This window comes from Borrelia nietonii YOR, assembly GCF_023035795.1.
GTDB lineage: Bacteria > Spirochaetota > Spirochaetia > Borreliales > Borreliaceae > Borrelia > Borrelia hermsii.
Genome location: NZ_CP073148.1, coordinates 806,472 through 864,142, shown reverse-complemented (window position 1 = coordinate 864,142; position 57,671 = coordinate 806,472). Strand labels below are relative to the sequence as shown.

Genomic DNA, 57,671 nt, shown 5'->3' with positions numbered 1-57,671 from the left:
AAAGGGCATTAGGACCACCAATATATATAACTCCTTTATGCTCTGCAAATCCTTTAAGTCCATTTAAAACAATACTTTTCTTGTCTTTAATATAAACTTTATATTCATTACTCTTAACATCATATCTTAAAAGACCGCCAAATATGTTTGAAACAAAAATATTACTCCCAAAAATAAACATATCAAAAATACTATTATCTAAAAATCCTAAAGCTTCTAAATTTAGATAATTTATTCCAAATTTATCATTCAAGAAATTATAAATTCCTCGATCATAGTCTGCATTAAGAGAAGTTTCATCAATATCCCCTAATGCAGAGATTGCACCTATTCTATCCTTAACAAAATATTTAAGTTCAGCAGACCTAAGACTAGCATGAGAATATTTATAATTTTTTAAAAAATTATCAAAATTATATTCAGAGAGATCATAAGCACCCATATTATAATTTACATAACCAAAAAACAAATTGGCTTTAGCAAGTAATTCTTTACCATAACTTTCCTCATCAGTTACTATTTTATTTAAATAGTAACTGGTCATACCAAAATCTTTTTGAGCATAACTTTCCCTAGCACTTTTGAAATAAAAATTATCCTCTTTTAAAAAGGCATCACTTAAGAAAAAAAATACATCATCTTTAAGCCCTGGTAAATAACTTTTCTCATCAACATTTGACTTTTGAACATCATCGACAACAACAAGAGATAAATTAGCATCTCTACCAGTCAGACATGAGAAAAAGAAAAATAAGCTCATAAAAATAAGCTTATTTTTTAAAATACTATTTATGTAGTCTACAAATTTCATAATACTTATTAATCTCTCACTAATTCAAGCTCAATCTTACCGAACTTATCGATATCAGATATTTTGACCTTTACCATTTGTCCTTCCTCCAATCTTGGGGGATTCATACCAAATGTATTTCTATTATCCCTACCATATCTAGAATGCCTGCCACTGCCATATCTAGAATGCCTCATATCACCATATCGATCATCCCTTGATCTTGCTCGGTTACTTAAAAATCCTTCCTTAATAGGAGTAAGTTCAATAAAAGCTCCAAAACTGTTAATCTTTTTAACAATCCCGTCATAAATTTCACCAATTTTAGGTTCTCTTACAATACTCTCTATCTTTGCCTTAGCTTTTTGCATCTTTAAGTTATCAGTTCCAAAAAGGGTAATCCTACCATCTTGCTCAATTTGCACTCTAACCTCAAACTCATCTGTAATTGCCTTAACTGTCTTACCAGTAGATCCAATAACAAGAGAAATTTTATCAATATCAATTTGCAACTGAACAATCTTAGGTGCATTAACAGATATATCGTCTCTTGATCTTGAAATTACAGAATCCATAATAGATAAAATGTGCATTCTTCCAATTCGTGCCTGTTCAAGAGCATCCTTCATCAATTGCTTTGTAACGTTTGAAATCTTAATGTCCATTTGAAAACCAGTAATCCCATTCTTAGTCCCTGCAACCTTAAAATCCATATCACCTAAATGATCTTCTTCTCCAAGAATATCACTCAAGACAACATATTTATCGCCCTCACTAATTAATCCCATAGCTATTCCTGCAACTTGCTCCTTAACAGGAACCCCAGCAGCCATTAAAGACATACTCCCAGAACATACTGTAGCCATTGAGGATGAACCATTTGATTCTAATACCTCAGATACTACCCTAATAGTATATGGAAAATCATCTTTCTTAGGTAACATTGCCTCCAAAGACCTTTGAGCTAAATGTCCATGCCCAACCTCACGCCTACCAGTCATCAATCTACCTGTCTCACCAACAGAAAACGGAGGGAAATTATAATGAAGCATAAAATTAAGACGCTTATCACCATCAATATCATCCATTATCTGCTCATCAATACTTGTACCTAAAGTCGTTACGGCTAATGCCTGGGTTTCACCTCTTGTAAAAAGAGAAGAACCATGGGTTCGATTTAAAAGATCCACTTCAGCAGCAATATCTCTTATCTGTGTAGGAGTACGCCCATCAGTCCTAAGATTATTATCAAGGATTGATCTTCTAACAATTTCTCGCTCAAAATCATCAAAAGCTTTATAAAAAAGAGTTTCATTCTCTTCATTTACCTGATTTGTAGAAGAAAAATGTTCATAAGCTTTTTGCTTAACTAATTTTATAGCCTTATCTCTATTAAGCTTGCCCTTCACAAAACAAGCATCCTTAAGTTCAGAATAAATTAAATCTTTAAGTTCATTCTTAAATTCAAATACCCCTTCTTCATAAGCAAGTGGTAATTTCTCTCTCTCACCTATTATAGACACAAATTCTTTTTGAAGATTACAAATTTGTTTAATATATTCATAAGCTTTATCTATAGCAGAAAGCAACACTTCCTCGCTAACCTCATTAGCACCACCTTCAACCATTGTAATACCATCTAAACTTCCTGCAACAACAATATCTAGAAGAGAATCTTGTATCTCATCAAAAGAAGGATTTACTATAAACTCATTATTTAAATAAGCTAGCCTAACAGCCGCAATTGGACCATTAAACGGAATATCTGATAAAAAAACTGCTGCAAAAGCAGCATTCATCCCAACAATATCAGGAGGATTCATCTGATCCGTAGACAAAGTTGTTGGAATAACTTGAATTTCTCTACCAAACCTCTTATCAAAAAGCGGCCTCATAGGCCTATCTATTAATCTAGAAACAAGTACTTCCTTATCTTTTGGTTTACCTTCTCTTTTAATAAATCCTCCAGGAATCTTCCCAGCAGCATAATACTTTTCATTATATTCAACAGATAAAGGGACAAAATCTAAATTCTCCCGAACTGAATCTGAACAACAGATCGTAGCAAGAACAGTAGAACCACCATAAGTAGCAAGAACTGCTCCATTTGCTTGCTTAGCCAATAAGCCTGTTTCCAAAATCAAATCTTCCCTTCCAACTTTCAATTTTAAAATTTTTCTCAAAATTAACCCCTTATTACTTTCTAAGTCCAAGTTTAGCTATTAAGGTTCTGTAAGCTTCCAAATTTTTTTTCTGATAATATCTTAACAAACTCCTTCTCTGACCAACCAACTTTAACAAACCTCTCTTAGAGCTATGATCTTTTTTATTGATCTTTAAATGCTCTGTTAAATACCTTATTCTATCTGTAATTAACGCTATTTGCACTTCAACTGACCCTGTATCATTTGGATTCTTTCCAAACTCTGTAATTATTTTTTGTTTTTGTTCTTTACTAATCATAAAAATGACTCCTATACCATCATAGCAAAGCCTAAAATAGACCCTCTTGCTATAATTAAAATCTTCACAGTAAATTATAATATTTTTTTATTCAAATAACAAAAACTAACAAAAGACTTTTTGTCCAAGTTGCATAAACTACCAATCAAATCAATTATTGATTGTATTCTTAGCATACTAAACCCTATCTTATAAAAAAACTCTATTTTACTATTACTCATAAAAAATACTGCAATAAAAAATAATAATCTTGCTATTAAAATATTAATACTACTAATTATTTTTCGGAAATTAACCATCAAAAAATAATAACATATTTATATTTATTCAAACTAATACCACAAATTATTGCCAAGATCTCTTCATTGTAAGACTTTAAAATCTTAAACTCACCAATATTAATAACAACATTGATATAAGCACCATTCCGAATAAGCTTAATCATACTATTATCAACATAAATTTTGTCAAAAAGCTCTAAAGATTCTAAACTCATTAAAGAATTGCTATTGAAATCTTCACAAAAACAAGCATTATCTAATCTAAAATCTCCAATCTTAATTCTCTCAAGACTCTTAACATAAGCAAATGACCCCAAAAACAATGCCAAATCTCTTGCTATACTTCTAACATAAGTCCCCTTAGAGCATTTTATTTGTAATTTTAAAATACGAGAATCAACATTATAATTTAAGATCTGAATATCATATATATTGACTTTTCTAGACTGAAGCTCAAAAGACTCCCCGCTTAAAGCCAACTTATAAGCTCTTTTTCCTTTAACATGCACTGAAGAAAACTTGGGTGGAACTTGATAAATCTCACCTATAAAAGACCTAATCCCAAAACTTAATTCTTCCAAATTTGGAATATAATTTGTCGTGTTTACTATACTACCATTAGGATCAAGAGTATCAGTTTCAATTCCAAACTCAAACTCTGATATATATTCTTTATCTAAAGATGTAATGTAATTTGAAAGTTTAGTGTATTTGCCAACTAAAACAACTAAAAGACCACTTGCAAACTTATCAAGAGTACCTGTATGTCCAACTCGACTTGTAGAAAAATATCTCTTTAAAGGAAAAAGGGTATCACAAGAAGTTATTCCAATTCTCTTATTTAATAAAATAATCCCATTCATTAAATTTTACTATTCGTCACTAAAACTTAAATTTTCAATTATTTTATTAACATAAAAAGCCTTAGAAATAGTATCATCTCTTAAAAAACTTAATTTTGGAGTATTTCTAACTCTAATACGTTTAACAATCTCTCCTTGAATGAATCCCTTAGCATTATTTAATGCCTTAACAGCATTATCAAGAGATGCGCCCTCTTTAATAGAACCAATAAATACTTTGGCATTTATTAAGTCGTTTGAGATCTCAACTCTCACAACAGTTAAGAACTTGTGAACTCTAGGATCTTTAATGCCTTTTGTTACTATTAAATTACCAATCTCTTGAACTAATAAACTCTCAAGTTTTGATTTCCTTATCTCTTTTTCCATACATAAAATAATAAAGCAAATCTTTAAGATCCAAAGCGTCGCTTTACTTTCTTAATCTCAAATGCCTCAATAATATCTCCTTCCTTAATATTAAAATAATTATCAATCATAATTCCACACTCATATTGCGCACTAACTTCCTTAACATCCTCTTTAAATCGCTTTAATGAAGCAATTTTGCCAGAATTCACCTGCAATCCTTCTCGCACAACATTAGCCACAGCATCCCGTTTGATGCATCCTTGTGAAACATAACATCCAGCCACTACTCCAACCTTAGGAATGTTAATAACAGCACGAACTTCAGCAAATCCAATAAATTGCTGTTCAATATCTGGTTCCAACATGCCTTCTAGAACTGATTTAATATCATTAATCGCATCATAAATTATATTATATTTTCTAATTTCAACTTTTTCTTGATCAGCTAATAATTGTGCTTTTGTCGTAGGTCGCACGTGGAAACCAATAATAATTGCTTCACTTGCTGCTGCAAAACTAATATCAGTTTCAGTTATTGCTCCTACTGATGAATGAATAACTTTTACTCTAATCTCATTATTAGCCAATTTTTCAAGGGAATGCTTTAAAGCTTCAACAGAACCCTGCACATCCGCTTTTAAAATTATCTTAAGTTCTCTTAGTTCTCCATCCTTAATTGAATCATAAAGATTTGACATGGTAACTTTTTTTACATTCTTAGCATTCTCATATTTTTTAAGATCTTGTCTTTTAGAACTAATTAATTTGGCTTCTTTTTCTGTTTTTGTAACCTGGAATGGATCACCAGCTTGAGGAATTGATGAAAAACCCAAAACACTAATAGCTTTTGCAGGACCAACGCTTTTAACAGAGGCTCCCCGCTCATTGATTAATGCCCTCACCTTACCATGATAGACTCCCCCAACAAAAGAATCTCCTATAGAAAGCGTACCATCCTCAATTATAACAGAACAAACTATTCCTCTACCTAAATCAATTTTAGCATCAAGAACCCTACCAATAGCCCTTTTAGTTGGGTTTGCTTTCAATGACATTACTTCAGATTGCAAAATAATCATATCAAGCAGTTCTGTAATACCAATATTTTTAAGAGCTGAAATTGCAACAAAAATTGTATTTCCACCCCAATCTTCAGGAATCAAATCATACTCTGAAAGCTGATGTTTAACTCTATCTAGATTCGAATCTGGCAAATCAATCTTATTGATTGCAACAATAATGGGCACTTGTGCATCCTTTGCATGATTAATAGCCTCAACAGTCTGTGGCATTACTCCATCCACAGCAGAGACAACAAGCACAACAATATCTGTAACTTGTGCCCCTCGACTTCTCATCATCGTAAAAGCTTCATGTCCTGGTGTGTCTAAAAATGTTATTTCATGATCATTATAATTAATAGTATAAGCACCAATATGTTGTGTAATCCCCCCAAACTCCGTTTGATTTATATCAATATTTTGTAACACTGATAGAAGTCTAGTTTTTCCATGATCAACATGTCCCATTATTGTAATAATAGGAGGTTTTGCAACCATTTTGCTCTCATCATCTTCCTCTGATTCTATAACCGTTTCATCATAGATTGATACAACATTCACTCTAGAGCCATATTCTTCAACCAAAATAGTAGCAGTATCAGAATCAATCTTCTCATTAATAGTTGCCATTACACCTAAAGTCATTAATTTAGCAATTAAATCTGAGGATTTTAAATTCATTTTTCTTGCAAGTTCAGCAACAGTAATAGTTCCCATAATGTCAATTGACTTAGGAATTGGATTTGCTAGATTTTCTTTTTTCTTTTTCTGAAGCTGCTCAAAAACTTTTTGTTCTATTGTTTGGCTCTCAATTTCTTCCTTTTTCCTCTTGTAACCTTTTTGACTCTCTTGTTGCTGCTTCTTCTTCTCACCAAGTTTCCTATTAAGACCCTTACTATCAGAATCAGAAGGTGACATCGCAACACTAGAGATAACCTTAGTCCTTATTACTCGTCTAAATGTCTGAGAACCACTACTACTATGAGCATTAGGTCTACTTGAATATCCTCTATTGCCTTGCTGCGGGCTACCAGTACTATCCTTATCTTTATGCACAAAAGAAGGCCTCACGCCTCCCCTATCTCTATTTCCATAAGAATATCCTCTATTATCTCTATTATAAGTATTAGTATTGGGTCTACTTGAATATCCTCTATTACCTTGCTGCGGGCTACCAGTATTATCCTTATCTTTATGCACAAAAGAAGGCCTCACACCTCCCCTATCTCTATTTCCATAAGAATATCCTCTATTATCTCTATTATAAGTATTAGTATTAGGTCTACTTGAATATCCTCTATTACCTTGCTGCGGGCTACCAGTATTATCCTTATCTTTATGCACAAAAGAAGGCCTCACACCTCCCCTATCTCTATTTCCATAAGAATATCCTTTATTTGGATCTTGATTGCCCCATGAATTGGAAGGCTCAACAAAATCATCTTTTGATTTATTTAAATTTCTATCAGTATGAGCTACAACCTTTACCACTTTCTTTCGTAATTTAACAACCTTAATTTTTTTTTCATCTTCACTGCGATCATCATCAATATTTTCTGACAAACTATTACTCCTCTTCAAATTCAAAGCTAAGCCCTATCTTACAACCTGGACAAAAAGTCATATTTTCATTAATAACAGCCCCACACTCAGGACAAAGTAACTCTTCTTCATCTTTTATGCCTTCAATAGATCCATCATCATTAGCAATTATTACCATCCCTTCCTTCAATATCTTATTGATTTCTTCTTGCTTTTCATAGCTTATTCCTAACTCAAAAAGGTTTTCCTCGCTAGCATCCAAAAAATTATCAATATCATCAAGGCCTGCTTCAATCAACTTATCAACAATATCACTATCAAGAATCTTAAGCTCACTAATCTTGTTTATCTCCTCGAATTCATCTTCCTGAACATTATCTTGAAGAATCTTGTCAAACATTTCAAAAGTCTCTTGTTTAAACTCTCCACTTGCTTTCATTTCTGCAAACTGACTATTAGTCTTAACATCAATTGCCCAATCAAGAAGTCTATTTGCAAGTCTAACATTTTGCCCCATCTTACCTATTGCAAGCGAGAGCTGTTCATCACTAACAACCACTAAAGCTTTATGTAAATCCTCATCAACAATATATACATTATCTATTTTAGCAGGAGTTAGGGCATCTTTAATAAATTCTTTAATATCCTTAGAATAAGGGATAATATCTATTTTCTCCCCTTCAAGTTCCTTTATTATTGATTGAATTCTAACACCTTTTTGTCCAATACAAGGACCTACAGGATCAATCTCTTCTTTCTCAGAATAAACAGCAACCTTAGTTCTATAACCTGGATCTCTTACTATTTTATGAATCTTAATAATACCTTCTTCAATTTCAGGAATCTCAAGAGCAAGCAGTTCTTCAATAAATTTAGGGTGAGTTCTTGACAAGACTACCTCTATTCCATTTTTACCCTTCTTTACACTATAAACAAGAACCCGGACTTTATCATTAAGTCCATAAACTTCCCTTGAAGATTGATATTTTTTAGGGATAACACCATCTGTACTACCAAGATTAACATAAAGATCTCCATTTCTATTCTGCTGAACATAACCAATAACAATCTTATGCAATTTGTGTTTAAATTCTAAGTAAAGTTCATTATCTTCGATTCCCTGCAAATCACTCTTAGTTCTTTGTTTAGCAACTTGAATTGAAAGTCTATCAAAAATCTTAGGATCAATCTCAACATATGCATATCCATCTTCCATGACTTCAAATTCTTGAGCATCATCTTTCAATATCTCAAATATATCATCTTGAACTTCCTCTACGACCTTTTTCTTAGCATAAACTACTAAATCTCCAGTATCCTCATCGAATTTAATTAAAGCATTCTCACTTGTCCCAAAATACTTCTTATAAGCTATCATCACAGATTCCCTAACAGTTTTTCGAATAGCATCTATGCTCATGCCTCGCTCACTAGCAATATTGGAAATCATTTGACCAGTACCCTTTATCATATCCAAGACTCCTTCACGATAATTTAGCCTTCTTGACATCATTATAAAGAACTTTTACCTCTTTATTATCTGTTTTAAAAATAAAACTATCTTCTTCTGCTTTTAAGATAAAACCTTCTTCAAAATCATTATCTAACATTAATTTAATCTTTTTACCCTCAAAAACTTTAAATTCTCTATCACTTTTAATTTTCCTATTTATCCCAGGCGTAGAGATTTCTAAGCTAAAATTATATTTAAGAACTGCCTCCAAGTTAAGTAAAATCATTTTATGTAAATCACAAAGCGTATCAACTCCGAAGTCATCACCCTTATAAAGAATTATTTGAACTCTACCCTCATCTCTTTTTCTGAAAGTGTTAATTTCTATAATTTCAATTCCCAATCGATCTGTTACATTCTTTATTAAATTGTAAACTTCACTATTATCAACAATTTTAACCAATCAAATTCCTAAAAAGAATAAGGCTCTTTTGAAAAGAACCTTATTAAATAAATAACCAATCCAAGTTAAGAGTAACATTAATGGGAATAAATGTCAAGACGCCAATAATCACTAAACTCTCGCAAGTGATAGTTTTATCACACTACAAGCACCATGTTTTATAAGAATATCCTTACAAATAGTCATAGATGATCCTGTTGTCACAATGTCATCAATAAGCACAACTCTCTTAAAGTCAATATTTCTATACTTCAATTTTAATTTGACTTTATTCTCTAAATTACTATGCCTTAAATCTCCACGCAATAACTTTTGACTCTTGCCTAATCCTCGCTTAAAAACATTAACATACTTTATCCCACTATTACCTAACAAATCTCCAATATATTCCATGTGATCAAAACCATAAAAAATCCTTCTTTTAAAACTACAAGGAACACTAACAACCAGGTCAAAATCAATGCTCATCAAAAATTGCAAAATCCCATTTGCAAAAAACTGGCCAAGTAATCTTTGTCCATCTCTCTTGTAAGCAAGAAGCAATTTCTTACACTCATTTTTATATTCAAAAAAATACCAAACATCATCTCTCGACTTAACATCAAAATGAAAAAATTCAATGCAATCCTTGCAAAGAGCATTCAAGTAGACATAATTTTTATGACAACAAGAACAAAGGGGAAAAAATATGCTTTTTAAGACAACCCAATTCCACATCTACATGCTTACGTTTTAATCTTTAAAATTATTTCACTTAGCAAATTCATCGCTTGAACAGGAGTAATATTATTGATATCTATTTTAGAAATCAAATTTTTAAGTTCTAAATAAGCATTAAGATCCAACTCATAACTTAAATCTTCTTCCATTGCCTCCTCACCATCATTAACAACAGAAGTGGCTGAAGTAAAAAATTCCGACACACACAAGTTCTCTCGACTAGTTAAGCTTTTAAGAATAAAATTAGCCCTTTTAATAACTTTCAAAGGTATCCCAGCTATGCGGGCAACATAAATTCCATAAGAATTAAGAGAAGGTTTCTCTTCAACCTCTCTTAAAAAAATAAGTTCATTACCTTGTTTTTCAATTTTCATTGAAAGATTAACAAAAGAATCATGATTAATAGCTGAGAGTTCATGAAAATGGGTTGCAAATAAACTTCTAGCCTTGATATCTTCTAAAATATATTCAACAACTGAACATGCAATAGCAAGTCCATCATTAGTACTAGTACCCCTCCCAACTTCGTCCATAATTATTAAGCTATCCTGCGTTGCATTCCTTAAAATATTAGCCGTTTCATTCATCTCTACTAAAAACGTAGATTCACCTTTGGAAATATTATCACTTGCTCCGATCCTACAAAAAATCTTATCTGTAATCCCTATTATGGCTTTATCGGCAGGCACAAAAGAACCAATATGTCCCATTAAAACAACTAAAGCAGTCTGACGCAAATAAGTTGATTTGCCTGCCATGTTAGGACCAGTAATTAAACAAAAATATTTCTCACCGTCAATCCTTACGGAATTTTTAGTAAAAGCTTCAACTCCCTTCATATAATGCTCAACAACAGGATGTCTAGCACACTCAAGAATAATTTCTTTATTATTAGTTAAAGTGGGCCTTACATATTCATTTTTCTTAGCTAAATACGCAAAATTAGAAACCACATCAATATATGCGCAAAACTCAGCAATTTTCTTAATAACCGCACTATGCTTAACTACTTTTAAAGCTATCCCATCAAATATTTCTTGCTCAAGAGATAATAAATTATCTTCAGCATCATTAATATCTCTTTCAAGTTCAATAAGCTTATTAGTTTTATATCTTTTAACAGAATTTAAAGTCTGACTTTCTATAAAATGAGATGGAACTTGCCCATAATAACTCTTTGTAACCTCAAAAAATAAACCCCGAACATTAATTCTCTTAATTTTAAGGCTGTTAATTTTACTAAAATTTTTCTCAAAATCAAGATAATCATCAACATACTTGCTTGCATTATTTTTAATTTCTCTTAAACGATCAATTTCAGCATTATACCCATGTTTAATAAGCTCATCCTGTCCATTTGAAATAGCACAATCAATCAAAGAGTAAATTCCTCTTATATCATCCTCATCATTAACATCGAATGTCCAATAATTAAAAGAATATTCATTAAGTAGCCTCTTTACTGAAAAAAATGCTATTAAAGTTTCCCTAATAAATAAAAAATCTTTTTTAGCATATTTCCTCATTTGAAGTCTTGAAATTATTCTCTCAATATCCCAAACATTACTAAGAATCTCTCTCAATTTTATACTTAAATTAACATTATTGTTTAAAAATTCCACATGAGCTAATCTATTATTAATTGCAGCAATATCTAAAAGCGGATTTAATATATACTCTCTTAAAAGTCTCTTCCCCATTGGGGTTTTGCAATCATTTAATACTGAATACAAAGAATAACGAGCCGTCAGATCATTATTGTTTTTAACAAGTTCAAGATTTATTTGAGTAACATCATCAAGAAACATATATTCAGAATCACTATTAATATAAATCGTATCAATATTGATCAATAAATTCTTTAAGTTATTCTTTATATAATCTATTATCAAAAAAGATGAAATATAATAAGGCTCGTCCTCTTTAAACCCAAAAGCACTCAAATTAAGAACATTAAAATGATCTTTTAGTGATTTTATGGCAATATCTTTGTCCAAATGCCAATGGGGAACCTTATTAACTAAAAACCGTTCAAGAGCAAGCTTTTCTAAATATTTATAATAAAAACTCTCTGAAACTATTATTTCCTTTGGGGAATACTTTTCAATATCCCGTCTTAACTTTTCTAAAAAACTTCCCTCATAAAGGATTATTCCAAGCCTAGATGTCGACAAATCTATATAAGAAAATGAATAATAATCCTTATAATCACTAATAGCTACCAAGTAATTATTAACATCATCTTGCAAAAGATCTTCATCAACCACAACTCCAGGGCTTATAACTTCAACAACTTCTCTTTCCAAAGGACCTTTAGGATCCGTCTGTACTCCTTGCTCACAAATTGCAACCTTTTTATCAAGCAGAATTAACTTTTTTATATACTCTTTACTTGTATGACAAGGCACTCCGCACATAGGAATATCCTCTCTTTGAGTTAAAGTTAATCCTAAAAGCTTACTTCCCTCAAGAGCATCATCAAAAAACATTTCATAAAAATTACCTACTCTAAAAAACAGAATAGCATCTTTATGTTTATTTTTGATATTCAAATATTGCCTCATCATCGGCGTAACATCTTTTTTCATATAAACAATACTAAAATTATAATTGATATTATTAAAACTTTACAATATACTTAAAATTATCAAAAAGAATGCAAAATGAATGATACTTCTCAAAGCAATGTCTTTTACGTGTGTAGAGACGATTCTATTTTCATAAAGTTAATTAACAGATTTACTGCCTTATATTCTGTCAATTTTAAAATATTTATTAAAAATATGTTTATAAATAATAACGATAAAATCAATAAATTATACATAGATTTATCTGAAACAAAATATTTAGATTCAACTTTTATGGGAGTACTACTATATATTAATAATAAGAGCAATGAACACAAAAAAACCTTCAAAATAATAAATTCCAGCAAAGAAGCACTTAAAAACTTAAAATCTCTTGGTCTTGAAAAGATATTAAAAATAGAAAATCAAGAAGAAAAATTACAAAAAAGTGAAATGAAAGAATATCTTTGCTTCAATACACATAAAAATACAATATTTAAATCAATGTTAAAATCACATATTTCACTCTCAAGCCTTAATAGAGATAACAAAAAAGAATTTTGCACTCTAATTAGAAGACTTAAGAAAGAAAACAAAAATTAAAGAACAATTCTAATAATGTACTACTGTGCATTCAAATACTTAATGACATCATCTGTTACATCAACAGTACTATTATAATAAAGAATATAAGGATTATCCTTTTTCATCACCAAAGAAATACCATTAGTTTCTGCAACATATTGAATACCATTAAGTATCTTACCCCAAAGTAACCCATCACTATTTAGGCTGTTTATACTAATCTGTTTCTGTTGCTCAAGATTACTCTTAGCCAAGTTTTTAAGCCTCTTAAGCTCATCAATCTTTAAGTTATATTGATTACCATATGATTTAGCATTCTCTAAATCATGTGTACTAACAGATTCATCGTACATTTTTCTCAAATCCTTAATCTCAGAATTCAAGGTATCTATTTTGTCTTGATAATGATTTTTTAACTGCTCAAGATTAGACTTCAATTGCGGACTTAAAAATCCAATTACAACTTTTTCAAAATCCACAATACCCACTTTTGTAACATTAACTGAAAAAAGATTTAATGGAAAAAAACATGCAAATAAAAGCATCATGTAAACCATAACAACCCTCCTTATGAAAAGCTAACTAAATTATATCAGTATCTCATATCAATGGCTAAGAAAAATTTAAACCCTCCAGAATAATTATAATATCTATTAACACCTTCATTATTGAAATAAAATGGATAAGCTATTACAAAAGACAAAGGCATTTGGGGCAGAACACTTCTAATTCCAAAGCCCCAACTAAAAATAAAATTACTAAAAGGAACAAATAAAGAATTCTCTTGCCCTTCTAGAGAATATGAAGCCATATCTAAAAATAAAATATCCCAAACCAAAATATTCTTAATCAAAGGCATTGATATCTGAAGAGTATTTACAAAGGAACTATAAATATTACTCAAAGTACCCCATCCTCTTGCAATCATAAAGTTTTCACTAATAACTAAAAGATGATGTGGCTGTACTTCTACTTCAAAACCATTTCCAAGTGGTGGCAAAACATTTGAATAAACACTTCTTAAAGTTAAGATTAAATCAAAATATGGGGTAAAAACATCTTGATAGCCTAAAAGAGAGAAATACCTCTCAAAAGTCGTTGTGGATTTCGAAAAATGACTCTGTCCAAGCAAAAACCCACCAAAAAAATCAAATTGTTGCTTAAGCAAAAAACCATTATTAGATAAAGACTGGGAATTTCTTGTATCCCACGCAACACTAATACCAAAAGAATTTTCAAATCTAATAGTATTATAATTATCCCTCAAATAGTAATTTGAAGGTCTATTAACATTATTATCATAATACACATATTTCAAAGCAGTTTGAACAGTTCCAACAAATGACTGCTTTCCAAGATAATTAGAAAAAGTATAGCCAGTAAACCCACTAATACTAAATTTAGCTAAAGAATAATTCATAATATTAAAATCCGAAAAATTTTTATCATTATTATATGCTTCCCAACTTACAAAAGGATCTGGTACTTCCTTTTTGCCTATAAATATAGGTCCATTAATATCCTGATAAGCTGTATTTATAGAATGTGAGAAATCAAGAAATCCCCCAAGAGTCCATCTAGTCTGCATAAACCAATTATCTTCAAACATCAACCTAAAGCTTTGCTCTGAGAAAGCAAGATTAAGTCTTGCAGAAAGAGCATACCCTTCACCTAGAAAATTAGATTGTTCCCACTGTCCAAAAACTGAAAATGGAAGCCAAGAATTACTAACCCCACCAAAATTCATACCAAATCTCAAGCTTGCTGTCTCCCGCTCTTCGACAACAAAATTTATTTTCATTAAACCCTCAATACTACTTGGAACAACATCGGGTATAACATTGCCAAAATAGCCAAGTCTTTGCAAATTAAGCATTCCCATCCGAAGTTTTTCCAAACTAAAAACATCTCCCTCCATTAGTGGAATTTCTCTAAGTATTACATGAGAAGCTGTTTTCTTATTACCTGAGACAGTAATAGACTCAATATGAGCTTTCTCTTTTTCTAATATATTAATAGAATAATCTACAAATTCATCTCTTATCGTTCGAGAAGGCACAATCTCTGTAAAGATATAACCATCAGAATAATACTTGTCTCTAATTTTTGCAAAATCTTGCTCAAACCTTGAATCATCAAAAATATCTCCTTCCTGAAAAGTAATTAGGGATTGCAATTCTTCTAATTTAAAAACCAAATTACCAGTAATTTCAAACTTACCAAATTTAAAAATATCACCCTCTGAAATAAAATATTTTAAGTAAACCTCTCTTTCCATTTTTTTAGAATCACTAGGAATTCGTATATCAACAGTATTATTTACAACTTTTGCATTAATATATCCATTATTCTTATAATAAGACTCAAGTCGCATCTTATCTTTATCAACATTTGACTTTAAATACTTGCCATCAGTAAATAAAGATGAGGGTTTTGACACTAAATATTTTCTAAGAATACGGCTCTTAAAATTCAAATTTCCCTCAAAAGAAACCTCTTTAACAACATACTTAGGACCAGCATTAATTTTAAACACAATATCTACTAAGCTATTTTCCTCTTTAATATCAAATTCAACAGTAACATCAAGATACCCGGCATCTTTGTACATTTCTTCAAATTTAACAACACTTTTTTTAATTCTTGAAAGATTTAAAGCCTCTTTTACCTTAACATCTGATTTGTCACGCAGTTCACTATTCCAAAAAATCCCACTATCATCAATAAAAGTAACAGTTTTTACTAAAGACTTTTCCTTCACAAAAAATGTAATTACAAGTTTATCATCTTCTATTCTAAACTCAGGTCGAATAAGTCCCTCAAAATAATCAAGAGCATAAAGGTCAACTTGCAACCTATCAAAAAGTTCATCGGAATAAGCTTGTCCCAAATAAACATTTAAAATAAATTTAAGGTCATTTTCTTTTATATTCTTAAGCCCATTAAAGTCAATACTTTTTATCATCTTATCCTTATAATTCTCTTGAGAATATCCTAAATTAAATACAAACAAGATGAAAACCACAAAAATGAAGATTTTAAATAGCTGCACCCCAAACCCCTTACATAACTTCAGTATTTAAATTTCCAAAAAATAGATATTTGATTTCCTATGCCGTGACCATATTTCATAAAATTATAATCAAAAATATAGTCAACAAAGAAAAATGGTGAATCAAGCTCAAGACCAAAATTAATACTAAAATTTAAATTCTGAGAAAACGGTGTTACTTCTTCTTTTAAAAATCCAAATCCTGCTTTAGCAAAAACACCATCGGCAATATATTTACCCACTTTAACATTTGTTTTATCAAGCACGCCTGCAAAAGTTGTTGAACTTCCCAAGATACCAATGGCGTTCCTTAATATATCCGTTTTTATACTCAATAGGTCTAATTTTAATACAGAACGCATATAATCTTCAATAGGTTGTACTATCAGATCAACAAGAATATCACTAGCTAATCCAAGTGCCATTTCAGCTGTATTTGTACCTGCTGACTGTAATCCATGCTCACCTCCAATTATTGCATTTGATAAAAGATATTTGATCTCTTGTTCCGTTCGCGCAGGATAAGATGAAAAACTAAGATTCCACAAACTTAAAGGACCATCTATACTCATTGTTATCAACAAATTTTCATTACCATCTTTAATCATATTTGTAGCCTCAGCCTTTACCCATGGATCAAATTTATTCTTATTTTCATTAAAAGATATATATGAAACACCCCTGAAAACAAATTGTTTATTATTATAATTGAAAGAGCCACTTGCAATATTTAAATCTCCCTTAAGGATAAAATCATCAGTCTTAGTATCGGATTTAACCTCAAGCTTATTTCCTCTTGCAATAATAGCATTCAAGAAAGAAATCTTATTATCTGGCCAATGAAAAGCAACACTACTATCAAAATTGATTTTAAGATCCGTAGTAATATCTAAACCCTTAGAGTTAACATTAGATGCTACAACTTTCCTTGACCTTTTATACGGATCTATTAATAGATCAACAATTGAATTCTCAAGTAAATAAACCCAAGCATTTGAAACACTTAGATCTCCTCTAAACGCAATCTCTTCAGAATTACCTTCAATAAAAAAATCACCTGAAGCATGTCCAACAAAATTTATAGCTACTTTATCAAATTTAATAGGCACTCCAGAACTACCAGAAACACCAATATCTATCTTATAATAATCAACAATACTATCACTTAGAAAATTTAGATTCAGATGAGCAGCAATATTGACATCAGAATAATAGTCTAAATTAAATTTGTTCTCAATAATTACACTATTATCTTTAATAATAACTGGCACATCAATTAACTCTAAAATTCTACTCTTTCCATACTGTCTAGATAATTTTAGATATTCAGTACTTATTAAACCATGTACTACTCTAAACTCTCCATTAAGATTTGGATTATATAAATCACCATTAACATCCAATGTGCCAGCTACATTAAGATCATAGAGAACAAAATGCTCTTTAATATTATAAAAAGTTTTTGACCCCAATAAATCTTCCGTAATTAATTTTGAGTCAAATTTAATATCCTGAATATTGCTGGTAATTTTATTTCTAGAAATATTACCTGAGGCAATAAAACTAAGGGGCAAATAATCATTTAATCTAACATTAAAATTACCATCATTATATTCATAGAAACAATTAAGCAAATCATATTCGACTGATAACATGACAAACCTTTCAAGGTTATTCTTAAACTCAATTGTAAGGTCAGAAAGATTTTTATCTTTATATCTTAGCTCTCTTAAAGAAATCTCTCCATTAGTTTCACTCTTTAAAATACCAAATTCTTCCTCAATTTTACTTTCAAATTTTTGAAAACTTGCATTCACCCTTGAAGAGAAAAGGTTGCTGTTAATATTAAGACTAGAAATCCCAATAGAATTTTTAATATCATATCTAAAATTACCTGTCAGAATTTCTCTTTCATTCTGACTCGCCTTTATATTATAAATATTAAGATTATTATCAACCAATCCCAAATTCAAAGAGCAATACGTAGGAACACCTACCAAAGACAGGCCATCTGTTTCAAGATAAGCACTAAGAGAATAATTAAATAAATCACTATCTTTAAAACTCAGGATAAAATTACCATTAATCTTTCCATTTAAGAACGAAAAGAATTTTAAATTATTAAAATCGAATCCCTGAAATCTACCAACAAAATAACTGCCATCTTCATTAGAATCAACACCTAAAAAATAACGCTCTGAATCCAAATTCGAAAACAAGTTCAAATTACCACTAAGTTTTCCATCTAAATTAAAATGACCTTGTCCTTGTAAATTTGAAATCCCGTTTATAAATCTAATATTTGAAAGACTAACTTTTTTATCCTTATATAAACCCTCAAAGCTAAAATTAAAATTATAAGCAGGATCCCCAGAAATCTTATCTAATCTAAACTTAGGAATTGTAACATTCAAATCATCATTAATGATTTGATAATCTCCAAAAGAATTGACATTTAACAAAATTTCAGAACTTCCATTATAAACACGAAAATCATTAATATCAAACAAATAAATTATAGATGAATCAGAATAAGTTAAACTGAATTGTGACTTAGGTGAAAATTGCAAGTTAACGTACCTATCTTGGAAATTCAACTCAAAATACAAAGGATAATTCCTGTTCAAATAATTAACTTCAGTATTTATCTTAAAACTATCATTAAACAACTGTATCAAAAAACTAGAATTTACATTATAATCCCCATTACTATAATTAAAGCGTTTTACCTTATAAAGGTCATTCTCTCCACTTGCATCAAATATTAAATTAAAATCATCTAATTTTGATAAGACAGCAAAATTGAGACTATTTAACTTACTCTTGGTATAATCAACGGTGTTAAAATCAAAATCCGAAGTCAAATTTAAATACTTGCCCGACAAGAAATATTCAGGAATAACTTTAGTCATGAAAGTTTCTGGAAGGATATCCTTCAAAAAAAGTATAGGAAACTCTTTAATGCCTAAATTAAGGTTTAAATTTTCCTTATTAAAATCACCCTTTAATAAAATTTTAGAATTATTGTTAGCAAAATTTAGCAAATAATCAACATGAATATTATCCTGAGCAAAACTTGTTTTCATATTCAAATTTTGAATTTTAAGCCTACCAACCTTTAAGTCATCAGATTTTACACAAAAATATTGAGCTTCCTTACTAAAATCTAAATGTCCATTAATATCCTTAAACTTAAAAAATTTTGCAGACCTAAAATCAAGCCTTCCTATTGGCACTAAATCTTTTAAAGAATAATATCCTTTATAACCAATAAATCCTCTCTTAAGTTTTACAAAAGCATTTTGTATATCTGCAACTTTCGAATTACCCTTAATTTGTACTTTTACTCCCTGAATCTCCTTATCTACCATGTTAGCCTTTGAAGATGAATTTAATAAAAATGCATACCGCAAATCTTTATCTTTAAAATCATAAGAAAATGCCAACTGACCATTTAAACTTGTATCAAGATGATTTTTATAATCACTCAAATTTTCATTAAGGCTTATCCAATTTAAAAGATTTACATCAAAGAATAAAGCATCCAATCGTAAAAAACTTTTATTAAAATCATATCTTAAATTAAAATCCATATTTTCTCTTATAATATTAAAAATTTCAATATTTCCCTTCGAATAATTTATTTGAAATCCTTGCTCAAGCAAAGCAAAATAACCTGTATGCAATTCTAAAAAACTAAAATTAATATATCCATCTTCAAGATCTTTTTTAAATTTACCTTCAAAATAAAAAGTTGAATCAAGAATATTTTCATAACTAACATCGGGATTTAAAACTGCAAGAGAACTAAAATCAACAATAAAACTAAATAAAAAATCATCGTCAATAGTCTTTAATGCAAAACTCTTAATCTGGAATCTTACAAACTTCTCAGGAGTTAGTTTAAGATTCATATCAATATCTTCTAAATGCATGTGAAGACTATTAAAGGAATTAAACATTTTTCCAAGTACTCCACGACTAGTATCATCAGCATGCAATTTTAATGTATGAGAATGCGAATTCTGAGATTTAAGAAACTTAAAATCATTTAAATCAAAATTCAAGGTACTGCCCCTTACAAAAACATCTAAAATAATGTTTTTATCTCCTAATAGCAGTCTAAATAAATCCAAATTGACTTTAACAGTATTCATTAATATTTTATCTTTATCATTTAAACTCAATTCTAGATTATCTATTTTTATTGAAGATAAAAAATACGGGGCAATCTTATCATATTTAATTTTAAGGCCTGATTTTGATTCAAGATAACTTATAACAAAAAATCTAGCGGAATAGACTTGAGCTTGAATAAATAAAATAAAAACCACAAGAATTGATATAAAGACTAAAATTGAGAAAATAAAAGATAGAGCAATCTTATTTCTTACAAAAAACAAATTCATATATCTATGCATATATATTATATAATACTTAAGTAAGTATCTAATTGCTCAAAACATCTAAGGAGATAATTTTTGTGAATAAGATCTTAAAAAATTTTTACTGCATAGAAGGAATTGATGGAAGTGGAAAAACAAGCATAATTCAAAAATTACAAAAACTCTGTAATAACAAACTAAAGTACCATTTCACAAAAGAACCATCACAAGGAATAATTGGAAAGTTCATAAGAGAGCAACTGACTAATTTTAAAAATCCCTTAAGAAGGGTATCACTGGCACACTTGTACACAGCAGACAGATATGAACATTTGTACAATACAAAAAATGGAATACTAGAAATATTAAACACAGGTAAAACAAAAGTAATAACCGACAGATATTTATTCTCATCTATAGTATATCAAGGGGAATTGGGATATAAACTAAACAAAGATTTCCCACTTCCTGAAAAACTATTCTTCATAAAAACGGATCCCAATATCGCATACAAGCGCATTCAAGAAAATAGAATACAAGCTGATCTTTTTGAATTTGAAGCAGCAAAATTCAAAGACATTAACTCTAGATATACAGAAATGCTCAAAATTTTTGACGGCTTGATTGATATTGTATACATTGAAAACTCAAATAAAGAAGACTTAGAGACAAGCACAAGAAAAATTTTTGATTTAATAAAATTTTAATATTTATTAAAATAAAGGAAAGGATACAAAGCATGTTTCGTAAAAACTTTTTTGTATTATGTCTAGTAATATTTTCAATTCTACCCATAACCAATATAAATGCATCATCAAAATTTTTCTATGCTGAACAATGGTATGTCATTTTCAATGAGCAAATGAAAAAAACCCCTGATAATTATAAAAGAAATATATTTTTTTTACAAAATGCATTAAAATATCCATTTGGAAATCCAAACTACTCTTTATCAAAAGTAGAAACAAGAGAAGAATGGGATAAATATAAGCTTCTCTTTAAAATGCATGTAAATTTACTCCTTGTTAAGCAACATCTGTATTTAGGCAACTTATTTGATACAAGGTATACATATTTTTATAAAACTCCAAAAAAGAAGGGAATTCTTGAAAACTTAAATCAAACTACAAATTTTTATAAAATAGCTGCTGATTACTATACAGAAGCTTTAAAGTACCACAAGCAATTGCATAAGTATAAATTTACTAAAATGCAAAGCGATGGAATAACAAACTGGGAAGATGAATATCATAGAATTGAAATGAAAGAACTGAACTACTATGACATAATCAAAAGAGAACTAATACGCATTGAAAAAATAAAAGAGTTTTTTCAAAAAAGACCAAATTATTATTAATATTCTTTAAAAAATCCATTTATATTCTTTTGAAACAATTACTTTTTGAATATAATCCTTACTAAGAGAAAATTTATTAATAAGCTCTTTAAAATCTCTCTTACTAAGAATATTACATTCCAATGAAAGTGTAATTAAAGCTCTCTCTGCTAAAAAAGGTAATTCTAATAAATTTTCCAAAACCACAATATCATATCTTCCTCTAGATTCAATCAAAAGAGAATTTTCAAAATTCGCATTCCTCGCATTACTGCTTAAATCCACGATTTCTCTCTCAAGCAATCTTTTATCACCTTGAGCATACAATAATGCAAAAGGTTTAAGAATAGTAAAAAAATATTCTCTACCAACAAGATAATGATGCCTAGAACACCTTGTAGCATAATTTGGATAAATAGCAGACTCAACAATCTCATCACCACCAACAATCAACAAAGGATCAAAATAAGGCGCGGCTATTTCCTTTCCTCCATAAAAATAATATCTGTATGTTAAGAAAGATTCATCCATACAATCAACATGCTCACAATAAGCGCCAAGACGACAAATCTTATCTGAATATTCTATTAAGAGTTTAGCAGTATTATTAAATATTTCTTTTCTAAAATTATAAAGTAAGGTAGGAAGTATAAATAATACATTTGAATCTAATGCGATTTTATTTAAAATAAAAACCAACCGCTCATCATAAAAACAAGTTTCATCAATAATAAAAGTCCCATATTCAGGATTATTGTCTATTAATTGGCCTACATCAAAAGAACTACCTGCAAAATCAACTCCATCAACCCTATCACTCCCACCTCCCCTATAAGGAATAACATTTAGGGGATAATTTTTAAATCTTTTCTTATCAAGAATATTTCTAATAAAAAATACATTAGCTCTGTTTCTGAGTCCCTTAGTAATAGAATCTAACACTTTAGAAGATTTATTCTTAATAATAAGAGAATCTTTATAGATCTTAGCAGCATATTCTGTCTTACCACTACCCATAGGACCAATTATAAGCATTAAATTTAAATTATCTTGAAAATCAAAATGACTAATAGAAACAATATTATCAAGTTTGGACTTAGTATCTCCACTAACTAATTTCAAATAAAAGCTCATAAAAATCAACCACAACCATATTAAATAATATTTTATACAAAAACAAGAGAATCAAAGGGAATAACAAGCTGCAGAGGGGCTCCTAAATATCCTGAAAACAGTCTTTTAACATAAAGCAATAAAACAAATAATCTCTTATCCATAAGATAGTTAAAAGAATAAACAAAAATTTCATCATTTGCCCTAAAATTAAGTTCATCACCAAGACCATTTGAAAATACCTTAGCAACTCTATACTCTCTCCCAGAAATCAAATTCAAATTTAATCCCAAAAAAGCTCCCATCAAATTTTTAAAAGAATCACTCTCTACAATACCTTCAATAATACCTTCTGGCCGATCTTGTGGATACAAATAACTCTCATACTCTTTATTATCTCTTCTATACCTAATTCTCACCATAGACCTCCTTTGCAAAATATAGTATTGAAGCTCTCTTAAGCTCTCAAATTTTAAGGAATTAACACTAAGAATAGAATCCCCACTCCTCAACCCACCAATATCTGCAGGGGAATTAGGCGCTACATATGATATTTCCAAATCTTTCAAACTTTCAGAAAAAGTAAATCCCAACCATTTATTTCTTAAAATCCCACCTTCATACATAAATGGCAAAACCTTTAAAACCCATTTTGAAGGTATAACGAAATTAAGACCTTGTGAATGTAAAATTCCAGCAAATGTAAGTCCAACAAATTCGCCACTTTCATTTACCACAGGCCCACCAGAATTTCCCTGATTAATAGCAGCATCAATTTGATAAGAATCACCCACAGATAACAAGTTTCTATTCTTTCCAGAAATTATTCCTGAAGTAATAGTCTTCTCAAATCCCATAGGAGAACCCATAGCATAAATTCTATCTCCAATATTAATATTAGAAGAATAATTTAAATTAAATTGATAATCTAATTTAAAAGAAACCTTAATTAAAGCAAGATCCATTTTCTTTGAATAAGAAATTACTTTTGCAGGCAGTTTTTCGCCCTTGCCCCTTGGAAGTCTAACATAAAGATTGGAAACTCCTTTGTAATCATTATCAACCTGAGAACTAATTACATGATAATTAGTTAAAGCATATCCCTTAAGATTATCAACAACAAAAGCAGAACCCACGGCAATATTTGGCAGCCTATGGCCATTTACAATTTTAGTTCCCATATCCACCCAAACTGTTAAAACAGCCGTATCAAGCAAGACATTTCTTGAGGGAGATTTTTTATTAATGACAAATTTTTTCAAAGAATCAAAAGTATTATCAAATGAATAATATTTTGCAAAAAAACTTGCAAGCATCGGGTCCTTGCGCTTTAAACTCTCAAGATGCTTTAAAATCAATTGTTCTCTACTCTCATGAAGCATGATACCAAACAAATTTAAAGTCTCAAGCTTAAAGAGTGCGCCCTCATAATCTTTTGCCTTACAAAACTTAAAGTATTCATTTTGAATGCCAGACAAAGCTTTATCCCTTAAGTCTAGAATACCTTGATCCATTTTAAAACCACTATTTTTTAGATTGTAATAACTTGAAAGAGCAATCTCAAACTTATTATTTTCAATATGCTTATTTATGCTTTCAGATGGGATATAATAAATTTGTTTGTCATCTATGTCTTTTATTGTGCTGCATGAAAAAATTAACATAAAAATAACAAAAATTTTTCTATGCATCAATAATTCTTAAAAGCTAATTAATGTTATGATAGATATCAAAACTATCATCTAAAATAACTCTCTTAACTTTTAAAACCCCTTTATCATAAATTTCAACATAATTAAACTTCTCAGATCCATTAATCTTTCTATAAACTGAAACCAGATCACCAAAAGAATAATTCTTAACTTCTATAACATCAGAATTATTAAAGGTTTTTTTCTCTATTAAACTTTTTTGAATATTTAAAACAGAAACTCGTTTTGGATTTAAACTTAACATACTAGGAATAAAAATTTCTGAAACATTGGCTACTAAAAACTCATTAATGCCCACATAATCAAATCTATAACTAAAACCATCAAAAATCTCATACTGAAAAGAGTTTAAAGCAAAAGTATATACATTTTTTTTATCTGGGTAATCAACTTCAATCATACTGACATAAGGATAAACAGAATAACTAACCTTATAACCAAGCAAGTCATTCTCATAACGAACAGGAACTTTATCTTTAAAATAAACCTTATTAAAATAAGGCTCACCTAAGTTTACATCCGTAGAATAGTCCACTATTTTTGAAAAAAAACTTACCAAAACTCCATTCTCAAATACTGCAGCATTATTTTTATCATTGACAAAATACATACCGGACAAATTTTTATAACGACTCAAAAATTCATCTCGTATAATAGGATCTCTTAAGAGATCATAAAACATCTTATATTCACCTATTGTTTCAGGGGGGGATTCTTTAAAAAATAGATAAGCTTCATCAGGTGTTAAGAGTTTATATTTAAGTAAATACATACTCTGAACACCATTTAATTTCTTACTCTTATTTTTTAAAAAAGTAAATAAAGCAACAGAATTAGATTCATTTAACGTTGTATTTTTAAAAATAAAATCAATATTGTTACTATTGAAAAAAGAATCTTCTTTTAATTTAAGTTTACTAAAAAGACTTGGGAAAAATTTATCTTCCTTTAAAAACCATTTAAAAAACCTCAAATCATCACTATACACCGCAAAAGAATTTGCTAACACTTTACTAAAAGTTCCATTAAAATCCCCAAGTCTACTAGAAGCTTCAAGCCGCATGTAAATCAAGTCTTTATCATTCTGAAAATCACCATCTAGTTTATCGTAAACAGCAATAATTTCCCTGTTTTTATCAATATCCTCATTTTGACTTAGAATCAACGAAAAATATTGATAATATAAATCTCTAGGCTTTATAAACCTAAAATTATTGATATCTATTGCGGATCTTAAAAAATAAATTCTATCTAACAACGAAATATCATTTCTCAATGAAAGTTCATAAAGAGAATCTGAATTTTTTAAATTAAACTCAAGAGAACCATAAAGCATATCAAGTCCTCTTTGAGTACCATCGAAACTTTTAGCTTCAATAAAAAGAATTTCTGATATATCCTTGTCTCTTTCTTTTAATTTAGCATCTAAGTTTACTAAAAATAAAAGTAAAAACATAATTTTTAAGACAACCATAAGACTCCTTAAAAATTTTACTTATCCATTGACCGTCTCTAATGTAGGCTCTTTTAAACTTTTTTCGTGATCACTCTCAATCATTTCAAATCCTAAAAGCTCTCTTACTTCATTATCTGTTAAAGTTTCCCTTGCAACTAAGGCTTTTGCAAGTTTAACTAACTGATCTTTATGTTTCATCAAAATATCTGACGCTTCTTTTAAACATCCTTCAAGAATTCTCTTAACTTCTCTGTCTACTCTATCAGCAGTATTCTCAGAATATGCCTTTGCTTTAGAAAATTCTTTTGGAAGGAAAATTGGAGCTTCATCATCCACCAAAAATATTGGGCCTACATCCTCTCCCATACCCCATTCTGTAACCATTTTCTTTGCTAAATTAGTAGCTTGCATCAAATCATTCTGTACACCAGCTGTAGTAAAACCTAAATTAATCTGCTCACTAGCATAACCCCCATAACATATCTTAATCTTATCAAGAATCTGATTTTTATTTATTGAAAGCCTATCCTCCCTAGGAAGAGAAAAAGCAACTCCAAGGGCTCTGCCTCTAGGAATAATAGTAACCTTATGTAAAGGATCAGCATATTCAAGATAATAATGAAGCAACGCATGTCCCGCTTCATGATAAGCCGTTTCAAGTTTCTGTCTATCAGTAATAGTCATAGATTTCTTGGCAACGCCCATTAATATTTTATCTCTAGCTTCTTCCAAATCATGCATAAGAATCTCAGACTGATCATTCCTTGCAGCAATTAAAGCGCCCTCATTAATCAAATTCGCAAGATCAGCACCACTAACACCAGGAGTAGCTCTTGCTATTACCCTAAGGTCAATTTCTTTTGAAAGTTTAGTCTTTTGAGCATGTATATTAAGTATTGCTTCTCTCTCTTTAATATCAGGAAGGGTCACTGTTACTTGCCTATCAAACCTTCCAGGTCTAAGCAAAGCAGAATCAAGAACATCAGGTCTATTTGTTGCTGCCATCACAATTACGTTAGTATATGTTCCAAAACCATCCATTTCAACTAGCAACTGATTAAGGGTCTGCTCTCTCTCATCATGACCACCACCAAGACCAGCTCCACGACTTCTTCCAACAGCATCAAGCTCATCAATAAAAATTATGCAAGGAGCATTTTTTCTTGCATTGTCAAACAAATCTCTAACACGACTTGCTCCAACCCCTACAAACATCTCAACAAAATCAGAACCTGACATATGAAAAAAATTTACACCTGCCTCACCTGCAACAGCTTTGGCAAGCAAAGTCTTTCCTGTTCCAGGCGATCCAACCAAAAGAACACCTTTTGGAATCCTTGCACCTATCTTTTCAAACTTTTTAGGATACTTAAGAAATTCAACTATTTCACTAAGTTCCTGCTTAGCTTCTTCTTGCCCAGCAACATCTTTAAAAGTAACCTTATTCTTTCCTGCCTCATATTTTTGTGCATTGCTTTTTCCAAATGAAAAAACCTTGCCTCCCCCACCCTGAGTCTGACGAAATATAAAAAAGAAGAAAACAAAAAATAATATCCATGGCAAAGTTTGAAGAATAACACCAATTAAAGATGATTGACTCTTACCAGAACTTACTTCAACTCTCTTGGCCTTAAGTTCAGAAAGCAAATTGAGATCAAAATAAGGAATATTAGTAGAGAAATAAGATTTTCCTAAATTTGAATTTTTGACAATAAACTGAATTTGACTTTTATCAATTATTACAGCCGATTCAATTAAACCACTATCTAAATAAGTTTGAAATGTACTATAAGGCACGCTCTTATAATTTTCTCCGCCCCGCATAAAATAAGACATGAATATTGCTAAAATTAAGAAGACTATAACAAGAATCAAAATCCAATTCTTATTTTTCTTTTTGTTATTAGATTTACCATTATTATTCAAATTATTATTGTTAATATTCATTCCTTTAAAAATCCTCCGAACAAAGATATATTAATTTTTTTAATAATGTTCTTATCACTCCACATTAAGTTTAAAGTATTTAAATCAATAATTCCAATTATCTTATCATTTAACACTAACAACATTAAATAAAGTGGATTATATCTTACAAACTTAGAAAAGAATCTCTTTGATTGTAACTTATTTTTAAAAAAACTATGCCTAAACTCATAAGAACAACATCTCAATGTTAATATAGAATCATCCTCACACTCCAAATATTCTAACAAAATCTTACCCAAAGATAAACTATGATATTCATTAACTCTTAAAAAAAAATCAAAAGGCTCACGCATCTCTTCAGCTCTCCTCAAGATAAGGTTAACCTTATCCTGACGCTTTTCTAAAAAAAACTCATTGGTTCTAAGTAAAATTTTACTTCTTTTATTAACAGGATTTACCCTAAAAATCTCATTTAGAGCTCCATATGATAAATTTGACACAATACCTTCTAAATTTAAAATCTTAAAAATACTTCTAAAAACCAAGTATTTTGGCAGACTGAAAAAAGTCATAGCATCAAAAGAATAATAATAATTACCCTTACTAGAAGGGAGAAAATCCTTTTTATCAAAATAATCTACAAACTCACTTGAAAAATCAGATATTCTTTCCAGGCCCCTTTCATATCCTTTAAAAATTTTCCCAATAACTGGCATAAGATTATTTCTAACCCTATTTCTTAAATACAAATCTTCATGATTAGTACTATCAACAAAGTAAACAATATTATTTAAAGAAAGAAATTTTTCAATCTCCTCTCTTGACACTTCAAGTAAAGGTCTAATAATATTGCCATTGATAATTGGAATGCCAGAAAATCCATCCAAAAACGAACCCTGGAAAAATCTCATCACTAAAGTCTCAAATTGATCATTTTTATTATGAGCAAGAGCAATATACTTAGCCTCATTTTCCTTAAGGGCTTCTAATAAAGCATCATAGCGATATTTTCTAGCCAACTCCTCAACTGACATACCAAACTGACGAGATTCTCTCTTTATATCAACACTACACCTCTTTATTTGAAAGGTAATATTATGAAAATTACAAAACTTTTTTATATGTTCTATTTCCAGATTTTGTTCAAACTCTGGTCTTATGTAATGCGCAAAATAAAGTGCAACAATATTATTATTTAAATATTCCTTTAATCCCAATAACAAGGTAGTAGAATCTGCACCCCCAGAAAAAGCAACAATTGATTTTCCTTTAGGCAGAGAATTTTTAAAGTAAAAACTTTCTATTTTTGTTACTATATTATCCCAAAACATCAAAAACTACTAGAATTAATAGTTGCAACTTTATGTTCAAAATTAGATTCATCAATACCTAATATCTCTTCACTTAAAAACTCAAATACACTTTTAATACGCTCAAGCTCACTACCTCTAAATTTTGCAAGAACAAACTCTCTAAGACTAGACTTGTTGTTACTGCCAACTCCAATATAAAGCCTACTATACTTTGTACTTCCAAGGCTTAAAGAAATAGAACGAAGTCCATTATGAGTAGAAGTACCCCCTACCTTTCTAAGTTTACACTTTCCCAAAGGTAAATCAACATTATCAACAACAACTAACAGATTAATCATCTTCATATAAAACTTAGCAAAAACAGAAGGAAAAATATTACCACTCAAGTTCATATAAGTTAAGGGTTTAATTAAAACTATCCGTTTATTCTCAAGATAAAAATCAGAATATTCATAATTTTTTACCTTTTTCAAAGAAAGACCATTCTTTATAACCAAGTTATCTACAAGTTCAAAACCGACATTATGTCTAGTATTAAAAAAATTAGACCCGGGATTACCCAGGCCAACTATTAACAAATCCATAATTCTCTATTTTACAAGCAAAATCACTGAATTCCCATTCTCTTCAGAAAGTTTAACATTATCAGGAAGTACAATATCTTTAAAAGTTATTTGATCTCCCTTCTTAACAGGAGTCAAGTCTACTTCAACGAATTCTGGCAAATCTAAAGGTAAAGATTTAACTTTGATTTTAGTCCGAAGCACACTTAAAGTACCACCTTCCTTAACACCAACAGAAGCTCCTACAAATTTAATTTCAATATCTCTTTCAATATCCTTAGTCTTATCAACCTCATAAAAATCAACATGATAAATAAGTCCTTTAGTAAGATTCTCGCTCACATCTTTAATAAAAACACATTTCTCAATTTTTCCATCACTTAAAATCAAAACAGTATTATCTGTAAACTTTGCAAACTTATTATTAAACTCATTACTCTTAATTTTTATATGCAGGACATCACTTTCCTTTCCATAAACAACAGCTGGTATCTCAGATTTTGATCGTATCCTACGAGCACGCAAAGAACCAAAATCTAACCGACTTTCATATCTTAAAATCCTACTACTATCCACAATGAAACTCCTAATATAAAATACTGGGACGGAAGGATTCGAACCCTCGAATGCCTGGACCAAAACCAGGTGACTTACCACTTGTCCACGTCCCAAATACTCAATTACCCATAAGTCAAAAGGATACAAAATACAATACACTTTGTCAATAATATTTCCTAGCCTAATTCAAGTTCAAGTTCAATACTTGAAGGATCTTCCTTAACATATTCTTTAAAAATAGCACTTTGCAAAATCTCTCTAAAACTTTGATTAATAGGATGTACAATGTCCTTATACTCCCCGACCTTAGTTCTTCTATTAGGCATAACAATAAAAACTCCTTTTTGCCCCCTAATAACCCTGATATTATGCAAAACCAAACAATCATCAAAAGTAACTGTCACATATGCCAATAGCTTTGAACCGGGATTCTTATTATCAACTCTCCTAATTCTTACGTCTGTAATATTCACTCCTAGGCCTCCCTAAAATACATATTTTAAATCTAGAATATTTTTAATTTTTTGTAAATAATTCTTGCGATATTTTTATTTTTTTTAATTAAATAACTCTCAAGGATAAATAACTTCTCCCCTATCCCATATCTTTTCAAGCTCATAGTATTCTCTAGCCTTTTTACTCATCAAATGTATAACTAAACCTTCACATGCAATAATTGTCCAATCATAAATAAACCCCTTACCTTGAATATCATAATTCAAATCCATTTCCTTAAAGAAAATCACCAATCTTTCAGCATGCAAAGCTTCCATTTGCTTAAATGATGAGCATGAAACAATAATAAAAAAATCAGCCCAATTACAAACAGAACTAACATCAAGACCTAAAACATCAATCCCACCAAAATCAGACATAATCTTGCATAGCTTCTTAATATCATCTATTTTTAACATATCTCCCATCAAAATCATCTCCCAAAATGATTATTACATCAGGACTCATATCAGGCACATCAAGCCCTAAAGTATCTATACGAAACTCAGAAATTGGTTTAATAGTGCTTGCTCTAATTACATCCCCAACTTTAATGGCAATCTCCAAATTATCTGAATTATTTATTATTAAAGTATGAGCATAATTATGCCTATCTGCATTACCAAACCTTACAACCTTAAATTTAAAAGATTTAAAAATCTCTGCCACATTCTTTGCAAGTCCAGCGGTCTTAGTGCCATTTAAAACAACAACTCTGATTGCCTCTTCATTTCTAGTTTCACCCATTAAATCTCTATTTAAATTTTCTATCGACTCTTTAAGAACCGCCCCCCCATAATAAGGAAAAACAACTTTTATTAAATTATCATCATTATCCTTAAATGTCTCCTCTTGCCCCTTAATATTAATAAAAATAAGCTTCCCATTATTTATTTTATAATTAGTAAGAATATACTTAAATACGGTTTCAGAAAGATTAGTATCTAACATGAAATACATTTTAGCTAAATAATCATACTCCTCTTTCAAATCAGAAAATTGTGTTAAGATTTTTTTTAAAAACTCCTTAAAAAACTCAAATCTTTCATCGTAAGAAGCAATATCTCTGAAATAACTCAAATAATCATAAGACTTATCCCCATCAAAAACAGAATTACCAGAGGGTATTAAGATAGGACGTACTAAACTATATATTTTAACAGGGTTTTTAACAAGAAGTCGTACTCCACCAAGATAGTCAATAAATTTCACAAAATTATTCTTTTTAAAACGAATATAATAATCAGGTTCATGATTTAACTGCCGAGATACTTTAGATAAAAATTCAACAAATCTATTCTTCTTATATAAGTCTTCAAACCAAGAAACATTTCCCTTTAAATCCTCATAACCTGTATAAACAGGAATATCTAAAAATCCAACACTTCCTGTTTTTATATTAATAAAAACCTCTTGCATACTTAAAAGATTATCATTATCATCTTCTATAAGAAATAAAAAGCTAATATTATTCTTAGTATTTAATTCAAAATATATTTGCTCTCTTTTAGAACTATCAACAAAAAAAATTACAATACCACAAACTATTAAAATGATTAAAACTAAAAAAAATAACTCTTTTCTCAATTATTTACCTTTAACATACAAATTATTATTTTTAATATACCGCAAAACATCAAAGGGAAGCAAATAATCAACAGGCAATCCTTGCTCAATCCTATTTCTAATCTCTGAGGAAGAGATAGGAAATATTCTATTATCAATATAAGTATGTTTAAACCTACTAATGAGTCTTTCGCTGTAAATCCTGTGAACCACTACAAGATTAACAGATTCAACTATTTTTTCTGGATTTTTCCATGAATCAAAACTCTCAAAAAGATCATCTCCAATTACCAAATAGATATCATCATGAATATATTTATTCTTAATACAAGTAATAGTATCAACAGTATAAGTTATTCCGCCATTTACTATATCGCATTCATCGATAAACATATTATTTTCGTGTCGTACTGCCAATTTAAGCATTGCAATTCTATCTTTAACACTAATATTTTCAACACGCTTATGAACAGGCTTATGAGTAGGAATGAATAATATCTTATCAACATTTAAAAAATGCTCTAACTCCTTTGCTAAAAACATATGCCCAATATGAACAGGATTATAAGTACCACCCAATATTGCTATTCGCATAAACCTCCCATATTATATTGATAATATACTAATTAAAGCCTTAACAATATTGTTAATTTCGAGCTTTTAAAAAAGAAAAAATAATCTCCTCAAATTCCTGACAAAGCAAAAAGCTCACTAACAAGCTCATTTATTCCCGTATTATCATAAATAGAAATTCCTAAAACCCTCTCACCAGCTAAAACTTTCTTTAGCTGATTAAAATTTTCAATTGCACCTTCTAAATCAAGCTTATTAGCAACAATTATTCGCGTCTTACTTGAAAGTCCAACATCATATGCACTAAGCTCATTAAAAAGAATATCATAAGCATTCATAAAGTTATCACTAGCAACATCAATTAAAAAGACCAGGATTTTAGTCTTTGAAATATGTCTTAAAAATTCAAAACCAAGACCTATTCCTTGACTTGCGCCCTCAATTAGCCCAGGCACATCAGCGATTACCAAATCATTATAAGAAGCCTTCAAAACACCAAGATGCGGGAATTTAGTAGTAAAAGGATAATTTGCAACTTTTGACTTTGAAGCAGTTATTGTAGAAATAAGAGAAGACTTACCTGCATTAGGAAGCCCAACAAGTCCAACATCAGCTATTAATGCTAATTCAAGGCGCAAATTCAAGGTAGTACCAGATTCTCCAGGCTGAGCAAATCTTGGTGTCCGTTTTGTAGAACTTTTAAAATGTACATTTCCAAGTCCACCTCTTCCGCCCTTTAAAGCAATAACTTCATCATCAAAGTTCTGGAGCTCAAATAACATAGAACCTGTAGCAACATCATAAACACAAGTATTTTGGGGAACAAAAATAACCAAATCTTCACCAGATGCCCCACTCTTTCTAGAACCCATCCCAGGCTTACCATTATTAGCAGCAAGTCTTTGACCATTTTTATAAAGGGATAAAGTTTTAAGATTTGCCTTGACCTTAAAGATTACATCTCCACCCCTTCCTCCATCACCGCCATCAGGACCTCCCTTGGCATTAAATCTTTCACGCAAAAAAGAAACACAACCTGCACCCCCATCACCTGAAGACACAGTTATGTTTAAAGAATCTTTAATAGTATGCAAATCAACCTCAACTATAACAATATTAAATAATATTTATATATTTTCGGCCTCTATAAGTCTTAAACTCTACTATACCATCCTTTAAGGCAAAAATTGTATAATCTCTGCCAAGTCCAGAATTTTTGCCCTTATGAAATTTTGTACCTCTCTGCCTTACAATTATTTCCCCAGCTCTCACAAATTGCCCACCACTTCTCTTAACACCAAGCCTCTTAGATATAGAATCCCTTCCATTCTTAGAACTACCACCACTTTTACTTGTTGCCACTAGTTTCCTCCAAAATTAATTTAATATCATAAGGATATTCAAAGCACAAATCCTTTACACCTTGTATTAAAAACTTACTATAATAAAAAAGGCTCTGCTTATCCAAACTTCTAAAAGAAGCCTTAAATTCCAAGCAACCTCTTAAAGAATTATCTACAATAAAATCCTCTTTCTCATAATCAAGAACACTTAAAAAAGTTCTTAAAATAAACGAAAAAGAAGAACAAACTATATTAATATAATTACTCCCTCTACTAGCATGTCCATTAGCCAAAATATAAATAATTATATCATTACGGGTCTTTATTAAAACATTAATCACTAACTAACAATTATATCATCAACCAAAACATAAGAATAAGATTGACGATGTCCGATCTTTCGCTCGCTTGACTTTCTTCTCCTATATCTGTAAGAGATAACCTTTTTATCCCTCTTATCTTCTATATAGCTACACTTAACACAAGAACCTGCAACATAAGGCTTTCCTATCTTTACATCTCCATCCTTGTTTACAAGCATTACACTGCTAAATTCCAATTTGTCGCCTTCACTAACTCCAATCTTATCTATCTTTAACATCTCTCCCATAACAGCTTTATACTGCTTACCCTTTATTTCCAACAACGCATACATCACAATCACCTCTCAATGTTCAGCTAAATATTATAAATTCAATGAAATTTAAAGTCAATTATCCAAGCTCAATTAACATATTTAATCTCACTCAATTAACAACATAAATTATTTATTAAATAATTATCAAAAATACCTAACAAGAGAATTCAAACTATACTCCCGTAAAATATCTCTACCATTCATCTTTACAAGTTCAATAAAACAAAATATATCAGATACTACTCCACCCGCCTTTTTAAGTAACATTGCAGCTGCTTTTAGAGTACCCCCAGTAGCTAAAACGTCATCAACTAACAAAATATTTGAATGTTGTTTAACATCATCTTTATGTATTTCAATGCTGCTAAATCCATATTCAAGCTCATATTCCTCTCTTAAGACTTGCCTTGGGAGCTTACCTGCTTTCCGAATTAGTAAAAGAGGCAAGTTCATTTTTAAAGCCAAAGGCGCACCAATAAGATACCCTCTTGATTCAATAGCAGCAATGTAATCAATTTTTCTTGATGCATAAAAAGCATGAGCATCTTCCATTAAAGACTTATATGCTTCTGCTTGGAGCAAAACATTAGTAATATCATAAAAAAGTATACCTTCTTTTGGAAAGTTAGGTACCCTCATAATAAACTTATCATAATATCCCGTTTTATCTTTCATTGAGATTCCCACAAATTATATTTATCCTTCCTTATTCTTCTGCCACAGGCGGATTTGGTACTATGCCTTCTACATCTAACTTTGGAATCTCATCTTCTTTAGCTCTTGTCCAAATCTTACTCCTACCAAAAATCCACACCTTACCCCTGGTAACAAGATTACCCGTTTTTGGATCTACCCTCATTTCAGAAGTATAAATCTTACCATTATTAGGATCAATAATCCTACCCTTATCCCATTTGCCAGAAGATTTAACATATTTAAGTCCCCACATAAAATCAAGACCTTCAGTAGTTAAATGATCAAAACCTACAACCTTAGAACCGGAAAGATTATTAACATCATACACCTTCCCATCCTTGATTACATTTAAAATCCTACCATAAACCTTATCATTATATTTATAAACATAAATTACAGAATTTTTAACATTCGTAGTATCATTATATCCAACCCAATATCCCAAGACTTCGCTACCGTCTTTTTTATTTTCTGTTTTTTCAGACTCTGCAAATGCAAAAAACGAAAAACATAATAAAAACATAATTTTTAACACATCCTTACTCATACAAACTCCTAAATTAATCTTTGAGCCAACAATTTAAATAGATCATGACAAGAAAAAATTATACATTTATTTTATACTTTTTGCAAAAGGGATTTATTTACTTGTACAATTTAAGTTACTTAATATAAATTAATTGTCAACCTTATTAGAATTAAAATGTACAATCAAAATACACATTGGATAGTAAAGTGATTAGAATTGATATATAATAAACCTTAGTGATAAAATTAATGATACAAATGATTAAGTAACGGGGATTAATGTGGTAAGAAGCATTTATACTGCTGCCAGCGGGATGATGGCACAAAGACACAGATTAGATGTTATTGCTAATAATTTAGCAAATATTGACCTTACGGGATACAAAAAAGATCTCTCCGTACACAAGGCCTTTCCTGAAATGTTAATCAGGCGAATTAATGATGATGGTCTTTACAAATTTCCTAAAGGATACCTGGAAACAGCACCTGTTGTTGGCAAGCTTGGCACAGGAGTTGAAGAGAATGAGATATATACTTCTTTTAATCAAGGCCCAATAAAAATAACCGGAAATCCTCTTGACTTAGCATTAACTGATGAAGGCTTTTTTGTTGTTCAAACACCAGAAGGAGAGAGATATACAAGAAACGGTTCTTTTACACTTGGACCAGAAAGCATACTCGTTACAAAAGATGGATATCCTGTGATTGGAGAGAAAGGATACATATACCTAAAAGATAATAACTTTAAAATAACGGATCAAGGGCAAATATTTCATAACACAACATTTGAAGAAAATCCCAAAAGACTTGTAAGTGAATATGAAAATTCGTGGGAAAACTATGAACTCCTTGATAACCTAAAGATTGTAAATTTTGAAAAAACAAGATTTTTGAAAAAACAAGGAAGTTCGCTCTGGAACAGCACAGAAATATCTGGACAAGCTAAAAACATCAAAATAAATTCAAGACCCAAAATTGAAACTGGTGCTTTAGAAGGATCTAATGTAAACGCCATTAACGAAATGGTATCAATGATTACAGTTAACAGAGCCTATGAAGCAAATCAAAAAACAATACAAACTGAAGATTCACTTCTTGGAAAATTAATTAACGAAATTGGAAAATTTTAAGGGGGTTAGTTTATGATGAGGGCACTCTGGACAGCAGCCAGCGGGATGAAAGCACAACAATATAATGTAGATACAATTGCTAATAATCTTTCAAATGTAAACACTACGGGATTTAAAAAAATAAGGGCTGAATTTGAAGATCTAATATACCAAACACAAAGAAGGGCAGGAACCCCTGCAACTGAAGATACAGTAAGTCCTCTTGGCAATCAAGTTGGACACGGAACAAAAGTATCAGCAACACACAGAATCTTTGGACAAGGTAACCTGCAAGCCACCAATTTGAACACTGATGTTGCAATTGAAGGTGATGGATTTTACAAGATTCTTCTACCAGATGGCACTTACGGCTATACCAGAGATGGTTCATTCAAAATCGATGCAAATGGCGCTCTTGTAACAAGTCAAGGATACAAATTATTACCTGATATATCCTTTCCTGAAGAATATATAAAAGATTCCATTACAATATCTCAAGAAGGGATAATATCTGTAAAAGTTGATGAAAGCCCAGAGCCGATTGAACTTGGTCAAATAGAAATTGCAAGATTTGTAAATCCAGCAGGTCTCAATGCAATTGGAAATAATATATTTAAAGAAACCATTGGTTCTGGGGAAGAAATATCAGGAGCTCCAGGAAGTGATGGAATGGGCAGGTTAAGACAAGGTATCCTTGAAATGTCAAACGTATCAATCGCAGAAGAAATGGTAACGATGATCGTTGCACAAAGGGCTTATGAGATAAATTCAAAAACAATTCAAACCTCAGATAATATGCTAGGAATTGCCAACAACTTAAAAAGGCAGTGAAAACACTCACAAATAAACTTATATTCTATCTACTTACAATAAATTTATCACAAATAATGCCTTATGAGACCTGTTTTACAATACATCCTGGTAAGGTATATTTTTTCTCGAAAGAATACTCAAAACTATGCAATGATAATGACTTATCACAAATTTACATAGGCTCACATTTTAAGCAAAAACACATAATATTTGAAATGATTAGCTATATCACAAAAGATCTAGCAAGTAAAAATATTTACATACTACAATTCAGTTTTGATGAATCAGAAATAAATATAGAAAATAAATTCTTCACCAATGTAAAATTTAAAACAATACAAAGCACATTATATAAAAACATACCAATACAAAAAACTTTAATTTATTATGCAAGAAAATTTGAAGACTACAAAAAACATAACAAAGTCAATATATATATTGACATAATAGAACCCATTGTATTTGCAAAAACAGATTTAAAAGCAGGTCAAAGTTTAAACGAATATAATGTTTATTTTAAATATCAAATAAATACAACTAAACACAATGAAATTTTAAGCTTAAACGAATTAAATCAAAGTAAATACATGGTATTACAAAATATAATGAAAAATGATGAGATTAGGCTAAATAAAATACAAAAACAACAATAATGCATATTTAAACATATCAATTCTTAACTCTGTTATTAGTTTTACTTACTCGATTATTAATAAATGAATTACACAAAGTTTCTCTTTTAGTTTATAACTAAGATTTAAATTGTCGAGCAAGCTCAAAGCAAAAAATGAATAAACTAAAAGCAATTGCAATAACATTAACAATAATATTAAAATAAAGGTAGACTATATTGCCATACAAAAGGAATAGAATCATGAAAAAATTGATAATTCTAGCCATATTAAACTTAAAGATAGTCCTAAGTGCGTTCGCACAAGAAAACCAACCTTCAAAGAATTTTTCTAATGAGAATAACACTATAAGTCAAATAAGTGAACAAATAAAATTAAAAAATATCGCTGAAATAAGATCTACTGATTCGTATACATTAACAGGAATTGGAATAGTAGCAGGACTTGCTGATAAAGGAGATTCTCTAAGGGGAAAAGAAATTTTAAATAAGGCTTTAAACAAAATTGGCATAAATGAAATAGATCTAACAAACATAGGAAGTAAAAACATCGCATTAGTAAGCGCAACAATAAAAATAAATGGAAACATGATTAAAGGCGAAAATCAAAATGTTTACATAGCATCTATGCTAGATTCAAAAGACTTAACAAATGGTATTCTTTTAAGAACAGAATTGAAAGACAAAGAAGGAAAAGTACTAGCAACAGCATCAGGCCCAATAATAACTAACTACAAATCAAAAGGTACAGGATACATATTAAACGGAGCAACAATACATGAGAATAAAAACTACACGCACTACAATATAATCCTTAAAAAGGCAGATTACGCATTAGCAGATTCAATAAGTAAAAAATTAACAAGCAAGAATATAAAAAATAATATAAAATCAGGGAATATCATAGAAATAGAGATCAACGAAATTGGCTTGCTAAGCGAAATTGAAACAATAGAAATAGAAACTATGCCTAAAGTTTTAATAAATGAACAAAATAAAATCATTATAGCAAGTACAAATGCAGAAATAGGGCCCCTTATCCTTTCAATTGAAAGAAATGGAGAAAACTTATTTAACAATAAAAGCAATGAAAAGATAAAAATAGAAATACAAAAGATGAAACTAAATGAATTTATATCAAAAAATTCAGATACGCTTAGCAATGAAGAATTAATAAAAGTAATTAAGGCAGCTGAAAAAATTAATAAATTACATGGAGAATTAATCCTGGAGGAATAAATATGATAAACAAAATTAATCTACAAGATTTAGAAACAAAAAATCAAATAAAACAGGTAAAAACTCTAAAAGACAAAATAGAGAAAACAAATCAACATCAAAATGATAAAAAACTTTATGAAGCTGCACTAGAATTCGAGGCAATATTTGTAAATCAAATGCTTAAGAGCATGAGAAATTCTTTAAAAAAAGAAAATAATCTAATTAATGGGGGTCAAACAGAAGAACTTTTTGAAGATATGCTCTATTTAGAGAGAGCAAAACAAATAGCTAAATCCAAAAGTTTTAGGCTTGCTGATTTAATCTACAACCAAATAGCAAAAGTAAATAACTTTAGAAAATAATTCATATTCAATCGAAATATTAATTATTTTCTAAGTTGGCATGATTTTTGCATCACATCAAAGGGGGGAAGGATGTTGATACACAAATTTAAAAGATGGGAGAAGTATTGTGAATATATTTAGCAATGAAGATTTAAACATATACTTAAAATCCGTAAGAGAACACAGATTGATAACTCACGAAGAAGAAATTGAACTTGCGAAACAAATTAAACTCGGTGATCTGAAAGCCAAAAACAAAATGATAAATGCCAATTTGCGTCTTGTCTTAAAAATAATTAAAAGATATGCTGGCAAAGGATTAAAAGTTGAAGACTTAATACAAGAAGGAAATCTAGGTCTAATTAGAGCTGCCGAGAAATACGATCCAAGCAAAAACACCAAGTTCTCAACCTACGCTTCATTTTGGATCAAGCAATCGCTTCAAAGAGCATTAAATACCAAAACAAGACTTGTAAAGGTACCATACAGAAAAGAAAATTTAATACTTCAAATAAATAAATATCTTATGGAAGAAGAAAAATCACCCAAAAAAGAAGATATAATGGAAAGATTCAACTTAACAACTGCTCAATATATTAAAATCATTCCTTACCTTGAAAAAGAATATTCACTTGATAAAAAACTTGAGGGTTCAGAAAATTCCACACTCCTAAATCTTTATGAAGATAATTCTTTTAATCCTGAGAGTACTCTTGAACAAAATTCAACATTAAAACATCTAAATCATATATTAGAGACCAAATTAAATGACAAAGAAAGATACATTATAAGAAAAAGATATAACTTAGACAACAATGATAAAAAAAGCACCTTAAAAGATATTTCTAGTGAACTTGGAATCTCTTCAGAAACCGTAAGACAAATTGAAAAAAGAGTACTTAAAAAACTAAGGGAAGAACTTTATCAATAAACACTGACTTAATGTCAAATGTTGATACAATGAAAAGCTATTGGGCATGAATATTGAGAATGCTTTTATTTTTCTAAAGAAACACAAATTAAAAATCATAATATTATTTATTATTGTTACGTCTTTTGTCTCAATAATTGTACTATTCTCTAGCCTTGTATATATAAAATCAAATGCAAAAAAACTCAATTTAAACTTTAAGGGTAAACTAGCAAAAATTAAGAAAAAAGATTTAATAAAAGTACAAAAAAAACGAAAGACCAATAACTTAAAACCTGAATTTTATCTCATAATTGATGATGTTGGCTATGACGAATTTATGTTAGATGAATTCATGAAAATTGACTTAAACATCAACTTTTCAATTATCCCCTTTTTACCAAAATCAATGGATTTGTATAACAAACTAACAAGCAAAAACAAAATTATAATGATTCATTTTCCAATGCAATCAAAATATAAAAATTCAATAGAAAAATTTCACATAAACATCAACGACAATGAATTTGCAATACGAAAAAAAATTGAAAAGACATTTCAAACTTACTCCAATGCAAAGATAATGAATAATCATATGGGAAGTCTTATTACCTCAAATGAGGACATAATGCAAATTATTCTAATTAAACTTAAAGAAGAAAACAGATACTTTTTCGACAGTCTAACTACCCAAGAAAGCATATCTGAGAAAACTGGTAAAAACATTGGGATTTTAGTAGAGCAAAGAGATATATTTCTTGATAACAAAGATAATGAAAAAGCCGTTATTCAAGCACTCAAACGAGCAAAACAGATAGCAAGAACAAAAGGAATTGTCAAAGTAATAGGACATATTTGGTCAAAAAATACTCTTAAAATACTCAAACAGGAATCAGAAAACTTAAAGCAAGAATTTGAATTTAAAAATTTAATAAACCTTTATCAAAGAGAGGAAAATTAATGATAGTGCTTGGAATAGAGAGTTCATGCGATGACTGTTGTGCAGCCATAGTAGAAGATGGTGTTAAGATTTTAAGTAATATTAAGCTTAATCAAAGAGAACACAAAAAATATTATGGTGTGGTGCCAGAGATTGCCTCAAGACTACACACAGAATTTATCATGTCTGTCTGTCAAAAGGCAATAACAAATGCTCAAATACATGCATCAGAAATTGATTTAATAGCAGTAACATCTAAACCTGGGCTTATTGGTTCCTTAATTGTTGGGATAAACTTTGCTAAAGGTTTATCAATTGCCCTTAAAAAACCCCTAATTTGCATTGATCACATTCTAGGTCATCTTTATGCACCTTTAATGACTAAAAAAATTGAATATCCATTTTTATCTCTCATACTCAGTGGAGGACACACAATACTTGCAAAACAAAATGATTTTGATGACATTGAAATACTTGGACGAACGCTTGACGATGCTTGTGGAGAAGCATTTGACAAGGTAGCAAAACACTATAAAATGGGATTCCCAGGCGGACCAAACATAGAAAAACTAGCTAAATGCGGTAATCAATATGCATTTAATTTTCCAATTACAATTTTTGACAAAAAAGAAAATAGATATGATTTTTCATACTCAGGACTCAAAACAGCATGCATACATCAACTTGAAAAGTTTAAAGATAAAAATGAAAACATAACAAAAAATAATATTGCTGCAAGCTTCCAAAGAGTAGCTTTTGAAAATTTAATTATTCCAATTAAAAGAGCAATAAAGGATACTAACATAAAAAAATTAATAATATCTGGAGGAGTTGCAAGCAATCTTTATTTAAGAGAAAAGATCAAAAATCTTGAAGTAGAAACATACTACCCCCCAATCGACCTTTGCACAGATAACGGAGCAATGATTGCAGGAATTGGCTATCTTATGTATTTGAAATACGGAGCAAGTCCAATTGAAACTGATGCAAATTCAAGAATAGAAAATTATAAATATACAAAAGGAGCAAAACTGTGAAACGAGTATTAGCCATGCATGATATTTCAACTATGGGTCGAACATCACTTACAATGTGCATACCAATCATATCATCATTCAATATGCAAGTTTGTCCATTTGTAACTGCTGTTCTCTCAGCAACAACAGTTTACAAAGAATTTGAAATAATAGATTTAACAAATAACCTGGAAAAGTTTATTTATTCTTGGAAAGATCAAAATGAAAGTTTTGATATATTCTATAGTGGATTTCTTGGAAGCAATAAGCAACAAAAAATAATAAAAAATATGTTCAGGTTATTTAAATTTGAAAAAATAATAATTGATCCTGTCTTTGCAGACAATGGCATACTCTACCCTACTTTTGACAAAAAAATAGTAAGTGGATTTAGAAGCCTAATAAAACATGCAGATATCATAACACCTAATATCACAGAACTAAAAATGCTAGCTAAAACTGAAGATATAAAAAATAAGGATGAAATAATAAAAGCAATATTAAGTCTTGGAATAAATGGAATAATCGTAGTTACAAGTGTAGAAAAGGAAAATCTTATAGGCACTGTTGCTTATAATACAAAAACAAAAGAATATAAAGAAATCTTTTTAGAAAAATTAGAACAAAACTTCGGTGGAACGGGAGATTTATTTGCAAGTCTACTAATAGGATACCTGGAAAAATGGGAGATAGAATATGCTTTAGAAAAAGCAACTAAAGTAATTCATTCAATAATAAAATATTCTATTGAAAACAATACTTCTAAAAAAGAAGGTATTCAAATTGAGCAATTTTTAAAAAATATTTTCTAACCTATTGCAATATAATATTCTCCCTGCTCACAGTACAAGTAGTAATTTTAAATAAAAATATTATTTAATATAAATAGACTTTTGTGCTCTTTATAAATGCAACAAAACTTAGAAGAATCACCTTATATTTAGAAAGTAAAAAATAAACAACATTTGCATTAAAATGCATTCTTAAACTAAAATGTAAAATAGATCAATTGCTACATATATAGAAACTTAAGCAATATATGATAAGAGGTATATGAATACTAAGAAAAGAATATTTTTCACAGGGGGGGGCACAGGAGGACATGTCTTCCCAGGAATAGCAATAATTTCAAAACTAAAAGAACTTGATACAAATATTGAATTTTTCTGGCTAGGACAAAAAGGCTCAATGGAAGACAACATCATAAAAGAACATGAATACATCAAATTTATTGCAATTCCATCAGGAAAACTTAGAAGATATTTTTCGCTACAAAATTTCACCGATGTTTTTAAGGTCATATTTGGAATAATCAAAAGCTTTTTCATAATAAAAAAGTATAAGCCCCAAATTATATATGCAACTGGCGGTTTTGTATCAAGTCCCCCAATTATTGCGGCAAGCCTACTTAGGGTAAAAAGCATAACCCACGAAATGGATCTTGATCCTGGACTTGCAACAAAAATCAACTCAAAATTCGCAAGCAAAATACATATAAGCTTTAAAGAAAGCACAAAATATTTCAAGAATAAAAATGTTTTATATACAGGATCACCAATAAGAAAAGAATTCTCAAATCCAAATCCAAATATCATAACAGAGTTAACTCAAAATACAAAAAAACCTATAATTAGCATATTTGGAGGCTCTCTTGGAGCAGAAGTTTTAAATAAATTAACACTCAATATCAAAAATAAAATCGATGCATATTTCATCCATCAATGTGGCAAAAATCTAGATGCAACTAGAGAGAATAATTATTTAAGAAGTCAATTTTTTAATGCAGAAGAAATGGCAAGCATAATAAAATTTTCAAATATAATAATAAGCAGAGCAGGAGCAGGGGCTATTAAGGAATTTGCAAGTGCTGGTGCATGTGTAATATTCATTCCATTTGTAAAAGGATCAAGGGGAGATCAAGTCAGAAACACAAAAATATTAGAAGAACAAAATGCATGTCTAAAAATAGATGAAGAGAATTTAAGTGAAAGTCAAATCATAGATATTATAAAAGAAATTCTAGCAAATAAAGAAAAGTTCGATATACTAAAAAATAATATAAAAAAATTTCACAATAAAGATTCATCAAACCTAATAGCTAATCTATTGTTAAAAGACTTTGAGGACATAAATGCTAGTTAACGATCCTTCCAAAATAACTGGTATAGTCGACATACTAATAATAATAATTTTTATATCACTAGGACTTAGAGGATTTTTAAGGGGGTTTATCAAAGAAATAGCTGGATTTTTTGAGATTTTTACTTTAATATTTTTACTTTACAACAAAACCAATAATTTTAAAATATTAATATCACCTATTCTTGACTTATCATATGTCCAAGCACTATTAGTATTTTTTCTAGTAATACACATAGGATTCTTAATATTGCAAGCACTAATTGAATCAATAATAAGTCATCTTAAACTATTATTTTTCAACAGGATACTCGGACTAGTACTTGGGTTATTTGAGGCCTTTGGCATAATTGCAATTGTAGTGTATATAATTTATTCTCAACAGATCTTTAATCCCAACTATTTTTTAGAAGGAAGCAAATTGCTTAAATATCTCAATCCTGGCATAAACTATCTTTTTAAAATATCAAAAACACAGTAAAGAGAATCAAGAACATGGAAAGATTACCTGACATAGGTCAAAAAATAATTAATGAATATGAAAAAGAAACCCTACCAAATGCAATACTTTTTTGGGGAGAGAGATTCTCTTCTAAAAAGACAACTGCAATTGCACTTGCAAAAAGAATTTTAAATACAAAAACTTTAACAAACCCAAATCTAATAATTTTTTCAAGTCTTAATATAATTGAGGCAAAGGCATATCTTAATGTAAGCTCAAATGAAGTTATGAGTAAATACCTAGAATATGTTAAAAATATCATTTTTACTAAATACAATTTCAGTAATGATAAAAACTTAAAAAAAATAGAAATCAATATCAATTTTATCAATGATATTTATTACAAAAACGAATATACTGAAACAACTACAAAAGAACTTATTAAAAAAATTGAGGAAATAATTAAAGACATAAGCTTTAGCATCACAATTAATGACGTTAGAAAAATTAAATCCTGGGCATTATCAGAAAAGAATAAGATAAAAGTAATTTACATCAATGAAATTGAAAATTTAAACTTTAATGTTTACAATGCACTTCTAAAAATACTAGAAGAACCACCTTTAAATATTTACTTTATTTTAGCTACAAGAAACAAAAATAAAATTCCTAAAACAATTCTCTCAAGACTCAGAGTATATAAATTCAGAAAAGAAAATAGGGATTTTGAGATTGCAAAATTCAAAGCAACCTTTAATAAAAATGATGAACTGACAACAGAAGAATATTTCAACTCATTTTACAGTGAAGAACATACAAAATTAAAAGAAGAAATTAAAAGAATTTTAAATATAATAAAAGAGAAACAGGGCATATTTAATCTTGACACATTTAATTTCCTAAAAGATGACAATACATTTAAATTATTCTTACAAGAACTTACAAGCCAACTAAGGGATGAATTTTTAAATCAAAATTTAGACATTAACACATATTTGAAAAGATTAGAATATCTAAAACACATCTTAAAATACAGTCCATATAACCAAAATAAAAAATTAATAATCGAAAATTTAATGTTAAATTACGAGGATTAATGAGCAAATTCTTAAAGAAAACTTTGACCAAATTAAATAAATTATCAAGCGATCAAAAGCTTAAGTTTATTCAAGACATCTATAAAAAAATAGAAATATATGATGGTATTTTTGCATCCATTAATGAGGGGATTCTGGTACTTGATAAACTTAATAACATAATTTATCTAAACAAAATGCTATTTCAAATTCTAGCCATAAGTCATAAATACAAATTAGAAACCCTTAAAGATATTCAAATTCCAACTCTAACAAACCTAATAGAAGAATTAGCAACAAATGAAGATAAAATAATAGGATTTGAGGTACAAGTTTCAACAAACATATACATTAAAATATCATTTATGCCATATGTAATAGATCAAAAACTTGAAGGAAACATTATTTTAATTGAAGATATTAAAGACAAAAAACATAAAGAAGAACTTTTCAGAAGAGCTGAGGCTTTAGCCGCCTTTACAAGACATGCAAGAAATATTGCACATGAGATCAAAAATCCGCTAGGAGCAATTGATATAAATTTACAACTACTCAAAAAGGAACTAGATAGACAAGGTATCAAAAGTATAAAAGCAAATAATTACTTCAAAATAATAAAAGAAGAAATAAATAGAATGGATAAAACTGTAACAGATTTTTTATTAACAGTTAGACCAATAAAAATAATACCAGCAAAGAGAGATATTACTGATATTATAAAAAGCGTCTATAATTTATTAAATCCAGAATTAAGAAATAAAGATATTAAATTCATACTCAACTTAAAAAAAGTAAGTCTTGTATTAATCGATGAGAAACTCATAAGGCAAGTAATAATTAACATAGTAAAAAATGCAGAAGAAGCACTACTTGAATCAAATAAAAAAATAAAAAGAATAGAAATTTCTATCCACGAAAACGAAGCGAAAATATACATTAGTATTAAAGATAATGGAAATGGAATAAAAAATGAAACAAAAGATGATATATTCAAGCCTCAATTCAGCACAAAAGAAAGTGGAAGTGGCATAGGACTCACTATCTCTTATAAAATAGTTAAAGAACATGGAGGTGAAATTTTTGTGGAAAGTAAAGAGATGAAAGGAACATCTTTCACAATTACACTTCCAAAATTAAACACAGGTAAAATTCTAATTGAAGGATGTTTAGAGAATGAGTAAGATACTAGTAGCAGATGATGAGAAAAATATACGAGAGGGGATAGCAACTTATCTTGAAGAGGAAGGTTACTTTGTATTTACTGCTAGTGATGGAGAGGAAGCTCTTGAAACAATTGAAAATGAAAAGATTGATGCTATAATATCTGATCTTAGAATGCCTCAAATATCGGGAGAAGAACTACTTAAAATCGTAAAAGATAAAAATCCAAATATACCCTTTATTATTCTTACAGCTCATGGAACTGTAGATTCAGCAGTTGATGCTATGCGAGAAGGTGCTTATGACTTTTTAACAAAACCTGTTGATCTTGAGAGACTATTACTAATAATAAAGCGAGCCTTAAATGGTAAAAATGACAAAAGGCATGAAAACATATCTCAAGAAAATGTCATAATTCGCAAAGATTTAAACTATTATGAACGCATATTTGGAAGATCGCTTATAATGCAAAAAACTTTAGAACTTGTAAAAAAAATCGCAAAATCAAAAGCATCTGTCCTAATAACTGGAGAGAGCGGAGTTGGAAAAGAAATAATAGCAGACGCCATATTTGACTTATCAAATAGAAATGATAAACCCTTCATTAAGGTCAATTGTGCTGCACTCTCTGAGAGCATACTTGAGAGTGAGCTCTTTGGACACGAAAAAGGAGCATTTACAGGTGCAATATCTCAAAAAAAAGGTAGATTTGAATTAGCGGATAAAGGAACGATATTTTTAGACGAAATAGTAGAGATATCACCTGAAGTTCAAGTAAAACTACTAAGAGTACTTCAAAATAAAACATTCGAACGAGTAGGCGGAGAGACTACCATGCAAGTTGACATTAGATTATTAACAGCAACAAATAAAAATATTGAAGAAGAAATTAAAAAAGGAAGATTTAGAGAAGATTTATTTTATAGGCTTAACATAATAAATATCAATATCCCACCCTTAAGAGAGAGAAAAGATGACATACCAAATCTAACAAAAATACTAATTAAAGATGTTGCAAGTGAAAATAATAGAGAAGAAAAAAGTCTCTCTAATGATGCACTAAAAGCCCTTTATGCATATGATTGGCCAGGAAATATTAGAGAGCTTAAAAATGTACTCGAGAGTGCCTTAATATTATCTAAGGGAAAACAAATCGCAAGAGATGATCTACCTCCCAAAATTAGAAATAACACAAACCAAATAGTTAAAATAACACTACCAATAGGTATAAGCTTAAAAGAAGCGGAAAAAGAAATAATTAAGCAAACACTCCTACATTCTAAGAACAATAAAAGCAAATGTGCTGAAACACTTAAAATAGGAAGAAAAACCTTGCACAATAAAATAATAGAGTATGATATAAACTAAATCAATCATTATCAATTAATATACAGTATAAAAGATATACCGATTATTTTATACTGTATATTTTTTTATACTAAAAATATATTAATGACAATATATACGTCAAGCTGAAACAAGCTTAAGTAAGAATTTAAAGCAAAGTGTGGCAAAAAATTATACTCTCATATCTGCACTATTCAAGTTATTAAATTGTAATAAATATAACTTAAGAGCAAACTCTCACATACTAATAAAAAACTTAACTTATCTACTTTAAAATCTTAATAGGATTAACGGGTGCATCTTTTTTCAATATTTCAAAATGCAAATGGGGACCTGTTGAACGGCCAGTTTGACCTACCCTACCAATAATATCCCCTGTTTTTAGAATATCCCCTTTCCTTACAATGTAAGAACTAAGATGACCATAAAGAGATTTAATACTGTTTTTATGTTCAACCACAACAAAATTGCCATAACTATCATTATAGTCAACTACAACTACAACACCATAAGATGCACAATAAACCAAAGAATTCATTGATGCTGCAAGATCTATACCTGTATGAAAACTTCCCATACCAGTAAAGGGATCTGGTCTAAATCCAAAATCAGAGCTAATAATAAATCTCTTTAAAGGGAAAATAAAATTAGAATTTAAAAAGAAAAGCATTTCTGTACTTGAGAAAAAGCTCAACTCTGGTTGCTTCATAGAATCAAAAAAATAAAACTCATAAATCTTATTATTCTTTCTAACCTTTATCTTTTCTGCCTTTGTTAAATCTCTTGTTGCTAAAAGTAAATTATTAAATCTATGTTCCTTGTTATTAAAAATGAAAAGACCTTTTTTACTAGGAATTAAAATATCTTGTCCTGCCCTTAGAAAAGGAGAATCTAGTAAATTAATTGTCGAAATACTAGCTTGCCAACCATTTACCTTATTTGCAATCTTAAAAAAAGTATCACCTTCTTTAACTTTATATGAATAAATAAATAAAGGAACACTTTCTCTCTTATTATATTTAGCAATTTTTACCCTAAGATCATGAAAAATAGGATCTTTATTGGAAAAATTTTTTATAACAGGGTAAGAATAGACATAATCAAACTGTAATAAAAAAAAAACAATTTCTAATAAAAAAACAAACTTACCCATAAATAAACTCCAATTAATAGATGAGGTTAAATATAATAAAAATCTAAAAAAAAAGAAATAATAAATAAACTTGTAAATAAATAAAAACTGTATTAAACTAATCTTAATTATGAAATTAAACGAATATCAAATAAAGGCTAAACAAACTGCTAAATATAAAAATAAAAAGGAAGAACTAATCTTAACAACCCTTGGACTTGCTGGAGAGACAGGTGAGGTTGTAGAGAAAATAAAAAAACTAGGTCGTGATAAGGAATACGTACTTGACGATGAATATTTATTGGCAATTAAGAAAGAACTTGGTGATGTCTTATGGTACATTTCAAATCTAAGTAATAATCTTGGAATAACACTTGAAGATGTTGCTATTACAAATCTAGAAAAATTAAAAAAAAGACATGAAAATGGCACAATTAATGGCGAGGGTGATGAAAGATAAAAGACATCAAGCTCCACAGCAGTAATTCAGAAAATGATAAGTGTTTATATAAAAGGCTTATTAATTGGTATTGCAAGCATAATACCAGGGGTATCAGGGGGAACCCTAGCCCTAATACTAGGAATTTACTACAACATAATACATTCATCTGCAAATCTAATAAAACTGAAAAGGGTAAAAGAAAGCATAATTTTTATTGGAATACTATCACTTGGTATATTAACTTCAGCAACAATACTTGCAAAAATATTTAAAAATTATATCTTAGATGGAGCAATAAGAGAAACGTACTTAAATGCGCTTTTTATAGGATTAACCACAGGAAGCATATTAACATTAAAAAAAGAAATAAATATAAAAAGAAATAAATGTAAAATTACAAAATATTTTTTGTTTTTAATTGGATTGCTCAGCATACTATTTTTCTTAATGTTAAAAACTTACAACATATCATCAGACATATCAGAATATCAAGATAAAACCTCAATTAAATATTACCTACTAATTGCCAGTTCAGGAATAATAGGTGGTTGTGCAATGATTCTACCAGGCATCTCAGGTTCACTCATATTGCTAAGTCTTGGGACTTACAAAGAAATTATCAACATCATTTCACAACTTAATATAACACTATGCACAATATTTGGAATATCCACAATAATAGGAATAGGAATTACAATACTAATAATCAAAAAAACAATAGACAAACATCTTGTTAAATTTCTTTATTTATCGATAGGTCTAATCTTGGGGTCAATCATACAAATGCTATTTGTTATAACAAAACTTAATGCACACCCTACTTTAATGCTAAACCTATCCTTAAGTACTCTATTCATTACAGGAATATATATAAACAAACTACTTGAGAATAGATTTAGCAAATTTAAAACTTTAAATACCGAAAACCGGACTTGAACCGGTACGGAGCTTCCTCCTCAGGATTTTAAGTCCTGTGTGTCTACCATTTCCACCATTTCGGCATCGCTAGTAATGATATAACAATGAAATAATGATGTCAAGCACTAAATATCTCCAAAATTTATTTTATCACAATACTTTTTGGAATATTATTTATATAAAAATTATCATATAAGTAACTTAAAATAATATAAACCAAAGAATGAAAAGATATTTGAGCTACAAAATTAGAATAAATTCTATCATCAATGGTGTTAATTATATGCATAGGATTAATTGAATTATAAATCAAACTAAAATAACCATTCTTAATAACTATATCTAACACATTAAGCTCACGCTTATCTAAAATAAAAAGCAAATTTTCATACCTATGATTTAAATATGTTATCTGCTCATCGACAATGGCAATATCTAAATTATCAGCTATCTCTTCATCAAAATTAAAAACAACAATCCCATAATGACGATCTTTAAAAATAAAATCAACAACCACACCTAACCTGTACTCATAAAGTCCTTCAATAAAATCTAAAACTTTAATCTTAATCTTTTCTTTAGCAAGAATACCAATAGAAGAGTTATTATTTTGTTTAATAAAATATGCATTTTCAAAACTTGCAAATGAAACTTTGTTATTAATTAGATCCAATTCCTCCTTACTTAAATCCTTAATAAGGACTAAATCAAAATCTGAGAAAAAAATATTATAAGCAACATCTACTAACGTATTTAAAGAAGTAAAATTTTTTGGAAAACTAGTAACACTAAATTCCAAAATGCTAAAATCCCTCTTAGATAAGCTACAAGATAACACTAAAAGACTAAGAAATAAATTTTTCAAGCTCAAGTCTAGTTGTAACAATCTTAAAGACAAGACCATATTGCATTGCAGATTCACTATCTAACCAAAAATCCCTATCGGTATCCTTTTCAACTTTATTAAGTTCCTGCCCCGTCTCCTTTGCAACAATATCATTAAGTTCGCTCTTAACTTTATTAAGTTCATTTGTGTAAATCTCAATATCTGTAGCAACTCCTTTAAAACCACTTAAGGGTTGATGCAATAAATATCTCGCATGAGGTAAAGAAAATCTACTCTTTGAATCTGCCGCTAAAAAAATTAAAGCGCCAGCACTTGCCACAAGTCCAACTCCAATTGTAAAAACCTTAGGCTTTACAAAGCGTATCATATTAAAAATAGCAAACCCAGCATCAATATCACCACCTTCTGAGTCAATGTAAACAAATATCGGTTTATTGCAATCCGATGCTTCTAAAAATAATATTTTTTCCTGAAATAACTTAGAAGTATCTTTATTAATCTCTCCTGTAATAACTATTGATCTACTCTTTAATGCAAACTCTAATGATTGCTGTATTTCCGTCTGCATCTTCATATCTTTAAAATCCATAAACTTACCTTTTCAATAATTATAATTTGATACATATTATAATTAAAAACAAAAGGTTTTTAAATGTTTACATAAAATAAGACAGACATACTACTAAAAATGGCCAATCTGAAAATTTTAATAACCTAAAAGATCAAATAATGCATGAATGAATTGCTTACTAAAGAATAATTTTTTAAAATTACAAAGAAAATAAAACCTAACAAAGGAATATCTAATGGAATATGAATTTGCAGTCATTGGTGGTGGCATTGCTGGGAGTACTTTAACTTACGAAATACTTCAAAGAAAAAAAAGCGTAATTCTCTTTGACAATGGGGATTGCAAGGCAACAACCGTAGCAGGAGGTCTTATTAATCCTATTATGGGAAGAAAAATGAATATTGCTTGGAGAGAGCCTGAAATTTTCACATTTGCAATTCAATACTATAAAGAAATGGAAAAAAATATTAACTGTAATTTCTTAAAAGAAAATCCTATTTTCAGACCATTTACCACAAAAACACAACAAGAAGAACTGATTTTGAAAATGAAAAATGATGAGGCTCTAAAAAACTTCATCCTTGCAATAAAAAATGGAAAAGTATACGATTTTGCTAATGACAATGATGGGGGCCTATTAATAAAGGGCGCAACAATAAACACAAATTTATATATACAAACCCTTAAAAAGTACTTTATAAAATATAACTCATACATAGAAGCAGAAATTAATGAAAATGAAATTAAAGCAAATGATAAATTTTTTACAATAAATAAATTTAAATTCAAAAAATTAATATTGACAAAAGGACATAAAGAAAAAATTGGGGGATTCTTTTCATACCTTCCATTCAAACTAGCAAAAGGAGAAATACTTATTGTAGAAATTCAAGGATTAAATCTTAAAGAAATTTATAATAGACATGTATCATTAATACCTTTACAAGATAATAAATTTTATCTTGGCGGAACTTACGAATGGCAAACCTTAGATACAAGCACAAATGAATGGGCAAAAAAAGAATTACTAAACAAGCTTAAAAAAATTACAAACCTAAATTACAAAATAATACAACACAAAGCACATATAAGACCCTCTACACTTGACCGAGAACCCTTTCTTGGTGAACATCCAAAACACAAAAATATATTTATATTAAATGGATTTGGAACAAGAGGAATATCAATGGCAGCATATTTATCTAAAAACATTTTAGATTATATTGAAAGCAAGTCTAATCTTCCAACTTATTACGATATTAAAAGATATGAAAATTTATATAATTCCTTAAGATAGACAAAATATCTTACATGTCTAATGGATCTTCTCTAAAACTTTATTTTAATAAATAATTTCCAATTGAAATATTTCTAAATTCACAAAAAAATAATATAATATCCAAGTGTACAAAAAACTAAAATTTAACAATCAAAATAATACTTATCTATCTTTTATCAAGAAAAACACTCTACATCAAATATCAAGGAGCACATACCATTAAATTAAAAAATTATTTTAAAAAAACACAAGATACCAATATAAATTCCATGCTCATTTGCAAAACCAATTTTGAAATGTATCTTTATATGTTACTAACGAAAAAAAGGGAGATTATTTTTTGAACTTTAATATCAATATTCTTGGCACAGGAGGAACAAGACCACTACACAACAGATATTTAACTTCCGTCTTAATAGAATACCATGGAGAAAGCTTCCTCTTTGATTGCGGAGAGGCTACTCAAATGTCCCTTCGGAAACAAAAAATATCATGGCAAAAAATCAAAGTGATTTGTATTACACATTTACATGCTGATCACATCACAGGTCTACTTGGAATAGTAATGCTGATGGCACAAAGCGGTGATACAAGAAAAGAACCTCTAACCATTATTGGGCCTATCGGCATTAAAAAATATTTAGACGCAAATATCGAACTTTTGCGAGTACATAAAAATTATGACATAATATACAAAGAAATAATAACCAATAAAACAGAACCTATTTTATATGAAGATAAGAAGAAAAGAATCGAATATATAAAGCTCAAGCATTCAATAGAATGTGTTGGGTATTTATTTATAGAGAAAGATAAGCCTGGAAAATTTAATACCCAAAAGGCAGAAAGTCTAAATATACCAAAAGGACCTATTAGAAAAACATTACAGGAAGGACACGAGGTAATACTTAATGGAAGAAAAATATTACCTTCTGAAATACTAGGCAAGTCTCAAAAAGGATTAAAGTTTGCATATATTACAGATACAGCTTACTTTGAAGAATTAAGTACACACATCAAAAACTTTAATCTAGTAATTATTGAGAGTACATTCAAGAATGACTTAAAAGATGAGGCTAAAAAAAAATTGCACTTAACAGCAAAATTAGCAGCAAAAATCACAAAAAAAGCAAAGGTATATCAAACAGGACTAATTCATTTTAGTGAAAGATATACACTAAATAAAGATTTGTGCGAGTTATTAGATGAAGCACAACAAGAATATCCAAATGGAGAAATCTTTTTAACAAAAGATGGAATGAGACTCAAAGCAAATAAAGACAAATTTATTATAAAATAATAGTATCTAAGGAGATAGCATATGATAAATGTAAAAAATATCACTAAGACATATGGTTCATTTACAGCTCTCTTTAATGTTAGTTTCAAAGTTAACGAAGGAGAAGTGCTTGGAATACTAGGCCCAAATGGGGCAGGAAAATCAACATTAATCAAAATCCTAACATCATTTCACTACCCAAACAAAGGTAATGTAAAAATCTTTGGAAAAGATATTATAGAAAATTCAAAAGAAATATTGCAAAATGTAGGATACATACCTGAAAAACTGGCTCTTTATCCCGAACTATCTGTTAAAGAATATTTAAATTTTATATCAGAAATTAAAGGGGTTGAAAATCCAAAAAAAGAAATAGATAAGGCAATAGGTATTTTTAAACTTGAAAGTGTCAAAAATAAACTAATATCTACCCTATCAAAAGGATTTAAGCAAAGAGTAGGAATAGCTGGTGCTTTAATTAATAATCCCAAACTTATAATACTTGATGAACCTACAAATGGGCTTGATCCAAATCAAATTATAGAATTTAAAGAATTTTTAAAAGAACTTGCACAAACTAGCACAATACTGTTCTCCTCTCATATTTTAAGCGAAGTCGAATCAATTTGTAAAAGAATTATTATTATTAATAATGGAGAGATTATTGCCGATGATACTAAGGAAAATATAGCCAAAAACAGACTTAAAGAAACTGAGCTAGATATCATTATTTATAAAGATTCTGGTATAACAAAAGAACATTTTAGTAGCAATGATATATTTACCTCAATTAAAGTAGAAGAATATGAGAAGGAAATCAATGTTTCATTAAGGCTTGCACCTGATAAAACTGAGAAAGAACTTTTTAATTATGTTATAAGTAAAGGAATAATACTAAAAGCAATGATTCCAAAACATGAAAGCTTAGAAAAAATATTTAGCAAACTAACAAAGGAGAGAAAACAATGAAAATAGATCTAAGACAATCTTTAGCTTTGTCAAAAAAAGAATTAAAAGTTTTGTTTGGCACACTAACTGCATATGTTGTAATGTTATTTTTCCTAATATTTGTAAATTTTTCTTTTATTTTCTTATCAGGATTTTTCATTAAAGACAATGCCTCATTAATGTCTTATTTCTCATCAATGCCTATCATTTTAATGTTAGTGCTCCCGGCTCTTAGTATGGGGGTATTCTCAGAAGAGCATAAAACAGGAAGCATTGAATTACTTTATGCACTACCAATAAGTCCACAAGAGATAGTACTTGGCAAATTTATTACACTTAAGATATTTACATTAATACTTTTCACTCTCACACTACCACTTACAATAATGACAATTTTTATGGGTGAATTCGACCTTGGCATAATATTTCTTCAATATTTAGGAATAATCCTTTATTCTTACTCAGTGCTTAGCATGGGCGTATTTATATCATCTATTACTAAAAGCCAAATAGTATCTTATATACTAAGTGTATTTATTTTAATCATAATAGTATTTTCAGGAAAGTTAGTAATGATATTTGGAAAAGATAATATATTTGGACAAATACTCAGTTTTATCTCAATCACTAATCATTTTAGTTACTTTAATATGGGAATATTAAACTTAGCAGACCTTATCTACTTCATTACATTTTCAATTACATTCCTGAT

The 57,671-nt window shown here is 29.5% G+C and carries 57 protein-coding genes and 2 tRNA genes (2 of these 59 cut by a window edge); 23 read left to right on the top strand and 36 right to left on the bottom strand.

The genetic code is table 11. The features are described from left to right. From bhYOR_RS04125 to mutS, 11 genes are all read right to left on the bottom strand, one after another. Positions 1-811, bottom strand: partial view of a hypothetical protein gene (locus tag bhYOR_RS04125; protein WP_025400110.1) — the 5' portion only. It extends 677 nt beyond the left edge of the window; only the first 811 of its 1,488 coding nucleotides appear in the window; the start codon lies at positions 809-811; its stop codon lies beyond the left edge, outside the window. Positions 812-819: 8 nt separating this feature from the next. Beyond that, entirely contained in the window at positions 820-2,973 is a 2,154-nt protein-coding gene (pnp, locus tag bhYOR_RS04120; protein WP_025400109.1) for a polyribonucleotide nucleotidyltransferase, read from the bottom strand. A gap of 13 nt (positions 2,974-2,986) precedes the next feature. Beyond that, positions 2,987-3,253, bottom strand: a complete 267-nt coding sequence (rpsO, locus tag bhYOR_RS04115; protein ID WP_025400108.1) for a 30S ribosomal protein S15 — start codon at positions 3,251-3,253, stop codon at positions 2,987-2,989. Between the two features lie 74 nt (positions 3,254-3,327). After that, the gene (locus tag bhYOR_RS04110) at positions 3,328-3,474 is read right to left on the bottom strand and encodes a hypothetical protein (protein ID WP_247088232.1); all 147 of its coding nucleotides are present in this window, start codon (positions 3,472-3,474) and stop codon (positions 3,328-3,330) included. A 77-nt stretch (positions 3,475-3,551) separates the two neighbouring features. After that, positions 3,552-4,397, bottom strand: coding sequence for a tRNA pseudouridine(55) synthase TruB (gene truB / locus bhYOR_RS04105; protein ID WP_025400107.1), 846 nt, complete (start codon positions 4,395-4,397; stop codon positions 3,552-3,554). A gap of 9 nt (positions 4,398-4,406) precedes the next feature. After that, positions 4,407-4,766, bottom strand: coding sequence for a 30S ribosome-binding factor RbfA (gene rbfA / locus bhYOR_RS04100; protein WP_025400106.1), 360 nt, complete (start codon positions 4,764-4,766; stop codon positions 4,407-4,409). A 23-nt stretch (positions 4,767-4,789) separates the two neighbouring features. Further along, complete coding sequence (gene infB / locus bhYOR_RS04095) at positions 4,790-7,372, bottom strand: translation initiation factor IF-2 (protein WP_025400105.1); 2,583 nt, start codon at positions 7,370-7,372, stop codon at positions 4,790-4,792. A gap of 4 nt (positions 7,373-7,376) precedes the next feature. Beyond that, positions 7,377-8,822, bottom strand: coding sequence for a transcription termination factor NusA (gene nusA, locus bhYOR_RS04090; protein ID WP_025434144.1), 1,446 nt, complete (start codon positions 8,820-8,822; stop codon positions 7,377-7,379). Between the two features lie 13 nt (positions 8,823-8,835). Continuing rightward, complete coding sequence (rimP, locus tag bhYOR_RS04085) at positions 8,836-9,267, bottom strand: ribosome maturation factor RimP (RefSeq protein ID WP_025400103.1); 432 nt, start codon at positions 9,265-9,267, stop codon at positions 8,836-8,838. A 111-nt stretch (positions 9,268-9,378) separates the two neighbouring features. Then, complete coding sequence (locus tag bhYOR_RS04080) at positions 9,379-9,984, bottom strand: amidophosphoribosyltransferase (RefSeq protein WP_025400102.1); 606 nt, start codon at positions 9,982-9,984, stop codon at positions 9,379-9,381. An 8-nt stretch (positions 9,985-9,992) separates the two neighbouring features. After that, positions 9,993-12,575, bottom strand: a complete 2,583-nt coding sequence (gene mutS / locus bhYOR_RS04075; protein ID WP_025400101.1) for a DNA mismatch repair protein MutS — start codon at positions 12,573-12,575, stop codon at positions 9,993-9,995. Between the two features lie 75 nt (positions 12,576-12,650). Here mutS and bhYOR_RS04070 point away from each other — a divergent pair, with 75 nt between their 5' ends. Next, positions 12,651-13,157: an STAS domain-containing protein gene (locus bhYOR_RS04070; RefSeq protein WP_025400100.1), complete on the top strand. Its 507-nt coding sequence runs from the start codon at positions 12,651-12,653 to the stop codon at positions 13,155-13,157. A gap of 20 nt (positions 13,158-13,177) precedes the next feature. On the opposite strand, the gene bhYOR_RS04065 is transcribed toward bhYOR_RS04070, so the two are convergent. From bhYOR_RS04065 to bhYOR_RS04055, 3 genes are read right to left on the bottom strand one after another with little or no spacing between them, the layout of a single operon-like run. Then, positions 13,178-13,696 carry an OmpH family outer membrane protein gene (locus tag bhYOR_RS04065; RefSeq protein WP_025434143.1) on the bottom strand — a complete coding sequence of 173 codons (519 nt, stop codon included), beginning with the start codon at positions 13,694-13,696 and terminating at the stop codon, positions 13,178-13,180. 35 nt (positions 13,697-13,731) lie between these two features. Further along, a complete protein-coding gene (gene bamA, locus bhYOR_RS04060) occupies positions 13,732-16,191 on the bottom strand; it encodes an outer membrane protein assembly factor BamA (RefSeq protein ID WP_025434142.1) in 2,460 nt (819 codons plus the stop codon). A gap of 20 nt (positions 16,192-16,211) precedes the next feature. Continuing rightward, positions 16,212-20,600: a translocation/assembly module TamB domain-containing protein gene (locus bhYOR_RS04055; RefSeq protein ID WP_025434141.1), complete on the bottom strand. Its 4,389-nt coding sequence runs from the start codon at positions 20,598-20,600 to the stop codon at positions 16,212-16,214. A gap of 74 nt (positions 20,601-20,674) precedes the next feature. Between bhYOR_RS04055 and tmk the strand changes: the two genes are divergently transcribed. Together tmk and bhYOR_RS04045 are read left to right on the top strand one after the other, a co-directional pair. After that, complete coding sequence (gene tmk / locus bhYOR_RS04050) at positions 20,675-21,283, top strand: dTMP kinase (RefSeq protein WP_025400096.1); 609 nt, start codon at positions 20,675-20,677, stop codon at positions 21,281-21,283. Positions 21,284-21,315: 32 nt separating this feature from the next. Beyond that, positions 21,316-21,933: a hypothetical protein gene (locus tag bhYOR_RS04045; protein WP_025400095.1), complete on the top strand. Its 618-nt coding sequence runs from the start codon at positions 21,316-21,318 to the stop codon at positions 21,931-21,933. Positions 21,934-21,939: 6 nt separating this feature from the next. Here the strand turns inward: bhYOR_RS04045 and bhYOR_RS04040 are convergent, their stop codons facing one another. The 18 genes from bhYOR_RS04040 to bhYOR_RS03955 all read right to left on the bottom strand — a co-directional run bounded on the left by bhYOR_RS04040 (position 21,940) and on the right by bhYOR_RS03955 (position 36,413). Continuing rightward, entirely contained in the window at positions 21,940-23,046 is a 1,107-nt protein-coding gene (locus bhYOR_RS04040) for a thymidine kinase (protein ID WP_025400094.1), read from the bottom strand. Between the two features lie 32 nt (positions 23,047-23,078). Next, entirely contained in the window at positions 23,079-24,716 is a 1,638-nt protein-coding gene (locus tag bhYOR_RS04035; protein WP_247088230.1) for a S1C family serine protease, read from the bottom strand. Between the two features lie 16 nt (positions 24,717-24,732). Further along, a complete protein-coding gene (locus bhYOR_RS04030) occupies positions 24,733-26,211 on the bottom strand; it encodes a hypothetical protein (protein WP_025434140.1) in 1,479 nt (492 codons plus the stop codon). Between the two features lie 21 nt (positions 26,212-26,232). After that, positions 26,233-28,140 carry an ATP-dependent zinc metalloprotease FtsH gene (gene ftsH / locus bhYOR_RS04025; RefSeq protein WP_025400091.1) on the bottom strand — a complete coding sequence of 636 codons (1,908 nt, stop codon included), beginning with the start codon at positions 28,138-28,140 and terminating at the stop codon, positions 26,233-26,235. Continuing rightward, positions 28,137-29,453 carry a tRNA lysidine(34) synthetase TilS gene (gene tilS / locus bhYOR_RS04020; RefSeq protein WP_038446252.1) on the bottom strand — a complete coding sequence of 439 codons (1,317 nt, stop codon included), beginning with the start codon at positions 29,451-29,453 and terminating at the stop codon, positions 28,137-28,139. The genes ftsH and tilS overlap by 4 nt, the downstream gene beginning before the upstream one ends. After that, on the bottom strand, positions 29,453-30,019 hold the full coding sequence (gene pth, locus bhYOR_RS04015; RefSeq protein ID WP_025400089.1) for an aminoacyl-tRNA hydrolase: 567 nt from the start codon (positions 30,017-30,019) through the stop codon (positions 29,453-29,455). Before pth ends, tilS begins: the two co-directional genes overlap by 1 nt. 6 nt (positions 30,020-30,025) lie before the next feature. Next, positions 30,026-30,574: a 50S ribosomal protein L25/general stress protein Ctc gene (locus tag bhYOR_RS04010; protein ID WP_025434139.1), complete on the bottom strand. Its 549-nt coding sequence runs from the start codon at positions 30,572-30,574 to the stop codon at positions 30,026-30,028. A gap of 23 nt (positions 30,575-30,597) precedes the next feature. Beyond that, positions 30,598-30,669: transfer RNA gene (locus bhYOR_RS04005), tRNA-Gln, on the bottom strand. 63 nt (positions 30,670-30,732) lie between these two features. Then, on the bottom strand, positions 30,733-31,029 hold the full coding sequence (gene spoVG / locus bhYOR_RS04000; RefSeq protein WP_025400087.1) for a septation regulator SpoVG: 297 nt from the start codon (positions 31,027-31,029) through the stop codon (positions 30,733-30,735). A 99-nt stretch (positions 31,030-31,128) separates the two neighbouring features. After that, entirely contained in the window at positions 31,129-31,479 is a 351-nt protein-coding gene (gene rsfS / locus bhYOR_RS03995) for a ribosome silencing factor (RefSeq protein WP_025400086.1), read from the bottom strand. Then, positions 31,454-32,638 (bottom strand): LCP family protein, encoded by a 1,185-nt coding sequence (locus tag bhYOR_RS03990; protein WP_025400085.1) that lies wholly within the window; start codon positions 32,636-32,638, stop codon positions 31,454-31,456. The genes rsfS and bhYOR_RS03990 overlap by 26 nt, the downstream gene beginning before the upstream one ends. Then, positions 32,639-33,211 carry a nicotinate (nicotinamide) nucleotide adenylyltransferase gene (gene nadD, locus bhYOR_RS03985; protein ID WP_025400084.1) on the bottom strand — a complete coding sequence of 191 codons (573 nt, stop codon included), beginning with the start codon at positions 33,209-33,211 and terminating at the stop codon, positions 32,639-32,641. Positions 33,212-33,300: 89 nt separating this feature from the next. Continuing rightward, complete coding sequence (gene obgE / locus bhYOR_RS03980) at positions 33,301-34,284, bottom strand: GTPase ObgE (RefSeq protein WP_025434138.1); 984 nt, start codon at positions 34,282-34,284, stop codon at positions 33,301-33,303. Between the two features lie 22 nt (positions 34,285-34,306). Next, on the bottom strand, positions 34,307-34,552 hold the full coding sequence (gene rpmA / locus bhYOR_RS03975) for a 50S ribosomal protein L27 (protein WP_012422526.1): 246 nt from the start codon (positions 34,550-34,552) through the stop codon (positions 34,307-34,309). Continuing rightward, positions 34,539-34,874 carry a ribosomal-processing cysteine protease Prp gene (locus bhYOR_RS03970; RefSeq protein WP_025400082.1) on the bottom strand — a complete coding sequence of 112 codons (336 nt, stop codon included), beginning with the start codon at positions 34,872-34,874 and terminating at the stop codon, positions 34,539-34,541. The genes rpmA and bhYOR_RS03970 overlap by 14 nt, the downstream gene beginning before the upstream one ends. Then, positions 34,874-35,188, bottom strand: a complete 315-nt coding sequence (rplU, locus tag bhYOR_RS03965) for a 50S ribosomal protein L21 (RefSeq protein ID WP_025400081.1) — start codon at positions 35,186-35,188, stop codon at positions 34,874-34,876. Before rplU ends, bhYOR_RS03970 begins: the two co-directional genes overlap by 1 nt. Before the next feature lie 126 nt (positions 35,189-35,314). Next, entirely contained in the window at positions 35,315-35,845 is a 531-nt protein-coding gene (locus tag bhYOR_RS03960) for an adenine phosphoribosyltransferase (protein WP_025434137.1), read from the bottom strand. A 31-nt stretch (positions 35,846-35,876) separates the two neighbouring features. After that, entirely contained in the window at positions 35,877-36,413 is a 537-nt protein-coding gene (locus tag bhYOR_RS03955; RefSeq protein ID WP_025400079.1) for a DUF2147 domain-containing protein, read from the bottom strand. Positions 36,414-36,675: 262 nt separating this feature from the next. On the opposite strand from bhYOR_RS03955, the gene flgF reads away from it, so the two are divergent. The 14 genes from flgF to bhYOR_RS03885 all read left to right on the top strand — a co-directional run bounded on the left by flgF (position 36,676) and on the right by bhYOR_RS03885 (position 49,564). After that, on the top strand, positions 36,676-37,524 hold the full coding sequence (gene flgF / locus bhYOR_RS03950) for a flagellar basal-body rod protein FlgF (RefSeq protein WP_025434136.1): 849 nt from the start codon (positions 36,676-36,678) through the stop codon (positions 37,522-37,524). A 12-nt stretch (positions 37,525-37,536) separates the two neighbouring features. Beyond that, a complete protein-coding gene (flgG, locus tag bhYOR_RS03945) occupies positions 37,537-38,334 on the top strand; it encodes a flagellar basal-body rod protein FlgG (protein WP_025434135.1) in 798 nt (265 codons plus the stop codon). Beyond that, a complete protein-coding gene (locus tag bhYOR_RS03940) occupies positions 38,331-38,969 on the top strand; it encodes a hypothetical protein (RefSeq protein ID WP_080684291.1) in 639 nt (212 codons plus the stop codon). The genes flgG and bhYOR_RS03940 overlap by 4 nt, the downstream gene beginning before the upstream one ends. A gap of 221 nt (positions 38,970-39,190) precedes the next feature. Then, entirely contained in the window at positions 39,191-40,186 is a 996-nt protein-coding gene (locus bhYOR_RS03935) for a flagellar basal body P-ring protein FlgI (RefSeq protein WP_025400075.1), read from the top strand. Between the two features lie 2 nt (positions 40,187-40,188). After that, positions 40,189-40,530, top strand: a complete 342-nt coding sequence (locus bhYOR_RS03930; protein WP_025400074.1) for a rod-binding protein — start codon at positions 40,189-40,191, stop codon at positions 40,528-40,530. Between the two features lie 109 nt (positions 40,531-40,639). After that, positions 40,640-41,443 carry a sigma-70 family RNA polymerase sigma factor gene (locus bhYOR_RS03925; RefSeq protein ID WP_025400073.1) on the top strand — a complete coding sequence of 268 codons (804 nt, stop codon included), beginning with the start codon at positions 40,640-40,642 and terminating at the stop codon, positions 41,441-41,443. Between the two features lie 46 nt (positions 41,444-41,489). Continuing rightward, on the top strand, positions 41,490-42,383 hold the full coding sequence (locus bhYOR_RS03920; RefSeq protein ID WP_025400072.1) for a divergent polysaccharide deacetylase family protein: 894 nt from the start codon (positions 41,490-41,492) through the stop codon (positions 42,381-42,383). Then, positions 42,383-43,399 (top strand): tRNA (adenosine(37)-N6)-threonylcarbamoyltransferase complex transferase subunit TsaD, encoded by a 1,017-nt coding sequence (gene tsaD, locus bhYOR_RS03915; RefSeq protein ID WP_025400071.1) that lies wholly within the window; start codon positions 42,383-42,385, stop codon positions 43,397-43,399. The genes bhYOR_RS03920 and tsaD overlap by 1 nt, the downstream gene beginning before the upstream one ends. After that, positions 43,396-44,190, top strand: coding sequence for a pyridoxamine kinase (locus bhYOR_RS03910; protein ID WP_025400070.1), 795 nt, complete (start codon positions 43,396-43,398; stop codon positions 44,188-44,190). The genes tsaD and bhYOR_RS03910 overlap by 4 nt, the downstream gene beginning before the upstream one ends. A gap of 241 nt (positions 44,191-44,431) precedes the next feature. Beyond that, positions 44,432-45,520 carry an undecaprenyldiphospho-muramoylpentapeptide beta-N-acetylglucosaminyltransferase gene (gene murG, locus bhYOR_RS03905; RefSeq protein ID WP_025400069.1) on the top strand — a complete coding sequence of 363 codons (1,089 nt, stop codon included), beginning with the start codon at positions 44,432-44,434 and terminating at the stop codon, positions 45,518-45,520. Then, on the top strand, positions 45,510-45,998 hold the full coding sequence (locus tag bhYOR_RS03900) for a CvpA family protein (protein WP_025434132.1): 489 nt from the start codon (positions 45,510-45,512) through the stop codon (positions 45,996-45,998). The genes murG and bhYOR_RS03900 overlap by 11 nt, the downstream gene beginning before the upstream one ends. A gap of 14 nt (positions 45,999-46,012) precedes the next feature. Continuing rightward, a complete protein-coding gene (locus tag bhYOR_RS03895; RefSeq protein ID WP_025434131.1) occupies positions 46,013-47,056 on the top strand; it encodes a DNA polymerase III subunit gamma/tau in 1,044 nt (347 codons plus the stop codon). Further along, positions 47,056-48,216, top strand: coding sequence for a two-component system sensor histidine kinase NtrB (locus bhYOR_RS03890; protein WP_025400066.1), 1,161 nt, complete (start codon positions 47,056-47,058; stop codon positions 48,214-48,216). Before bhYOR_RS03895 ends, bhYOR_RS03890 begins: the two co-directional genes overlap by 1 nt. Further along, positions 48,209-49,564 carry a sigma-54-dependent transcriptional regulator gene (locus bhYOR_RS03885; protein WP_025400065.1) on the top strand — a complete coding sequence of 452 codons (1,356 nt, stop codon included), beginning with the start codon at positions 48,209-48,211 and terminating at the stop codon, positions 49,562-49,564. The genes bhYOR_RS03890 and bhYOR_RS03885 overlap by 8 nt, the downstream gene beginning before the upstream one ends. 244 nt (positions 49,565-49,808) lie before the next feature. Here the strand turns inward: bhYOR_RS03885 and bhYOR_RS03880 are convergent, their stop codons facing one another. Continuing rightward, on the bottom strand, positions 49,809-50,696 hold the full coding sequence (locus bhYOR_RS03880; RefSeq protein ID WP_025400064.1) for a LysM peptidoglycan-binding domain-containing M23 family metallopeptidase: 888 nt from the start codon (positions 50,694-50,696) through the stop codon (positions 49,809-49,811). A gap of 109 nt (positions 50,697-50,805) precedes the next feature. Between bhYOR_RS03880 and bhYOR_RS03875 the strand changes: the two genes are divergently transcribed. Together bhYOR_RS03875 and bhYOR_RS03870 are read left to right on the top strand one after the other, a co-directional pair. Next, positions 50,806-51,135 (top strand): nucleoside triphosphate pyrophosphohydrolase family protein, encoded by a 330-nt coding sequence (locus bhYOR_RS03875; protein WP_025400063.1) that lies wholly within the window; start codon positions 50,806-50,808, stop codon positions 51,133-51,135. 33 nt (positions 51,136-51,168) lie between these two features. Then, on the top strand, positions 51,169-52,053 hold the full coding sequence (locus bhYOR_RS03870; RefSeq protein ID WP_247088226.1) for an undecaprenyl phosphate translocase family protein: 885 nt from the start codon (positions 51,169-51,171) through the stop codon (positions 52,051-52,053). On the opposite strand, the gene bhYOR_RS03865 is transcribed toward bhYOR_RS03870, so the two are convergent. The 3 genes from bhYOR_RS03865 to bhYOR_RS03855 all read right to left on the bottom strand — a co-directional run bounded on the left by bhYOR_RS03865 (position 52,035) and on the right by bhYOR_RS03855 (position 53,471). Beyond that, a tRNA-Leu gene (locus bhYOR_RS03865) sits at positions 52,035-52,118 on the bottom strand. The two genes, bhYOR_RS03870 and bhYOR_RS03865, sit on opposite strands and share 19 nt — an antisense overlap. Before the next feature lie 59 nt (positions 52,119-52,177). Continuing rightward, positions 52,178-52,900 (bottom strand): hypothetical protein, encoded by a 723-nt coding sequence (locus tag bhYOR_RS03860; protein ID WP_241763733.1) that lies wholly within the window; start codon positions 52,898-52,900, stop codon positions 52,178-52,180. Further along, on the bottom strand, positions 52,881-53,471 hold the full coding sequence (locus bhYOR_RS03855) for an ATP-dependent Clp protease proteolytic subunit (protein WP_025400060.1): 591 nt from the start codon (positions 53,469-53,471) through the stop codon (positions 52,881-52,883). Before bhYOR_RS03855 ends, bhYOR_RS03860 begins: the two co-directional genes overlap by 20 nt. 217 nt (positions 53,472-53,688) lie before the next feature. On the opposite strand from bhYOR_RS03855, the gene bhYOR_RS03850 reads away from it, so the two are divergent. From bhYOR_RS03850 to bhYOR_RS03835, 4 genes are all read left to right on the top strand, one after another. Then, complete coding sequence (locus bhYOR_RS03850) at positions 53,689-54,750, top strand: NAD(P)/FAD-dependent oxidoreductase (RefSeq protein WP_247088224.1); 1,062 nt, start codon at positions 53,689-53,691, stop codon at positions 54,748-54,750. A 322-nt stretch (positions 54,751-55,072) separates the two neighbouring features. Beyond that, complete coding sequence (locus bhYOR_RS03845) at positions 55,073-56,032, top strand: ribonuclease Z (protein WP_025400058.1); 960 nt, start codon at positions 55,073-55,075, stop codon at positions 56,030-56,032. Between the two features lie 21 nt (positions 56,033-56,053). Continuing rightward, on the top strand, positions 56,054-56,980 hold the full coding sequence (locus bhYOR_RS03840; RefSeq protein WP_025434129.1) for an ABC transporter ATP-binding protein: 927 nt from the start codon (positions 56,054-56,056) through the stop codon (positions 56,978-56,980). After that, positions 56,977-57,671: the 5' portion of an ABC transporter permease gene (locus bhYOR_RS03835; RefSeq protein ID WP_025434128.1), read on the top strand. It continues 40 nt past the right edge of the window; the window shows 695 of its 735 coding nt (coding positions 1-695); it begins with the start codon at positions 56,977-56,979; the stop codon falls past the right edge of the window. The genes bhYOR_RS03840 and bhYOR_RS03835 overlap by 4 nt, the downstream gene beginning before the upstream one ends.

Coding starts and splice junctions, on each gene's coding strand:
- rpsO (WP_025400108.1), bottom strand. CDS start 3,253: ATGATTAGTAAAGAACAAAAACAAAAAATAATTACAGAGTTTGGAAAG.
- bhYOR_RS04110 (WP_247088232.1), bottom strand. CDS start 3,474: ATGAGTAATAGTAAAATAGAGTTTTTTTATAAGATAGGGTTTAGTATG.
- truB (WP_025400107.1), bottom strand. CDS start 4,397: ATGAATGGGATTATTTTATTAAATAAGAGAATTGGAATAACTTCTTGT.
- rbfA (WP_025400106.1), bottom strand. CDS start 4,766: ATGGAAAAAGAGATAAGGAAATCAAAACTTGAGAGTTTATTAGTTCAA.
- nusA (WP_025434144.1), bottom strand. CDS start 8,822: ATGATAAAGGGTACTGGTCAAATGATTTCCAATATTGCTAGTGAGCGA.
- bhYOR_RS04080 (WP_025400102.1), bottom strand. CDS start 9,984: ATGTGGAATTGGGTTGTCTTAAAAAGCATATTTTTTCCCCTTTGTTCT.
- mutS (WP_025400101.1), bottom strand. CDS start 12,575: ATGAAAAAAGATGTTACGCCGATGATGAGGCAATATTTGAATATCAAA.
- bhYOR_RS04070 (WP_025400100.1), top strand. CDS start 12,651: ATGAATGATACTTCTCAAAGCAATGTCTTTTACGTGTGTAGAGACGAT.
- bhYOR_RS04065 (WP_025434143.1), bottom strand. CDS start 13,696: ATGGTTTACATGATGCTTTTATTTGCATGTTTTTTTCCATTAAATCTT.
- bhYOR_RS04055 (WP_025434141.1), bottom strand. CDS start 20,600: ATGAATTTGTTTTTTGTAAGAAATAAGATTGCTCTATCTTTTATTTTC.
- bhYOR_RS04045 (WP_025400095.1), top strand. CDS start 21,316: ATGTTTCGTAAAAACTTTTTTGTATTATGTCTAGTAATATTTTCAATT.
- bhYOR_RS04040 (WP_025400094.1), bottom strand. CDS start 23,046: ATGAGCTTTTATTTGAAATTAGTTAGTGGAGATACTAAGTCCAAACTT.
- bhYOR_RS04035 (WP_247088230.1), bottom strand. CDS start 24,716: ATGCATAGAAAAATTTTTGTTATTTTTATGTTAATTTTTTCATGCAGC.
- bhYOR_RS04030 (WP_025434140.1), bottom strand. CDS start 26,211: ATGGTTGTCTTAAAAATTATGTTTTTACTTTTATTTTTAGTAAACTTA.
- ftsH (WP_025400091.1), bottom strand. CDS start 28,140: ATGAATATTAACAATAATAATTTGAATAATAATGGTAAATCTAATAAC.
- tilS (WP_038446252.1), bottom strand. CDS start 29,453: ATGTTTTGGGATAATATAGTAACAAAAATAGAAAGTTTTTACTTTAAA.
- pth (WP_025400089.1), bottom strand. CDS start 30,019: ATGGATTTGTTAATAGTTGGCCTGGGTAATCCCGGGTCTAATTTTTTT.
- rsfS (WP_025400086.1), bottom strand. CDS start 31,479: ATGGGAGATATGTTAAAAATAGATGATATTAAGAAGCTATGCAAGATT.
- nadD (WP_025400084.1), bottom strand. CDS start 33,211: ATGCGAATAGCAATATTGGGTGGTACTTATAATCCTGTTCATATTGGG.
- rplU (WP_025400081.1), bottom strand. CDS start 35,188: ATGTATGCGTTGTTGGAAATAAAGGGTAAGCAGTATAAAGCTGTTATG.
- bhYOR_RS03960 (WP_025434137.1), bottom strand. CDS start 35,845: ATGAAAGATAAAACGGGATATTATGATAAGTTTATTATGAGGGTACCT.
- bhYOR_RS03955 (WP_025400079.1), bottom strand. CDS start 36,413: ATGAGTAAGGATGTGTTAAAAATTATGTTTTTATTATGTTTTTCGTTT.
- flgG (WP_025434135.1), top strand. CDS start 37,537: ATGATGAGGGCACTCTGGACAGCAGCCAGCGGGATGAAAGCACAACAA.
- bhYOR_RS03935 (WP_025400075.1), top strand. CDS start 39,191: ATGAAAAAATTGATAATTCTAGCCATATTAAACTTAAAGATAGTCCTA.
- bhYOR_RS03930 (WP_025400074.1), top strand. CDS start 40,189: ATGATAAACAAAATTAATCTACAAGATTTAGAAACAAAAAATCAAATA.
- bhYOR_RS03920 (WP_025400072.1), top strand. CDS start 41,490: ATGAATATTGAGAATGCTTTTATTTTTCTAAAGAAACACAAATTAAAA.
- tsaD (WP_025400071.1), top strand. CDS start 42,383: ATGATAGTGCTTGGAATAGAGAGTTCATGCGATGACTGTTGTGCAGCC.
- murG (WP_025400069.1), top strand. CDS start 44,432: ATGAATACTAAGAAAAGAATATTTTTCACAGGGGGGGGCACAGGAGGA.
- bhYOR_RS03900 (WP_025434132.1), top strand. CDS start 45,510: ATGCTAGTTAACGATCCTTCCAAAATAACTGGTATAGTCGACATACTA.
- bhYOR_RS03895 (WP_025434131.1), top strand. CDS start 46,013: ATGGAAAGATTACCTGACATAGGTCAAAAAATAATTAATGAATATGAA.
- bhYOR_RS03890 (WP_025400066.1), top strand. CDS start 47,056: ATGAGCAAATTCTTAAAGAAAACTTTGACCAAATTAAATAAATTATCA.
- bhYOR_RS03885 (WP_025400065.1), top strand. CDS start 48,209: ATGAGTAAGATACTAGTAGCAGATGATGAGAAAAATATACGAGAGGGG.
- bhYOR_RS03880 (WP_025400064.1), bottom strand. CDS start 50,696: ATGGGTAAGTTTGTTTTTTTATTAGAAATTGTTTTTTTTTTATTACAG.
- bhYOR_RS03875 (WP_025400063.1), top strand. CDS start 50,806: ATGAAATTAAACGAATATCAAATAAAGGCTAAACAAACTGCTAAATAT.
- bhYOR_RS03870 (WP_247088226.1), top strand. CDS start 51,169: ATGATAAGTGTTTATATAAAAGGCTTATTAATTGGTATTGCAAGCATA.
- bhYOR_RS03855 (WP_025400060.1), bottom strand. CDS start 53,471: ATGGATTTTAAAGATATGAAGATGCAGACGGAAATACAGCAATCATTA.
- bhYOR_RS03850 (WP_247088224.1), top strand. CDS start 53,689: ATGGAATATGAATTTGCAGTCATTGGTGGTGGCATTGCTGGGAGTACT.
- bhYOR_RS03840 (WP_025434129.1), top strand. CDS start 56,054: ATGATAAATGTAAAAAATATCACTAAGACATATGGTTCATTTACAGCT.